This window comes from Pseudomonas sp. SLFW, from assembly GCF_009905615.1.
Classification (GTDB): Bacteria; Pseudomonadota; Gammaproteobacteria; order Pseudomonadales; family Pseudomonadaceae; genus Aquipseudomonas; species Aquipseudomonas bambusae.
In genome coordinates, this window is the sequence record NZ_JAAAKW010000002.1 from 172,108 (window position 1) to 229,437 (window position 57,330).

Annotated in this window: 48 protein-coding genes (1 of these 48 only partly in view); 27 read left to right on the top strand and 21 right to left on the bottom strand. The window is 60.3% G+C overall.

Going from position 1 to position 57,330, the window contains the following annotated elements; translation table 11 throughout:
* Positions 1-315: 315 nt before the first annotated feature.
* The 4 genes from fae to GVN17_RS04155 all read left to right on the top strand — a co-directional run bounded on the left by fae (position 316) and on the right by GVN17_RS04155 (position 4,886).
* A complete protein-coding gene (gene fae, locus GVN17_RS04140; RefSeq protein ID WP_166593967.1) occupies positions 316-828 on the top strand; it encodes a formaldehyde-activating enzyme in 513 nt (170 codons plus the stop codon).
* Positions 829-838: 10 nt separating this feature from the next.
* On the top strand, positions 839-1,873 hold the full coding sequence (locus GVN17_RS04145) for an aldo/keto reductase (RefSeq protein WP_166593968.1): 1,035 nt from the start codon (positions 839-841) through the stop codon (positions 1,871-1,873).
* On the top strand, positions 1,870-3,303 hold the full coding sequence (locus GVN17_RS04150; protein ID WP_166593969.1) for an NAD-dependent succinate-semialdehyde dehydrogenase: 1,434 nt from the start codon (positions 1,870-1,872) through the stop codon (positions 3,301-3,303). Before GVN17_RS04145 ends, GVN17_RS04150 begins: the two co-directional genes overlap by 4 nt.
* 221 nt (positions 3,304-3,524) lie before the next feature.
* Positions 3,525-4,886, top strand: a complete 1,362-nt coding sequence (locus GVN17_RS04155; protein ID WP_166593970.1) for an MFS transporter — start codon at positions 3,525-3,527, stop codon at positions 4,884-4,886.
* A 155-nt stretch (positions 4,887-5,041) separates the two neighbouring features.
* Here the strand turns inward: GVN17_RS04155 and GVN17_RS04160 are convergent, their stop codons facing one another.
* Entirely contained in the window at positions 5,042-5,917 is an 876-nt protein-coding gene (locus GVN17_RS04160) for a LysR substrate-binding domain-containing protein (protein ID WP_166593971.1), read from the bottom strand.
* Between the two features lie 361 nt (positions 5,918-6,278).
* On the opposite strand from GVN17_RS04160, the gene hflK (GVN17_RS04165) reads away from it, so the two are divergent.
* The 5 genes from hflK (GVN17_RS04165) to cfaB all read left to right on the top strand — a co-directional run bounded on the left by hflK (GVN17_RS04165) (position 6,279) and on the right by cfaB (position 13,803).
* Entirely contained in the window at positions 6,279-8,258 is a 1,980-nt protein-coding gene (hflK, locus tag GVN17_RS04165; RefSeq protein WP_166593972.1) for a protease modulator HflK, read from the top strand.
* Positions 8,259-8,269: 11 nt separating this feature from the next.
* On the top strand, positions 8,270-9,316 hold the full coding sequence (gene hflC, locus GVN17_RS04170) for a protease modulator HflC (RefSeq protein ID WP_166593973.1): 1,047 nt from the start codon (positions 8,270-8,272) through the stop codon (positions 9,314-9,316).
* The gene (gene hflK, locus GVN17_RS04175) at positions 9,313-10,380 is read left to right on the top strand and encodes a protease modulator HflK (RefSeq protein WP_166593974.1); all 1,068 of its coding nucleotides are present in this window, start codon (positions 9,313-9,315) and stop codon (positions 10,378-10,380) included. Before hflC ends, hflK (GVN17_RS04175) begins: the two co-directional genes overlap by 4 nt.
* Complete coding sequence (locus tag GVN17_RS04180) at positions 10,377-12,338, top strand: cation-translocating P-type ATPase (protein WP_166593975.1); 1,962 nt, start codon at positions 10,377-10,379, stop codon at positions 12,336-12,338. Before hflK (GVN17_RS04175) ends, GVN17_RS04180 begins: the two co-directional genes overlap by 4 nt.
* A 280-nt stretch (positions 12,339-12,618) precedes the next feature.
* Positions 12,619-13,803, top strand: coding sequence for a C17 cyclopropane fatty acid synthase CfaB (cfaB, locus tag GVN17_RS04185; protein WP_166593976.1), 1,185 nt, complete (start codon positions 12,619-12,621; stop codon positions 13,801-13,803).
* Between the two features lie 131 nt (positions 13,804-13,934).
* Here the strand turns inward: cfaB and cls are convergent, their stop codons facing one another.
* The gene (cls, locus tag GVN17_RS04190) at positions 13,935-15,374 is read right to left on the bottom strand and encodes a cardiolipin synthase (RefSeq protein WP_166593977.1); all 1,440 of its coding nucleotides are present in this window, start codon (positions 15,372-15,374) and stop codon (positions 13,935-13,937) included.
* Between the two features lie 186 nt (positions 15,375-15,560).
* On the opposite strand from cls, the gene GVN17_RS04195 reads away from it, so the two are divergent.
* Together GVN17_RS04195 and GVN17_RS04200 are read left to right on the top strand one after the other, a co-directional pair.
* On the top strand, positions 15,561-16,082 hold the full coding sequence (locus GVN17_RS04195) for a DUF3617 domain-containing protein (protein WP_166593978.1): 522 nt from the start codon (positions 15,561-15,563) through the stop codon (positions 16,080-16,082).
* A 262-nt stretch (positions 16,083-16,344) separates the two neighbouring features.
* Positions 16,345-17,595 carry an N-acetylmuramoyl-L-alanine amidase gene (locus GVN17_RS04200; protein WP_166593979.1) on the top strand — a complete coding sequence of 417 codons (1,251 nt, stop codon included), beginning with the start codon at positions 16,345-16,347 and terminating at the stop codon, positions 17,593-17,595.
* On the opposite strand, the gene GVN17_RS04205 is transcribed toward GVN17_RS04200, so the two are convergent.
* On the bottom strand, positions 17,592-17,984 hold the full coding sequence (locus tag GVN17_RS04205; protein ID WP_256665070.1) for a glutamine synthetase: 393 nt from the start codon (positions 17,982-17,984) through the stop codon (positions 17,592-17,594). The two genes, GVN17_RS04200 and GVN17_RS04205, sit on opposite strands and share 4 nt — an antisense overlap.
* Positions 17,985-18,073: 89 nt before the next feature.
* Here GVN17_RS04205 and zigA point away from each other — a divergent pair, with 89 nt between their 5' ends.
* Positions 18,074-19,276, top strand: a complete 1,203-nt coding sequence (zigA, locus tag GVN17_RS04210; protein WP_166593980.1) for a zinc metallochaperone GTPase ZigA — start codon at positions 18,074-18,076, stop codon at positions 19,274-19,276.
* A gap of 155 nt (positions 19,277-19,431) precedes the next feature.
* On the opposite strand, the gene GVN17_RS04215 is transcribed toward zigA, so the two are convergent.
* Positions 19,432-19,803 carry an NADH:ubiquinone oxidoreductase gene (locus tag GVN17_RS04215; protein WP_166593981.1) on the bottom strand — a complete coding sequence of 124 codons (372 nt, stop codon included), beginning with the start codon at positions 19,801-19,803 and terminating at the stop codon, positions 19,432-19,434.
* 54 nt (positions 19,804-19,857) lie between these two features.
* Between GVN17_RS04215 and GVN17_RS04220 the strand changes: the two genes are divergently transcribed.
* Positions 19,858-20,820 carry a GTP-binding protein gene (locus GVN17_RS04220; protein ID WP_166593982.1) on the top strand — a complete coding sequence of 321 codons (963 nt, stop codon included), beginning with the start codon at positions 19,858-19,860 and terminating at the stop codon, positions 20,818-20,820.
* A gap of 20 nt (positions 20,821-20,840) precedes the next feature.
* Here the strand turns inward: GVN17_RS04220 and GVN17_RS04225 are convergent, their stop codons facing one another.
* Together GVN17_RS04225 and GVN17_RS04230 are read right to left on the bottom strand one after the other, a co-directional pair.
* Positions 20,841-21,233 carry a DUF3301 domain-containing protein gene (locus tag GVN17_RS04225; RefSeq protein WP_166593983.1) on the bottom strand — a complete coding sequence of 131 codons (393 nt, stop codon included), beginning with the start codon at positions 21,231-21,233 and terminating at the stop codon, positions 20,841-20,843.
* Positions 21,234-21,485: 252 nt separating this feature from the next.
* Positions 21,486-21,971, bottom strand: coding sequence for an acyl-CoA thioesterase (locus GVN17_RS04230; RefSeq protein WP_166593984.1), 486 nt, complete (start codon positions 21,969-21,971; stop codon positions 21,486-21,488).
* 306 nt (positions 21,972-22,277) lie between these two features.
* On the opposite strand from GVN17_RS04230, the gene GVN17_RS04235 reads away from it, so the two are divergent.
* Complete coding sequence (locus tag GVN17_RS04235) at positions 22,278-24,041, top strand: cation:proton antiporter (RefSeq protein WP_166593985.1); 1,764 nt, start codon at positions 22,278-22,280, stop codon at positions 24,039-24,041.
* A gap of 36 nt (positions 24,042-24,077) precedes the next feature.
* On the opposite strand, the gene GVN17_RS04240 is transcribed toward GVN17_RS04235, so the two are convergent.
* From GVN17_RS04240 to uvrD, 3 genes are all read right to left on the bottom strand, one after another.
* Positions 24,078-24,485, bottom strand: coding sequence for an SMI1/KNR4 family protein (locus GVN17_RS04240; protein WP_166593986.1), 408 nt, complete (start codon positions 24,483-24,485; stop codon positions 24,078-24,080).
* A gap of 130 nt (positions 24,486-24,615) precedes the next feature.
* Positions 24,616-25,470 carry a Tim44 domain-containing protein gene (locus GVN17_RS04245; protein WP_166593987.1) on the bottom strand — a complete coding sequence of 285 codons (855 nt, stop codon included), beginning with the start codon at positions 25,468-25,470 and terminating at the stop codon, positions 24,616-24,618.
* Between the two features lie 226 nt (positions 25,471-25,696).
* On the bottom strand, positions 25,697-27,883 hold the full coding sequence (uvrD, locus tag GVN17_RS04250) for a DNA helicase II (protein ID WP_166593988.1): 2,187 nt from the start codon (positions 27,881-27,883) through the stop codon (positions 25,697-25,699).
* Between the two features lie 203 nt (positions 27,884-28,086).
* Here uvrD and GVN17_RS04255 point away from each other — a divergent pair, with 203 nt between their 5' ends.
* The 3 genes from GVN17_RS04255 to GVN17_RS29580 all read left to right on the top strand — a co-directional run bounded on the left by GVN17_RS04255 (position 28,087) and on the right by GVN17_RS29580 (position 31,598).
* Positions 28,087-30,126 (top strand): bifunctional diguanylate cyclase/phosphodiesterase, encoded by a 2,040-nt coding sequence (locus tag GVN17_RS04255; RefSeq protein WP_166593989.1) that lies wholly within the window; start codon positions 28,087-28,089, stop codon positions 30,124-30,126.
* A gap of 144 nt (positions 30,127-30,270) precedes the next feature.
* On the top strand, positions 30,271-31,137 hold the full coding sequence (hexR, locus tag GVN17_RS04260) for a transcriptional regulator HexR (protein WP_166593990.1): 867 nt from the start codon (positions 30,271-30,273) through the stop codon (positions 31,135-31,137).
* A gap of 311 nt (positions 31,138-31,448) precedes the next feature.
* Complete coding sequence (locus GVN17_RS29580) at positions 31,449-31,598, top strand: hypothetical protein (RefSeq protein WP_371928482.1); 150 nt, start codon at positions 31,449-31,451, stop codon at positions 31,596-31,598.
* Here GVN17_RS29580 and GVN17_RS04265 read toward each other — a convergent pair.
* Positions 31,552-32,502, bottom strand: a complete 951-nt coding sequence (locus tag GVN17_RS04265) for a LysR family transcriptional regulator (RefSeq protein ID WP_166593991.1) — start codon at positions 32,500-32,502, stop codon at positions 31,552-31,554. The genes GVN17_RS29580 and GVN17_RS04265 overlap by 47 nt on opposite strands.
* 196 nt (positions 32,503-32,698) lie before the next feature.
* Between GVN17_RS04265 and GVN17_RS04270 the strand changes: the two genes are divergently transcribed.
* Together GVN17_RS04270 and oadA are read left to right on the top strand one after the other, a co-directional pair.
* Positions 32,699-34,114: an acetyl-CoA carboxylase biotin carboxylase subunit gene (locus tag GVN17_RS04270; protein ID WP_166593992.1), complete on the top strand. Its 1,416-nt coding sequence runs from the start codon at positions 32,699-32,701 to the stop codon at positions 34,112-34,114.
* Between the two features lie 97 nt (positions 34,115-34,211).
* Entirely contained in the window at positions 34,212-36,017 is a 1,806-nt protein-coding gene (oadA, locus tag GVN17_RS04275; protein WP_166593993.1) for a sodium-extruding oxaloacetate decarboxylase subunit alpha, read from the top strand.
* A gap of 293 nt (positions 36,018-36,310) precedes the next feature.
* Here the strand turns inward: oadA and GVN17_RS04280 are convergent, their stop codons facing one another.
* Genes GVN17_RS04280 through GVN17_RS04290 form a run of 3 tightly spaced genes read right to left on the bottom strand, consistent with a single transcriptional unit; the run spans position 36,311 to position 38,077 of the window.
* Positions 36,311-36,982, bottom strand: coding sequence for a GNAT family N-acetyltransferase (locus tag GVN17_RS04280; RefSeq protein WP_166593994.1), 672 nt, complete (start codon positions 36,980-36,982; stop codon positions 36,311-36,313).
* Between the two features lie 17 nt (positions 36,983-36,999).
* The gene (locus GVN17_RS04285) at positions 37,000-37,446 is read right to left on the bottom strand and encodes a GNAT family N-acetyltransferase (protein ID WP_166593995.1); all 447 of its coding nucleotides are present in this window, start codon (positions 37,444-37,446) and stop codon (positions 37,000-37,002) included.
* The gene (locus GVN17_RS04290; protein WP_166593996.1) at positions 37,439-38,077 is read right to left on the bottom strand and encodes an FMN-binding negative transcriptional regulator; all 639 of its coding nucleotides are present in this window, start codon (positions 38,075-38,077) and stop codon (positions 37,439-37,441) included. Before GVN17_RS04290 ends, GVN17_RS04285 begins: the two co-directional genes overlap by 8 nt.
* Positions 38,078-38,165: 88 nt before the next feature.
* Between GVN17_RS04290 and GVN17_RS04295 the strand changes: the two genes are divergently transcribed.
* Positions 38,166-39,707: a PLP-dependent aminotransferase family protein gene (locus GVN17_RS04295; RefSeq protein WP_166593997.1), complete on the top strand. Its 1,542-nt coding sequence runs from the start codon at positions 38,166-38,168 to the stop codon at positions 39,705-39,707.
* Between the two features lie 213 nt (positions 39,708-39,920).
* The gene (locus tag GVN17_RS04300; protein ID WP_166593998.1) at positions 39,921-41,132 is read left to right on the top strand and encodes a YeeE/YedE family protein; all 1,212 of its coding nucleotides are present in this window, start codon (positions 39,921-39,923) and stop codon (positions 41,130-41,132) included.
* Between the two features lie 190 nt (positions 41,133-41,322).
* Here GVN17_RS04300 and tkt read toward each other — a convergent pair whose 3' ends face one another.
* Entirely contained in the window at positions 41,323-43,410 is a 2,088-nt protein-coding gene (gene tkt, locus GVN17_RS04305; RefSeq protein ID WP_371928474.1) for a transketolase, read from the bottom strand.
* A 246-nt stretch (positions 43,411-43,656) separates the two neighbouring features.
* Here tkt and GVN17_RS04310 point away from each other — a divergent pair, with 246 nt between their 5' ends.
* Positions 43,657-44,538, top strand: coding sequence for a bestrophin family protein (locus GVN17_RS04310; protein WP_178115698.1), 882 nt, complete (start codon positions 43,657-43,659; stop codon positions 44,536-44,538).
* Between the two features lie 76 nt (positions 44,539-44,614).
* On the opposite strand, the gene GVN17_RS04315 is transcribed toward GVN17_RS04310, so the two are convergent.
* The 6 genes from GVN17_RS04315 to GVN17_RS04340 all read right to left on the bottom strand — a co-directional run bounded on the left by GVN17_RS04315 (position 44,615) and on the right by GVN17_RS04340 (position 52,541).
* Positions 44,615-45,715, bottom strand: coding sequence for a polyamine ABC transporter substrate-binding protein (locus GVN17_RS04315; protein ID WP_166594001.1), 1,101 nt, complete (start codon positions 45,713-45,715; stop codon positions 44,615-44,617).
* A gap of 31 nt (positions 45,716-45,746) precedes the next feature.
* Entirely contained in the window at positions 45,747-46,775 is a 1,029-nt protein-coding gene (locus tag GVN17_RS04320) for a histone deacetylase family protein (protein WP_166594002.1), read from the bottom strand.
* A 299-nt stretch (positions 46,776-47,074) separates the two neighbouring features.
* Positions 47,075-48,067, bottom strand: coding sequence for an AraC family transcriptional regulator (locus tag GVN17_RS04325; RefSeq protein ID WP_166594003.1), 993 nt, complete (start codon positions 48,065-48,067; stop codon positions 47,075-47,077).
* Positions 48,068-48,316: 249 nt separating this feature from the next.
* Entirely contained in the window at positions 48,317-49,321 is a 1,005-nt protein-coding gene (locus GVN17_RS04330; protein ID WP_166594004.1) for an asparaginase, read from the bottom strand.
* Positions 49,322-49,350: 29 nt separating this feature from the next.
* On the bottom strand, positions 49,351-50,805 hold the full coding sequence (locus GVN17_RS04335; protein WP_166594005.1) for a sodium:alanine symporter family protein: 1,455 nt from the start codon (positions 50,803-50,805) through the stop codon (positions 49,351-49,353).
* Between the two features lie 311 nt (positions 50,806-51,116).
* Entirely contained in the window at positions 51,117-52,541 is a 1,425-nt protein-coding gene (locus tag GVN17_RS04340; protein ID WP_166594006.1) for an aspartate ammonia-lyase, read from the bottom strand.
* A gap of 331 nt (positions 52,542-52,872) precedes the next feature.
* Between GVN17_RS04340 and GVN17_RS04345 the strand changes: the two genes are divergently transcribed.
* Positions 52,873-53,790: a LysR substrate-binding domain-containing protein gene (locus tag GVN17_RS04345; RefSeq protein ID WP_166594007.1), complete on the top strand. Its 918-nt coding sequence runs from the start codon at positions 52,873-52,875 to the stop codon at positions 53,788-53,790.
* Positions 53,791-53,814: 24 nt separating this feature from the next.
* Here GVN17_RS04345 and GVN17_RS04350 read toward each other — a convergent pair whose 3' ends face one another.
* Positions 53,815-54,462 (bottom strand): hypothetical protein, encoded by a 648-nt coding sequence (locus tag GVN17_RS04350; protein ID WP_166594008.1) that lies wholly within the window; start codon positions 54,460-54,462, stop codon positions 53,815-53,817.
* A 310-nt stretch (positions 54,463-54,772) separates the two neighbouring features.
* Here GVN17_RS04350 and purE point away from each other — a divergent pair, with 310 nt between their 5' ends.
* From purE to GVN17_RS04370, 4 genes are all read left to right on the top strand, one after another.
* Entirely contained in the window at positions 54,773-55,264 is a 492-nt protein-coding gene (gene purE / locus GVN17_RS04355) for a 5-(carboxyamino)imidazole ribonucleotide mutase (protein WP_166594009.1), read from the top strand.
* Positions 55,265-55,271: 7 nt separating this feature from the next.
* Positions 55,272-56,354, top strand: a complete 1,083-nt coding sequence (locus GVN17_RS04360; protein WP_166594010.1) for a 5-(carboxyamino)imidazole ribonucleotide synthase — start codon at positions 55,272-55,274, stop codon at positions 56,352-56,354.
* Positions 56,355-56,615: 261 nt separating this feature from the next.
* On the top strand, positions 56,616-56,861 hold the full coding sequence (locus GVN17_RS04365; protein ID WP_166594011.1) for a GlsB/YeaQ/YmgE family stress response membrane protein: 246 nt from the start codon (positions 56,616-56,618) through the stop codon (positions 56,859-56,861).
* 80 nt (positions 56,862-56,941) lie between these two features.
* Positions 56,942-57,330: the 5' portion of a DUF3299 domain-containing protein gene (locus GVN17_RS04370; protein ID WP_166594012.1), read on the top strand. Its footprint extends 148 nt past the window's final position; the window shows 389 of its 537 coding nt (coding positions 1-389); the start codon lies at positions 56,942-56,944; its stop codon lies off the right edge, out of view.

A 57,330-nucleotide genomic window follows, 5' to 3' on the forward strand; every position in this document is an offset into this window, starting at 1 on the left:
GATTACGACGACTGCGTCGCCGATCGCGGGACAAGCCACGCTCCTACAGGTCGAAATATGCGTAGCACTGGGGATATGACTTGCACTCATACCCCCATGAGTTTTTATAGTTACTGGCCCCGAAATATCCGGTGATACAAATCGCATCACAGCTCACCCACAACAACAAAGAGCGCTTGCGATATGACCTCTCTGCACGCCCCGATTCCGTCCAGCCCCATGCGGCGCTCTCCGACTTCCTCCATTCGCCACGCGATGCCCGGCATCCGCGTGCGGTTCTGATCACCCGCATTTTTCCGTTCCGGAGAACACTCCATGAAAAAACTCGACCTGTACATCGGTGAAGGCTTCGAAGGCCCGGGCGTCAACGCCGCCCACATCAACATCCTGATCGGCCCGCGCAATGGCCCTGCTGGCCAGGCGTTTGCTAACAGCCTCGCTTCGCCAAGCCAGGGTCACTGCCCGTTCATGGTCATCGCCCAGCCGAACATCCCGGTCAAACCGATGACCCTGTATGTGAACAAGGCCGCCATCGGCAGCGACTTGCACGGCAACGCCACGTGGGGCGCGTCCCAGGCCGGTATCGCCAAGGCCGTCACCGAAGCCCTGCTCGACGGCACCCTGCCGCCGGAAGCCGAAGACGAATGGGCCATCGTCACCGCCAACTGGGTCAACCCGGCCTGTGACGACCTGGATGCCGTCTACCTGAACAACTACAACGCCTGCCGCACCGCGATCCGCGCCGCCCTGACCGGCAAGCCGGAACGCTCGCAACTGGCCGACGTGGTCAACCGCATCAGCAACCCGTTCTACACGCCAAAAGCCTGAGGTCCGCGCCATGCAATACATTCGTTTGGGAAATTCGGGCCTCGAGGTTTCGCGGCTGTGCCTGGGCACCATGAACATGGGCACGCCTGACTGGAAACCGTGGATCTTCGACGAGAAGAAAAGCGAGCCGATCGTGCGTCACGCGCTGGAAAACGGCGTCAACTTCATCGATCTGGCGGACTTCTATTCCGCAGGCGTCGGCGAAGAAGTGGTGGGCCGCATCGTCAAGCGCCTGGCCCGTCGCGAAGACCTGGTGATCACCACCAAGGTCGGCTACGGCACCCGCTCCGGCAAAAACGCCAGCGGCCATTCGCGCAAGCACATCATGGACAGCATCGACGCTTCCCTGAGCCGCCTGGGCATGGATTACGTCGACGTCTTCATGCTGCATTACTTCGACGTGAACACCCCCGTCGAAGAAACCATGAGCGCGATGAACGACATCGTGCGCTCCGGCAAGGCGCGCTACATCGGCGTCTCGACCATGCTCACCGGCCAGTTGGCGAAGATCCTCATGGCCTGCGAGCGCAACGGCTGGGTCAAGCCGATCAATATGCAGCTGCAGCTGAACTGCGCCTACCGCGAAGAAGAGCGCGAGATGATTCCGTTCTGCCGCGATCAGGGCCTGGGCGTTTCCGTGTTCAGCCCGCTGGCGCGTGGCCTGTTGACCGGCGACGTGCAATCGACCCGCAACCAGACCGACTTTTTCACGCAACAGATGTACAGCGACGAAGCCTCGTTCCAGATTGCGCACTCGGTGCAGCGGGTGGCCCAGCGTCGTGGCGTGTCCAACGCGCAGATCGCCCAGGCGTGGGTCGCCAACCATCCGGGCGTCGACTGCATGCTGGTCGGCGCAGACACCACGGCTCAGTTCGACAGCGCCCTTGCCGCGCTGGAAACCAGGCTGGATGCCGATGAGCTGTACGAGTTGGAGCGCAATTACACGCCGTGCGATGTGATCAACGATTACACCGCTGGCAAACGCATCCTGCGCACTGCACGGCCTGCGACTGAAGTCTTCAGCCTGACCGAGGCCGTGGCATGAGCGCGCTGATCCGCAACGGGCATTACATCGACGGTCAATGGACGACGGGCGGCCCGACGTACCCCGTCTTCAACCCCGCCACAGGCGAGCTGATCGCCCAAGTGCAGAAGGGTGGGGCTGAAGAAACCAATCACGCCATCGACGCGGCTGAACGCGCGCTGCCAGCCTGGCGCAAGCTGACTGCGAAGGAACGCAGCGTGAAGCTCAAGCGCTGGAGCGAACTCATGCTGAGCAATCAGCGTGAGTTGGCGACGCTGCTCAGCCGCGAGCAAGGCAAGCCGTTTGCTGAAGCGATGGGTGAGGTCGTCTACGCCGCAAGCTTTCTGGAGTGGTTTGGTGAGGAAGCCAAGCGCGCCTACGGCGACGTGATTCCGAGCCACAAGGCCGATGCGCGCATCGTCGTCACCAAGGAAGCCATCGGCGTGGTCGCGGCGATCACACCGTGGAACTTCCCGCTGGCGATGGTCACCCGCAAAGTCGGCCCGGCGCTGGCGGCGGGCTGCACGATGATTCTCAAGCCGTCCGAGGAAACCCCGCTGTGTGCGTTCGCGCTGGCCGTGCTGGCCGAACAGGCAGGCATTCCAGCGGGCGTGTTCAACGTCGTGTCGGGCGATGCGGTGGCCATTGGCGGCGCGCTGCAAGCGTCGTCTGTGGTGCGCAAACTGTCGTTCACCGGCTCGACCCGCGTCGGCAAATTGCTGATGCGTCAGGCCGCCGACACGCTGAAAAAAGTCTCGCTGGAACTGGGCGGCAACGCGCCGTTCATTGTCTTCGACGACGCCGATCTGGATGCCGCCGTCAAAGGCGCCATGGCCTCGAAATTCCGCAACACCGGGCAGACCTGCGTCTGCGTGAACCGCTTCTTCATTCAAGACGCCGTGTACGAAGACTTCACCCGCAAGCTGGCCGAAGCCGTGGCTTTGATGCGCGTGGGCAACGCCCTGGAAGGCGAAACCGAGCAAGGTCCACTGATCAACAACGCCGCACTGGGCAAGGTCGAGCAACACGTCGGCGATGCGCTGGAGAAGGGCGGCAAGCTCTTGTGTGGCGGTCAGCGTCACGCGCTGGGCGGCACGTTCTTCGAGCCGACCGTGATTACTGAAGTGAACGATCAGATGCTGATCGCGCAGGAAGAGACCTTCGGCCCGGTCGCCGCGTGTTTCCGCTTCAAGGACGAAGCTGAAGTGCTGCGCCGCGCCAACGACACGCCGTTTGGCCTGTCGGCGTACTTCTACAGCCGCGACATTGGCCGTGTGTGGCGAGTGGCCGAAGGTCTGGAAGCAGGGATGGTAGGCATCAACGAAGGAATCATCTCCACGGAAGTCGCGCCGTTCGGCGGCATCAAGGAGTCGGGCCTGGGGCGCGAAGGATCGCGGTACGGTCTGGAAGACTATCTGGAAATCAAATACCTGCTGATGGGTGGGCTCTAGACGCCGATCGTTCCCACGCTCTGCGCGGGAACGCACCCGTCTCGCTACCCCTTTCTGTAGGCGTGAGCTTGCTCGCGATGGGTTTGTCTTTCGCTGAGGTGGTGATTGACCCTCCGCCATCGCGAGCAAGCTCACTCCTACAGTCGAATCCCGCCGGCTGGGTAGCCAGCGGGAAAATTCTGGTTTCGCTTCTCCGTCAATAACAATAACTGGAGGCAAACATGTCTGTTCAACCGGTACAAATCGATGATCTGCCCATCGGTAAATTTCACATCAAGATTGCAGGCCTGACGTTCGGTGCGCACTTCACCGATGGCTACATTCTTGGCCTGATCGGCATCGCGTTTACCTTGCTCAGCCCGCAGCTGCACCTGGATGCGTTTTGGCAGGGCCTGATCGGGGCGTCGGCGCTGATCGGCCTGTTTCTCGGCAGCCTGTTCTTCGGCTGGATTTCCGATCGGCTGGGCCGCCAGAAAATCTTCCTCGTCAGCTTCGTGCTGATCACGGCGGCGTCGGTGTTGCAGTTTTACGCCGAAACCGCGATGCAGCTGTTCCTGTGTCGGGTGCTGATCGGCATCGGTCTGGGCGGCGACTTCAGCGTTGGCCACGCCATGCTCGCCGAGTTCTCGCCGAAGAAACATCGCGGCGTGCTGCTGGGTTCGTTCAGCGTGATCTGGACCTTCGGTTATGTGGCGGCGACCTTCGTCGGCACGGCCATGCTTTCGCTGGGCGACGATGCCTGGCGCTGGATGTTGTCGTCCTCGGCCATTCCGGCGGCGTTGATCCTGATCGCGCGCATCGGCACCCCCGAATCGCCTCGCTGGCTGATCAATCAGGGCCGCGTCGCCGAAGCGCGCGCCATCGTCAAAAAGCACTTGGGCGACCACGTAGTCATGGACGAAGAGCGCTCCAGCGACCGTCGTTCGGGTTACGCGATTCTGTTCAGCCCCGAGTACCGCACGCGCACGCTGTTCAACTGCCTGTTCTTCGTCTGCATCGTAATGCCGTATTTCGCCATCTACACCTTCCTGCCGTCGATTCTGCAGAAGATGGGCCTGGCGGAAGGCTTCGGCACGGAGCTGATGCTGAACATGTTGTTGATTGCAGGCGCCTTGATCGGCATCTGGTGCACGGTGAAATTCACCCGCCGGGGGTTCCTGATCAACTCGTTCATCATTCTGGCGATCGCGTTGTTTGTGTTGGCGGTGCTGCCAAGCGCCTCGACGCTGCTGATGGTGCTGGCGTTTGCGTTGTTCACGGTGGTGCTGTCGGCGGTGAGCAACCTGGTGGGCGTGTTCCCGGCAGAAAGCTTCCCGACCGAAGTGCGCGCCAGCGGGATTGGTTTGGCCACGGCGGTCAGTCGGCTGGGGTCGGCGATCAGCACCTTTCTGTTGCCGGTCAGCGTGGCGGGTATTGGCTTGAGCCCGACCATGGGCATTCTCGCGGCGATTCTGGCGCTGGGGGCGATTATCTCCTGGGCGTGGGCGCCGGAAACCAAAGCGTTGACGTTGAATCAGGCGTGTACGGTGAAGGAGGGTACGGGCGTCACACCTGGCGAGATTCCGCTGACGTCTCGGGCTTAACCCGATCATTGTAGGAGCGTGGCTTGTCCCGCGATCGGCTGCGCAGCAGTCGTAAATCCGGTAATGGTGATGCAACAGTAAGACCGAGTTATCAGATTTTACTGTCGCTTTGCGACAGATCGCGGGGCAAGCCATGCTCCTACAATTGATCCCATTCAGGGATTACTCGCCAGGCTCAGCCATTCGGTAAAGAGCTGCACCTTCGACAGCCCGAACTTGTCGTTCGGGATGTCGAGCCAATAGCCGTACGGGCCGATCACTTCGACCGGGGTGATCGGCAGCAGGCTGCCATTGGCCAGCTCGCGCTCGATCATCTGCCGGTCGATCACCGCCAGTCCGCCCCCTGACAGCGCGGTGTTGATCACCTGATCCAGCGTACTGAATTCCAGCCCTTGCGTCGCATCGACATCGATTCTTCCTACCGCGCTCAGCCAGTTCTCCCACACCTTCAGGCGCTTGCCTTCGTGGAGAATGTGCAGCAGCGGAAAACGCCGCAGGTCCGGCGCTTCGCCGTTGTCGAATAACTCGGGACTCGCCACCGCGATATGCCGCTCCATGACCAGCAATTGGCTATGACAGTGGGTGTCCGCCTCCAGTCCGAAGCGGATGTGACAGTCCACTTCCGCATATCCGTCGTGATTGGCCTGGTTGGTGATGCTCAGGCTGATGTCCGGATAACGCTGCACGAAGGTGCGCAATTGCGCCGACAGCCAGCGCGTGGCCCACGTCGGCGGAGCGAGAATGCGCAGGCGTTGGCGCAGGTTGGGTACGCGCACGGCTTGCAGCGAACGTTCGATGTGATCGAACGCCTGGGCCAGATTCGGCGACAGTGCGGCGCCCGACTCGGTGAGCGACAGGCCTCGCGGCGTGCGAATGAACAGCGTGATGCCCAGGTAATCTTCGAGCTGCTTGATCTGCCGGCTGATGGCGCCTTGGGTCACGTTCAGCGATTCCGCCGCCTTGTTAAAACTGCGGTGCCGAGCGACCTCTTCGAAGATGCGCAAGGTGTTCAACGAAGGCAATTGACGCATCGAACAGGCTCCAGCGCTGACCTTTCAAGCGGCCACTCGTGTCGTGTCGAGCGGATCGGAAAGGGTGGATCAGCGGTGTGTATTTTTAGAGGAATTTTGTAGGAGGTATCTGACGCTGTGGCGCACGCCGATGCAAGGCCCGCGCGCAGAAAATGACGTCGTGGGGGCGCCCTTTGCGGGCTAACCTGTCTGCTGGCTGTCTGAGTGAATAATTCGTCATCTTCCGACGTGTTGATCAGACGAAAATTTCACGACTTCTGTTATATCGTAACGCCCCGTTAAACTGTGTTTCGGGATGCGTATCCCACGACGTGGACAGGCAGGGTAATGACTACAGCGTTCAGCAAGGTGTGGAGTGTCGATGCGGGTTGATCTGGATGTTGAAGGTGCAACGCCTGCAAGTCTGCCGAGGTTTCAGCGCGCGAGCTTTCATGCTCGGCGCCTGTCGCGATTGACCTACGTGCTGGGCACCATGGGCGTGATCGGCCTGGTGCTTTCGCTGTTCGTTGACCTGTTTTCCCCCAATTCCCTATGGACTGCCGTGCTGACCAACAGCGCCGCGAGCCTGCTGGTGCTGGCGTCGGCCATGCAGTCGGCGCAGGTGGTGGCCTTGTGGCGCGCCCGTGTCATCGCGCCGGACGACGTGGCGGTGGTGGCGGACGAAGACGTCGTCGCCGACGAGCAGGGCTGGTACGACCGCATGCTCGGTCGCATCGGCGGGGCCGGAACCTCGATGGTCGGTCAGATCGGGGCGTCGGTGTTCTGGCTCGCGGGCTGGTCACTGTTGGCGCTGATCAGCATTTCGTTGGTCTGGAACCTCGCACTAATCGGTACCAATGTCGGCCTGACCGGCAGCGTGGTCGGTGGTCTGTTGCTGCTGATCGGCTTTGGCCTGTTGGTGCTGGAGCGCCAGTTCAGCAACGAATCCGAAGCGTCGTGGCCTGAAGCCGAACAACTGGCGCAGATCACGCGCATGGCCATTGGCACGTTGCTGATCGCGGCGCTTTGTCTGTTCTTTTCGTCGGTTGAGCGGGTCTGGCCTGCGCGTCTGGCGGTGTTGGTCGGCCTGCTGCCGGGGCTGGTGGCGCTCGAATTGCTGATCCGCGCACTGCTGTCGGTTTTCAGCCCGCGCAACGACCGGCTTGAGCCGCGCCTGGTCGCGAGCAGTTTCGCTGCTGGTCTCCTGCGCTGGCCGCCGCGTCCGCTGACTGCGCTGCAGAACGAATTGCACAACCGCTTCGGCATCGACCTGCGGCAGATCTGGGCGTTTACCTACATGCGTCGCGCCTTCTTGCCCGTCATGGCCGTGATCGTCGCGTTGGGTTGGGCCCTGAGCGGCGTGCACGAAATTCCGATGCAGGGGCGAGGCATTTATGAGCGTTTCGGTAAGCCCGTCGAAGTCATGGGACCGGGCCTCCACGCCGGGCTGCCATGGCCGTTCGGGACCGTGCGGCCGGTAGAGAATGGCGTCGTGCACGAGTTGGCGACCAGCGTTTCCGAGGACGCCAACGCCAAAAACAACGACGCGGAACAGGTGCGCGATCCGGCTGAAGGGCCGCCGCCCGCGGTTGCGAACCGGCTGTGGGACGCGACCCATATCAACGATAAATCCCAAGTGATCGCCAGCGGCTCGGGCGACAAGCAGAGCTTCCAGATCGTCAACATGGACGTGCGCTTCGTCTACCGCATCGGTCTCGACGATCAGGCCGCCATGGCCGCGACCTACAACAGCGCCGACATTCCGAGCCTGATTCGCAGCACCGCCAGCCGCGTGCTGGTGCATGATTTCGCCTCGCGGACCCTCGATGAATTGCTCGGCGAGCAGCGCACTGATCTGGCCGCCGACATTGGCACTGCCGTGGCGCGGGACCTGAAGAAACTCGACAGCGGCGTGGAAATCCTCGCGACGGTCGTCGAATCGATTCACCCGCCGGCCGGTGCCGCCAACGCGTATCACGCCGTTCAAGCGGCGCAGATCAGCGCTCAAGCGCTCATTTCCCGCGAACGAGGCGCCGCTGCCGATCAGGCCAACCTGGCGCAGTTGCACGCCAGCGTGGCGCACGATCAGGCCGCCGCCAGTTCCCGCGAAGTCATGGCCACGGCGCAAAGCGCGGACCTGCGTTTCAGCGCCGAACAACAAGGCTACGCCAAGGCCGGTCAGGCGTTTCTGCTGGAGCAGTACCTGAGTCAACTGACCCTGGGCGTGACCCACGCCAAATTGCTCGTTCTGGATCATCGACTGGGCGGCACCAGCGCCCCCACTATCGATCTGCGTTCTTTCACCCTCCCGGTCGACCCTGCGGCGTCGCCAAAGTCGGCTGAACAGCCAATGGCTGAATAAGGAGTCGTCCCTTGAGTCTGTTTCATTCCCACGACCATCACGACCATTCAGGTCACGACCACGGCGGTCACGGCCATCACCATGGCCACCATCACCACGGCGAAGCGTCGGGGCCGGTGGGTTTTCCGTGGCGTCGCGCCGGGCTGGCAGCGGTGTTGATCGCGTTTGCCGTGGCAGCCGCGAGCCTGGTGCAGGTGCGTTCTGGCGAAGCCACTGTCATCACCCGTTTCGGTAACCCGTCCCGCGTGCTGCTCGACCCGGGTTTGAGCTGGCGCTGGCCCGCGCCATTCGAGGCGGCGATTCCAGTGGACCTGCGGCTGCGCACCACCTCCAGCGGCTTGCAGGACGTGGGCACTCGCGACGGCCTGCGCATCATCGTGCAGGCCTACGTCGCCTGGCAGGTGCAGGGCGACCCTGACAACGTGAAGCGCTTCATGCGTGCGGTGCAGAACGAACCGGACGAAGCGGCGCGGCAGATCCGCACCTTCGTCGGTTCGGCGCTGGAAACCACGGCGGCAAGCTTCGACCTGTCGAGCCTGATCAACACCGACGCCAACCAAGTGCGCATCGGCGACTTCGAAAACCAACTGCGCCAGCAGATCGACAAGCAATTGCTCACGACCTATGGCGTGCGCGTCCTGCAAGTGGGCGTCGAGCGTCTGACACTGCCGTCGGTGACCCTCAACGCGACGGTCGACCGCATGCGCGCCGAACGTGAAACCATCGCCACCGAACGCACGGCCATCGGCAAGCGTGAAGCCGCGCAGATTCGCTCGGCAGCGGAACGCGATGCGCGCATCGTCGAAGCGGACGCCACCGTCAAAGCTGCCGACATCGAAGCGCAATCCCGCGTCGAAGCCGCTCTCATCTACGGCCGCGCTTACGCCAGCTCGCCGCAGCTGTACAACCTGCTGCGCTCGCTGGACACCCTAGGCACCGTGGTCGGCCCGACCACCAAGCTGATCCTGCGCACAGACGCCGCGCCGTTCCGCGTATTGGTGGATGGCCCGCCGAGCCTTGATGCCAAGCCGGATGGCAAAGCTGGAACGCAGCCATGAGTGAGCAGGACTCGACCCCGATCGAGCGCCCGGCGGTGAACAGCCCTTGGCTGCAAGCGAGTCGGTTGGCGTTCATGGGCTTGTATGTCGTGACGTTGCTGGCGGCACTGGGTTGGGCGGTGTCCAACGTGCGCCAGATTGATCCGCAAAACCGCGCCGTGGTCTTCCGCTTTGGTGAGCTGGATCGCGTGCAGAACGCCGGTCTTTTGCTGGCCTGGCCGCAGCCTTTCGAGCAAGTGGTGCTGCTGCCGTCAGCGGACCGCGTGATCGAACGCCACGTGGAAACGCTGCTGCGCTCGCCCACGGCCCAGGCCGCTGACAAGGTCACCAGCTTCGCGACGCCGATGAGCGACGCGCTGGCCGGTTCGGGCTATCTGCTGACGGGCGATGCCGGTGTCGTACAGCTGGATGTGACGGCGTACTACAAGGTCACCGACCCCCGTGAGTTCGTGTTGCAGGGTGAGCACGTGTTGCCTGCGCTGGATCGTCTGGTCAATCGCAGCGCGGTCAGCCTGACGGCAGCGCGGGACCTGGACACGATTCTGGTGGCGCGCCCCGAGCTGATCGGCTCAGACAGCCAGGCCGCCGAGCGTCGTGAGCGTCTGCGGGGTGATCTGGTGCAAGGGATCAACACCCGCCTCGAAGACCTGACCGCCACCGGCATTGGCTTGGGGGTGGAAGTGGTGCGGGTGGACGTCCAGTCCAGCTTGCCGCCTGCCGCCGTCAACGCCTTCAACGCCGTGCTGACCGCCAGCCAGCAAGCCGATCAGGCCGTCGCCAATGCGCGCACGGACGCTGAGAAGCAAAACCAGACTGCCAATCAGCAGGCCGACCGCACCTTGCAGGTCGCCCATGCCCAAGCGTCCGAGCGACTGGCCAAGGCCCAGACCGACACCGCCGCCGTCACCGGTCTGGCGCAATCGATCCAGAACAAGAGCGACCCGGGTCTGCTGCTGCGGATCTACCGCGAGCGCGTGCCGGGCATTCTGAAGCAGGCCGGTTCCGTGACGACGGTCGATCCCCATGACGATTCACGCCTGATCATTCAGGGAGCCGACAAATGAGTGCCGACGCCGCACATAACCACGACCACACTCACGACCACGAGCATCATCACGCGGACACCCCCACGCCCGGCAGCATGCTGACCAGCAACGAACAGCGCAGCGCTGCGCGGCAACTGACCCTAGCCATGCTCGCCTTGGGCTTGCTGGCGCTGGGGCTGGTCTGGCGATTCTTCGCACCCGAGCAGGTCGGCGTCAGCCAGTTGCTGCTGGGCGTGGCGTCTTTGCTGGTGGCGATTCCCGTGGTCAGCGCCGGTTGGTACAGCCTGCGTTACCCGAGCCTGCACGGCATCACCGATCAGCTCATCGCGCTGGCCATGCTCGGTGCCTGGGCCACGGGCGACCTGATGACCGCCGCGCTGCTGCCGATCATCATGATCTTCGGCCACGTGCTGGAAGAGCGCAGCGTCATTGGCTCGCAAGAGGCGATTCAGGCCCTCGGCAAACTCACCCGTAGCCATGCGCGTTTGATCGGAGCCGATGGCACGATTCGCGAAGTGGACAACGGCTCTCTCGTCGCGGGTGATCGCGTCGAAGTGCGCGCCGGTGATCGGGTGCCTGCTGACGGTTTGGTGATGTCGGGTCAGGCCAGTCTCGACACCGCGCCCATCACGGGAGAATCAGTGCCTCTCGAAGCGCGTGCGGGCATGGAAGTGTTCGGCGGTGCGATCAACCTCGACGGTCTGCTGCGCATCGAAGTGGCGCGCATCGGCAACGAATCGACGCTCGGCAAAGTCATCGCGCTGATGCAGAACGCCGAACGTTCGAAGCCGCCGATCACGCGTTTGCTGGAACGCTACGCGGGCAGCTACATGGTGCTGGTGTTGCTGATCGCGGCGGTCACCTGGTTCATCACCAACAACGCACAGGCGATGCTCGCCGTGCTGGTGGCGGCGTGTCCTTGTGCGCTGGTGTTGTCGGCACCTGCCACGGCCATCGCCGGGATCGCGGTCGCGGCCCGCCACGGCATTCTGATTCGCAGCTCGGCGTTTCTCGAAGAACTCGCGGACCTGACCTCCCTGGTGGTCGACAAGACCGGCACGCTGACCTACGGCAGCCTGCGTTTGCAATCGGTGCAGGCCGAGGCGGGCGCGGGCGATGACGTGATTACGCTCGCGGCCAGCCTGGGTTCCGCCAGCAGCCACCCGGTCAGTCGCGCACTGGCAGGGCTGGTGGAAAAGGATCATTTGCTGGCGCTGGAAGACATTCGCGAACGTCAGGGGCTGGGGGTCATCGCACAAACAGGCCGTGGTGAAGCGGCGATGGGCCGCCCCGAGCTGTTCGCGCAACTTGGAATCGAGACCTCGCCCGTGCCCAACCATGACGGTCCGATTGCGGGGCTGGCGGTCAATGGTGTGTTCCTGGCCTGGCTGCTGCTGGCCGACAGCCTCAAGCCCGAAGCGCGTCAGGCGTTGAGCGAACTGCGCGAGCTGGGCATGGGGCGTCAGTTGCTGCTGACCGGCGACCGTCAGAGCGTGGCGGACAGCCTCGGTGCCGAAGTCGGCATCAGCGACATCCACGCGCAGGCATTGCCGGAAGACAAACTCAACCGTGTCATGGGCGAGATCAAGAGCGGCTTCCGGCCCATGGTTGTGGGCGATGGCATCAACGACTCCCTCGCACTGAAGGCAGGTGTCGTGGGTGTGGCGATGGGGGCGGGCGGTGCGGACATTGCGCTGGCGTCTGCCGACATCGTGCTGATCGGCAGTGACTTGCGTCGTCTGGGCACATGCGTGCGTCTGAGCCGCCAATGTCGCTCCACGCTGCAGGTGAACGTGATTATCGGGCTGGGATGGACGCTGGCGATTGTCGCACTGGCAGCCTTTGGCGTCCTCGGTGCGGCGGGCGCGATGATCGCCGCTGTGCTGCATAACCTCAGCACGCTGCTGGTTTTGGGTAACGCAGGGCGCCTGTTGCGCTTTCACGAACCCATCGCGAAATTTCACATGCCGTCGTAAGTCTTTGATTCGGCGCCCTCTCTGAGAGCGCCGGATTAGACGCCTGCACTAAGTATAAAAATTCGCTTGAGCTTTGAAGAACTCTGTAACAAATTACCTATCAGTCATGCAGAGGGTGCTCCATTGCAGGCTTCAAATTGGCTCGAAACCTAGGGGCATGGAAGTACCCGGCAGTAGGTTCCACGTTGTCATTCATAAAAGCCGATAGCCTGACGGTTCCTGCTCTGGAACCGGTTTTGGACTACCCTTTTCCGTGTTTCTGGATCAGGGGGTTTTCTCAATGCTCGCGCAACTTCCACCGGCGTTACAGAAGCTTCACTTACCACTGCGACTCAAGCTCTGGGATGGCAATGAAGTCGAGTTGGGGGCAGACCCCAGCGTCACGATTGTCGTCAAGGACCCCTCGCTGGTGTCCGATTTCACTCACCCAAGTCTCGACCTCCTGGGCAGCGCCTTCGTTGAAGGCCGTCTGGAGCTCGAAGGCTCGATCAGCGAAGTCATGCGCGTCTGCGACGAGCTGACGGCCGCGCTGGTGGACGAGGATGACGATGTCGTCCCGGTGCGCACCGAGCACGACAAGGAAACCGACGCCAAGTCGATCTCCTACCACTACGACCTTTCCAACGACTTCTACCGGCTGTGGCTGGACAAGGAGATGGTCTATTCCTGCGCCTACTTCAAGACCGGCACCGAGACGCTGGAGCAAGCGCAGCAGGACAAATTCCATCACCTGTGTCGGAAACTGCGCCTGAAGCCTGGGGAATACTTGCTCGACGTGGGCTGTGGCTGGGGCGGACTGGCCCGCTTCGCGGCCCGAGAGTACGGTGTGAAAGTATTCGGCATCACCCTGAGCCGCGAGCAACTGGCGCTGGCGCGGGAGCGCGTGAAAGCCGAAGGGCTGGAAGACCGGGTTGAGCTGCAACTGCTGGATTATCGGGACCTGCCGCAAGATGGCCGCTTCGACAAGATCGTCAGCGTCGGCATGTTCGAACACGTGGGCCACGCCAACCTTGAGCTGTACGCCAAGTGTCTGTTCGGCGCGGTGAAGGAGGGCGGTCTGGTAATGAACCACGGCATCACCGCCAAGCATACCGATGGCCGTCCAGTGGGGCGCGGCGCCGGAGATTTCATTGATCGTTACGTGTTCCCAAATGGTGAGCTGCCGCACTTGGCGATGATCAGCGGGTTCATCAGCGAGGCAGGGTTGGAAGTGGTGGACGTGGAAAGTCTGCGTTTGCATTACGCCAAAACCCTCGATCACTGGAGCGCCCGTCTGGAAGAGAAGCTCGACGTAGCGGCGGCGATGGTGCCGGAACAGGCCTTGCGGATTTTCAGGCTGTATCTGGCGGGTTGCGCGTATGCGTTTTCGAAGGGGTGGATCAACCTGCATCAGATTCTGGCCGTGAAGCCCCGAGCCGATGGCAGCCACGACCTGCCGCTGACGCGGGACGATCTTTACCCTTAACAGCGCGCCGATCCCCTGTAGGAGCGAATTCATTCGCGAAGCGGTTTTACAGTCGATGGATGTGCGTCGGATGTAACGGCCAATCGCGAATGAATTCGCTCCCACACGGGGCGTGAGCCTCCGCGAATAAATCACAAAATCGGCGAGATCAACCGCGCCACGCGCATCCCCAACTGCTGTAAGTGGTGAGTCTCTTTGCTTTCCTCAATGGAAATCTCATGGGCCTGGGCGAAATCGTCGCTGAGCATGGCTTCCACCTCCCGCGCAAACTCCTCGTCCACGGTCAGCAGCATCAGCTCGAAATTCAGGCGGAACGAGCGGTTGTCCAGATTGGCGCTGCCGATCGCCGAAATCTCGTTGTCCACCAGCACCACCTTCTGATGCAGGAACCCCGGCTTGTAGCGGAACATCCGCACGCCCGCGCGCACCGCTTCGAACGCGAACAGGCTGGACGCCGCGTAGACCGTGTAATGGTCAGGCCGCGAGGGCAGCAGCAGGCGCACATCCACCCCGCGTAATACCGCCAGCCGCAAGGCCGCCGATACCGCTTCGTCCGGGATGAAATACGGCGTGGTGATCCACACGCGCTCGGTTGCGGCATGAATGGCTTCCACGAAGAACAGCGAGCAGGTCTCTTGCGAGTCAGCCGGGCCGGTGGCGAGGAACTGGCACAGCACGCCGTCTTCGGGGTAGCTCTCCGGCAGGATCAGCGGCGGCAGTTCGCGGGTTGCCCAGAACCAGTCCTCGGCAAACGATTCCTGCAAACACGCCACCACTGGGCCGACGATGGACACGTGCGTGTCTCGCCACGGCGCCAGCGGTGGCTTGAGGCCCATGTATTCGTCGCCGACGTTATGGCCGCCGACAAACCCCTTCACGCCATCCACCACGACGATCTTGCGGTGGTTGCGGAAGTTGACTTGAAAGCGATTGAGCCATCCGCCGCGCGTGGCAAAGGCTTTGATTTGTACGCCGCCTGCCCGAAGTTTTTCGACGTAGCTGGCGGGCAGCGAGTGGCTGCCAATACGGTCGTACAACACGAAAATCTCGACGCCCTCGGCGGCCTTCTCTAACAGCAGCGACTGCAATCGGCGCCCGAGCCCGTCGTCATGAATGATGAAAAACTGCACGAACACCACGCGCTTCGCCGCCCGTATCGCATCGAAAATGGCCGTGAACGTGGCGTCCCCGTTGATCAGCAGTTTCACTTCGTTGTTGGCGAGGCACGGCATCCGTCCGAGCTTGGGCATGGCGCGCAGCGACTCATAGGCATCCGAGCGCCGTGCCGCGACGGCTTCTTCGATCCAGGGTTTCCAGTTGAAATCGACGATGGCATTGCGCATCTCGTTGTTGGCCTGACGACGCGCCTTGATGTAGGCGTCGAAGGTGCTGCGGCCAAAGACCAGATAAGGAATGAGTGTGATGTAAGGGATGAAAATCAGCGGCATCGCCCAAGCAATCGAGCCTTGTGCGGTGCGCACGGTCAGCAGAGCGTGAATCGCTGCTACGATGCCGAGCAGGTGAGTAAAACCAAGCAGATAGCCAAAGAAATACGGGCTGTGGTAATCCATGCGCAACCTTGTGTTCGAGGCGTATAGGTGTCTAACAGACCACAGCGGGCGGGGATTGTCGCTATTTTATTCTGGCTGCAACTGGTTATCGGATTCGCCGTCTAAGCGTCATCGTCTAGCGACCTCGCTCGGTCTCGCTGGCATGCCGCAATCACACTGTTTCAGGCAAAAAAGGAAAACAGATTCATGAAAAAGCGCGTATTGGCGTTGATGGTTTGTCTGGCTGCGCCCTTCGCTCAAGCGCAAGTGCTTCAGCCCGGCTTGTGGGAGCTGACGTCGAGCAACATGCAGGTCGATGGCCAGCAGATGCCGGACATGCAAATCATGCTCGCCCAACTGCAAATGATGGCCCCTGAACAGCGTGCGGCCATGGAACAAATGCTGGCAAAACAAGGGATTACCTTGGGCGGTCAAGGCGTTCGGGTGTGTCTGACGCCCGAACAGGTGAAGAACGAGCAGATTCCGCTGACCGATCCCAAGACCGGCTGCACTCAGCAAATCACTGACCGCAACGGGCCTACCTGGAAATTCAAGTTCAGTTGCCCACGTGCCCAAGGCACCGGCACTGCGCAGTTCTTGAGTGATCGCCAGTTCACCACCCACGTCATTGGCTCGTTCAATGCCACCGGCCAGCAGCAGAATGGCAGCATGGACACTAAAGCCGTGTGGCTGGGCCAGAACTGCGGAACGGTCAAACCGCGCACTTAACTCGCTGCAGTACGACCGTTCGTCCGAACGCCCCGTTTACCGGGGCGTTTTTATTTTCAGCGCCAGATTCGTGTCCATGTTCCACGTGGAACATCTTGTTGTTTCACATGAGTTTTTGCCTGTTACCCCTTGTTTTAAAGCGGAAAACTCAGCGCATTTCTGTAAAAAGCTTCATCTTCACCGAATGACCTGCATGTTATATTGTTACGAAGAATGTCGTTTCTATCCGGGCTGGGATGCTCATCTTTTTTCGGAACGTGTCATGCATCGACGTCAAATGCTGCTCAATATGCTTTTGGCCAGCGCCGCCTTCGCGCTCCCTTTCTCTGTTAATGCTGCCAATGCCGCGCAAATTCGCAACGCCCGTCTCTGGCGTTCCGATAACAAGCTGCGACTGGTCTTCGACCTCAGTGGTCCGGTGCAGTACAAAACCTTCACCCTCAGCGCCCCTGAACGCATCATCATTGATGTGAGCGGCGCGCGTCTGGAAGGCAACTTCCCTGAGCTGGCGCTGGAAAACACGCCGATCAAAGCGATTCGTTCGGGCCATTTCGGACAGGGCGACACGCGCATCGTGCTAGACCTCGCATCGCCCGTGCAGCTCAACAGCTTCCTGCTCGGTCCAGAAGGTGCGCAAGGCAACCGGTTGGTGGTCGATCTCGGTAACGATTTGAAGCCACATGTGCCGGTGCAACTGGCAGCTGCGCCCGCCGCGCTGGTCAAGGAACCGCCTCCACCCGTGCTGGACAAAGCGCATCCGAAGCGCGACATCATGGTCGTGGTCGATGCCGGTCATGGTGGTAAAGACCCTGGCGCTGTCGGCTCCAAGGGTGAGCGCGAGAAAGACGTGGTGTTGTCCATCGCGCAACTGCTCGCTAAGCGGTTGAAGCGTGAGAAAGGCTTCGACGTGCGTCTGGTGCGTAACGACGACTTCTTCGTCCCGTTGCGCAAACGCGTAGACATCGCTCGCAAATACAACGCTGACATGTTCATCTCGGTGCACGCCGATGCGGCACCGAGGCTGACGGCTTCAGGTGCATCGGTGTTCGCGTTGTCTGAAAACGGCGCGACCTCGGCCACGGCCCGTTTCATGGCTCAGCGCGAGAATGGCGCGGACTTGATTGGCGCGACCAGCCTGTTGAACCTGAAAGACAAGGACCCGATGCTCGCGGGCGTGATTCTCGACATGTCGATGAACGCGACCATTGCGGCGAGCCTGCAACTGGGTCACACCGTGCTCGGCAGTCTGGAAGGCGTCACCACGCTGCATCAGAAACGCGTCGAGCAGGCCGGGTTTGCGGTGCTGAAATCGCCGGACGTGCCGTCGATTCTGGTCGAGACCGGCTTTATCTCCAACAGCCGCGACAGCCAGCGTCTGGTGACGGCGCGCCACCAACAGGCCGTGGCGGATGGGCTGTTCACCGGGATGAAGCAATACTTCGAGGCCAACCCACCTGCAGGCTCGTTCATCGCTTGGCGGCAGGAGCAGAAGGCGGAACAGGCGGTCGTTTAACGACAGCCCATCACGCGATCACAGGTGATCTTGCTCCGGCTGCCGCTGGAGCTGGACACCCGGCTGATCGTCGTCCAGCCGACTTTCTGGATGTACCCCACCCAGGCCTCGCCATCCGAGGCCAACCCCGTGAAAAACGTTATCGAGCCATAACGGCTGTTGGTTTGCGCCCACGTGCGATTGCCCACGCTTTCGTACCCGCGCAAATACATCGTCGTGCCCGACATCGCCACGCTGTACTGGTTGTTATAGGCGTCGATGCACGCCAGCAAAGTTGCGCTGCGCGTACATAACGCCCGATCCAGCCTCGGCGACGGAGGTGCAGCCCACACCTGTGTGCCTAGCAGCAGAGCGACAAACCCGGCGAAAACGTTGGAAACCCTGACCATCGAGCGGACCTTGTAAAAAGTGTTAGCAGGTTTGCATTGTTATACTATAACGTAAAAAGCACCTGAACTTGCTACCTGATGAGACCTCCATGAACCGCCTCCCCGTAACCGTCCTGTCCGGCTTTCTCGGTGCCGGCAAAAGCACGCTGCTCAATCATGTCCTGCGCAACCGCGAGAACCTGCGCGTCGCCGTGATCGTCAACGACATGAGCGAAATCAACATCGACGGTAGCGAAGTCCAGCGCGACGTCAGCCTCAATCGCGCCGAAGAAAAACTCGTCGAAATGAGCAACGGCTGCATCTGCTGCACCCTGCGTGAAGACCTGCTGGAAGAAGTCAGCCGGCTCGCCAAGGATGGGCGCTTCGATTATCTGCTGATCGAGTCGACGGGCATCTCCGAGCCGCTGCCGGTGGCCGAGACGTTCACCTTTCGCGACGAGTCAGGGCAGAGTCTCGCCGATATTGCGCGGCTCGACACCATGGTAACGGTGGTTGATGGCCTTAATTTCTTGCAGGACTATCAGGCCGCCGAAAGTCTGGATACACGCGGGGAAACGATGGGTGAAGACGACGAGCGCTCGATCACCGATTTGCTGATCGAACAGGTCGAGTTTGCCGACGTGATTCTGATCAGCAAGATCGATCTCATCAGCACCAGCGACCGCCTTGAGCTAATGGCCATCCTCAAAAGCCTCAACAGCCAGGCCGAGATTTTGCCGATGGTGATGGGCGCGGTGCCCTTGGGCAAGATTCTGGATACGGGCCGTTTCGACTTTGAGCGGGCAGCTCAGGCGCCGGGCTGGCTGAAGGAATTGCGTGGCGAACACACACCGGAAACCGACGAGTACGGTATCGCGTCGACAGCCTACCGAGCGCGTCGCCCGTTTCATCCGCAACGCTTCTTCGACTTCATCAACCAGCCATGGACTAACGGCAAACTGCTGCGCTCCAAGGGGTTCTTCTGGCTGGCGAACAAGCACCAGGAGGCGGGGAGCTGGTCCCAGGCGGGTGGGCTGATGCGCCATGGCTTCGCCGGTCGCTGGTGGCGTTTCGTGCCCAAGGCCCACTGGCCGCAAGATGAGGAGAGCACAGAGGTCATCATGCGCTGTTGGCTGGCGCAGACCGGAGATTGCCGTCAGGAGTTGGTGTTCATCGGCCAGAACATCGACTTCGCACAACTCACGGCAGATCTCGATGCCTGCCTGCTGACCGACATTGAAATGGCCGCCGGTGTTGAAGCCTGGGCGCAGTTGGATGATCCGTTTGGTGATTGGCATGGTGAGGCTGCGTAATGCGAAGGCTTAGCGCGGTGGAACAACTGTGGGAGCGAATTCATTCGCGAGAGGACGGTACATTCGATAGAGATTTGTCGAATGTACCTACGCATCGCGAATGAATTCGCTCCCACAGGACTGTGTGCATTCGTCAGATCAAATGGTTTGGATGCTCACTGCGCCTTCCACACCCCTTTGCTCTGCTCCTCGCAGAACGGCTTGAGGAACGCGGCGTCGCTGGCCACGCCGTAATAGTGAATGTTCTGCCGATAAGGCATATTGGCGACTTGCGCGTTGCTGCACTGGCCGAATGACCCGCTCGGGCACTGTTCGGCGTAGGTCACTTCGATTTTCTGATCCTTCAACTGCGGTTTGCAGAAGCCGTCGTGGAACAGATCGGGCGGAATGGTGAGATTTTCCTGACAGACTTTCACGTCAAGCCGCTCGGCCTGGCTGTGGACTACACAGGATTCGGCCCACGCCTGACTCGACGTGACCGCCAACAGCATCAACGCCAGCCGCGTGGGCAGCCAGATTGCTCGCATTCATTACCTCCGTGTGCGCTCGTTCTCGGGAGCGACGTTCAAGAATGGCCGGACATGCTGCAGAACATCCCCACCCATGTCATTGCTGGCCCTTTGGGCGCAGGCAAGACCAGCCTGATCAAGTACCTGTTGTCGCAGAAACCGGCGAATGAACGCTGGGCGATTCTGATCAACGAGTTCGGCCAGATAGGTCTGGACGCGGCACTGCTCAGCACGGCGCAAGATGGTATCGCACTTGGTGAAGTCGCTGGCGGTTGCCTGTGCTGCGTCAACGGTGCGCCGTTTCAGATCGGACTGGGTCGATTGCTGCGCAAGGCTCGGCCGGACCGACTGTTCATCGAGCCGTCCGGTCTCGGGCATCCCGTCCAGCTGTTGAAGCAATTGCGAGAGGCGCCGTGGCTCGGGGTGCTGGCCGTTCAGCCCAGCGTCATCGTTCTGGACGCTCGGGCCCTTGCAGCCGGAAAACCTCTCCCGCCGACTCAACAAGAGGCTGTGGGAAACGCCGGTCTGTTGGTGCTTAACAAATCGGAGGGGCTGAACGCCGCGGCCCGAGACACCCTCGTCACGATGCTGCCCGAACGCGCTGTGTGCTGGACTGAATCTGGCGCGCTGCCGCTGCAACGCTTGCCCGGCATCGATGCAAAAGCCAATGAGGGTGTGGATAAGTTCGTTGCGTTCCGATCTCTTGCTCAATTGCCAGCGGTCTGGGTCGACCCGATGACGCCGATTTGTCTGAGTCAGGCTCAGCCTGAAGGCTGGAGCATTGGCTGGCGTTGGCACCCGGAGCGTATTTTCGATGCGGCCAGAGTCCAAGGTTGGCTGCGAAGCCTTGAATGGCGCCGTGCCAAGCTGGTTATCCACAGCGGATCGGGGTGGGTTTCGGGCAATGCGCTGGAGAGCGGCGAGTTTGAATGGGCGCCGAGTGAATGGCGCAAGGATTCGAGGCTTGAATTGATTTTCAATGAACCTCAAGCCGAGGTTCAACTGACCGCGCAGCTCGCGAACTGTATGGCCTAGCGCTGCTTATCCACAGCGGCTTACTGCTTCCACTTATTGTGCTCTTGCCGCCATTCGGCGAGCTGGATGATTTCGGCCGTCGGCTTCGGGTCTTTGATTTCAAACGGGTAGGGCGCCAGTTCGATCTGCGCAGTGTGTGCGCCAAACATCGTGATCGTGCCGGGGTGGCGTTGCTCGCCCGTCACCGTGAATTCGAAGTTGTACACCCGGGCCAGACGCTTGCGGCCTTCGTTGTCGCGCTTGAACGCGATACGGCGCAGCGCCACGTTGCCGTCGAGCAATTCAATGTCGAGCTTGGCGCAGTGCTGTTTGACACGCTCCAGCGCCCGTTCACGTAGACCATGGGAGTGCCACAGCCAAGCGCCAGCAGTCGCCAGCAGCATCAGGACGAAAATATTGCCCAGGGTCAGCATGGAAAGAGAGCTCCAACAGAAGGTGTCCAGCTTAACTGCGTCAGGTCACTGACAGCCATAGTGCGTCCGTTTAATTTCGCTTCACTTCGTCCGCCTGCGCTGTTGCTGTGCTTTACGGCCACCGTTACCCATTGAACTGAGGGAGGCCGCGCCTTAGCGAATGCGGTAGGCCAGTTGCAATGTGTTGACTGACCCATCGCATTCGCCAGCCAGCCGACTCCCCCAAGACGCATTACGCCTGATCGACGTTGCTCAAATCCCATCCTCGCGAATTTCGCGATAGCGTTTTTCAAGCTCCTGGCGCAATTGGCGCCGCTGCTGCGCTTGCACGTAGCGGCGCTTGTCTTCGCTGGTCTGCGGATCCAACGGCGGAACGCTGGCCGGTTTGCGTTGGTCGTCCACCGCCACCATGGTGAAAAAGCAGCTGTTGGTGTGACGCACCGAGCGCTCGCGGATGTTTTCCGTCACCACCTTGATCCCGACTTCCATCGACGTGTTGCCGGTGTAGTTCACCGAAGCCAGGAAGGTCACCAGTTCGCCGACGTGAATCGGCTCGCGGAAAATCACCTGATCCACTGACAGCGTCACAACATAACGACCGGCGTAACGGCTCGCGCACGCGTAGGCGACTTCATCGAGGTATTTGAGAAGGGTGCCGCCGTGCACGTTGCCAGAAAAGTTGGCCATGTCCGGGGTCATCAATACAGTCATCGACAGCTGGGCGTTTCCGGGTTCCATAGCGTGCTCACGGTCTGGTTGGGTCAATTGGCACCTCGGGTGGGTGCTCGAAATAAAATCGGCTATCAAAACCAACACTATCGGGACGCTGGCAGCCGGGCTGCCGTCACGCCTGAGGTCGATCTGTTTCCATATATTGCACCGGCTTCATCGGCTTTTGTGCGGTGTTAACCTGCGAAAACCCTTGGATGGGGTATTTCCTGCGTTCCGCTCAGAAATTTCTGACTCTGCTGGCGATCTTTCGCACCGCAGCCGTCTCCTTTTCAGCATGAACGCGCATCTTTAGTCGTCACAAGGAGCCGCGCCATGCATGCCATCAGTTTCATTCAGGACCTGGCAGTCATCATGCTGGTGGCTGGCGTGGTCACCGTTCTCTTCCATCGACTCAAACAACCGGTCGTCCTCGGCTATATCGTCGCCGGGTTCATCATCGGGCCGCACACTCCGCCATTCGGCCTGATCCACGACGAAGACACCATCAAGATCCTTGCTGAACTGGGCGTGATCTTCCTCATGTTCTGTCTGGGACTGGAATTCAGTCTGCGCAAACTGTTCAAGGTCGGCGCTACGGCGTTCGTCGCCGCCTTCCTCGAAATCATGCTGATGATCTGGATCGGCTATGAAATCGGCCAGTATTTTGGCTGGAGCACCATGGATTCGCTGTTCTTGGGAGCGATTTTGGCCATCTCCTCGACCACGATCATCGTCAAGGCGCTCAACGACCTGAAGATGAAGAACCAGCGTTTCGCCCAACTGATCTTCGGCGTGCTGATCGTGGAAGACATCCTCGGCATCGGCATCATCGCGCTGTTGTCGGGCATTGCGGTCAGCGGCTCGGTGAGTTCCGGTGAAGTGTTCTCTACCGTCGGCAAGCTTTCGTTGTTCATGATCGTCGCGCTGGTGATCGGGATTTTGCTGGTGCCGCGTTTGCTGGCCTACGTCGCGAAATTCGAAAGCAACGAAATGTTGTTGGTCACGGTCCTGGGCCTGTGTTTCGGCTTCTGTCTGCTGGTGGTCAAACTCGAGTACAGCATGGTGCTGGGGGCTTTTCTGATCGGCGCGATCATGGCCGAATCGAAGCAACTGGCGAAGATAGAGCACCTGATCGAGCCCATTCGCGACATGTTCAGCGCGATCTTCTTTGTCGCCATCGGCTTGCTTATCGACCCGCAGATCCTGCTTGCCTACGCATGGCCCATCGCTGTGATCACCGTGGCTGTGGTGCTGGGCAAGATGCTGTCCTGCGGCTTGGGCGCGTTTATCGCGGGGAATGACGGCAAGACTTCGCTTCGCGTCGGGATGGGGCTGTCACAGATTGGCGAGTTTTCTTTCATCATCGCCGCGCTCGGGATGACATTGCAGGTCACTAGCGATTTTCTCTACCCGGTGGCGGTGGCCGTGTCGGCGATCACTACATTGCTCACACCGTATCTGATTCGGGCTGCCGATCCACTGTCCCACACGTTGGCGAGGATCATGCCTACGCGAGTGGCCCGGGTTTTCGGTCTGTACGGAGAGTGGCTGCGCAGCATTCAGCCACAGGGGCAGGGGGCGTTACTGGCTTCGATGATTCGCAAGATCCTGCTGCAAGTGGGGGTGAACCTGGCGCTGGTGGTGGCGATCTTCTTCTGCGGTGCTTATTTCGCCGAGCGCATTGGGGATTACTTCAGCGAATGGGTCAGCGAAGTCGGTCAGCAGAAGGCCTGGATATGGGGCGCTTCTTTACTGTTGTCGCTACCGTTTCTGATCGCGGCCTATCGCAAGCTGAAAGCGCTGTCGATGCTGTTGGCCGAGATGAGTGTGAAGCCAGAGATGGCGGGCAGGCATACCGCACGCGTACGCCGAGTGATTGCGGAAGTGATCCCGTTGCTGTCGCTGGTGGTGATTTTCCTGCTGATCGCCCTGCTATCGGCGAGCATGCTGCCGACTCACGAATGGTTGCTGCTGATCGTGATCGTGGCAGCGGTGGTGGCGGCGGTGCTGTGGCGCTGGTTCATCCGGGTGCACACCCGCATGCAAATCGCGCTGCTGGAAACACTGGGGAATCATCAGGAGCCTTCAGAGCATTGAGCTGCTGAAGGCTTCCCTGCGTGCGTGGGAAATATCTCAGCTTTCCAGCCAGACGTCCCGCGCCCAGTGCCACACCGATTCCCAGCTTTCTTCGGTGACGAGTTCTTCTTCGCCGGACCACAGCACCACAGTGCCGTCTTCTTCAACGCAGTAGTAATCTTCGCCATCTTGGCAGATCGGGATGAGCTCGCGCGGAACACCGATGTCCCAGGCATTTGCTGCCACGTCCGGCAGGTAGGTATGAGATTGCGGATCGGTGACAGTCACCGGCTCCAGGCTGCCGTACACCACGTCGCTGACGGTCAGCAAGAATTCCTTGAAGACGAAAGGAATGTTGATGAACAGCTGCTCTTCGATTTCGACAAGCTGATCTTCGTCCGGCAGCTCAAGCGGGACGGGAACCGGCTCATTGGCTTCACGGAGTTGTTCGATGACTTCTTCCACGACGTGGATCCTCTAACGGTTTTCGCGGTTTATACAGTAGCTCAAAGACATCACCAAATTAACTGCGGCCCACAAAAAACAAAACCCCGAACACAGTCGGGGTTTTGGATTAGCGAAGCGGCAAAGAGTTTCAGCCGTTCTGGCGAATACCTGCCACCAGCCAAGGCTGGTTCTCGCCCGGAGCGCGCTCCATGTTCCAGCTTTCGCTGAACACTTCGCCCTGGTCGAAGCGCGACGTTTTCGACACACCACTGAAGGTCAAGGTAGCAATGGTCTTGTCGGCGCGGTCGTCGACACCTTCAAGTTGCACGTTCAGGTTGTCGATGTAGGTGGACTGGAAGCCATCACCCAGGTCTGCACGTTCTTTTTTCAGGAACTGCAGCATTTGCGGGGTCACGAACTCAGAGATTTTGTCCATCTCGTTCGCATCCCAGTGCTGTTGCAGCGACTGGAAGTGGTTACGTGCGGCCTCGATAAAGCGCTCTTCGTTGAACCACGCCGGTGCGTTGATCACCGGACGAGCCGACGCGGCGGGCGAACCGCCGAACATCGAATTGGCGTTTTGCGCAGGCTGCTGTTCGAAGGTTTCACGCTGGAACGGCGCGCCAGCCGGAGCCATGTTTGGCTGCTGCTTGCGTCGACGGGCGGCGATGAAACGGAAGATCACGAAAGCGATGACCGCCATGATCAGGATGTCGAAGAACTGCATGCCTTGGAAGCCGCCGCCCATGAACATGGAAGCGAGCAGGCCACCGGCAGCGATACCGGCCAGAGGGCCCAGCCATTTGGAAGCACCGCCCGCAGCAGGCGCAGGACGACCGGCAGCGTTAGGTGCAGCGGCAGGAGCAGAAGGAGCTGTCTGACGCGCTTGGTGACTTGGCGCCGAGCCCATGCTCTTGCCGCCACCGAAACGCGCGGCGTTGGCATCCAGACTCATGGTGAGTCCGATGACCAGCGCCAAAGCGATGCTTAGAAAACGTTGCATATTGGGAATTCCCGTTTGTGGATTGCACGCGCGCCATATTGAACAGGACAAATGTGTCTGACCAGCGACCATATGTTTCTGGCTTTTGCGTGGATCTCAATCACCCGCGTACTACTTGGGCTGCAGGGCGATTGAGAAAGTTCTGTAGGAAAGATGGGGGCCAGATGTAGGAATGCAATACCGGAGGTCAGCCATCACGCAGGTATACTGAGGCGTCAGGGCCTGATCAAATCGGCTCCAGCTTGGCGTACCCCAGCATCAGCCACTTGCTGCCTTCGGAGAAGTTCACCTGCACCCGAGCCTGCGCACCGGCGCCTTCGAAGTTCAGGATGGTGCCCTCGCCGAACACCGCGTGCTGCACGCGTTGGCCGAGCGAGAACTGGCTCTGCGGGATGCCTTCGCCGTCGAACAGCCGGCTCGGCGCCATGGTCTTGGAGCCACCGAAAGGGCGTGTAACGCTGTTGGACAAGCGCACTTCCTGAATCAGATTCGGCGGGACTTCACGTACGAAGCGCGACACCTTGTTGTAGGTCTCGCTGCCGTACAGACGTCGGGTTTCGGCGTACGTCAGCACCAGATGTTGCATCGCGCGGGTAATACCGACGTAAGCCAGGCGGCGTTCCTCTTCCAGACGGCCCGGTTCTTCCAGGCTCATCTTGTGCGGGAACAGCCCTTCTTCCATGCCAACGAGGAACACATACGGGAACTCAAGACCTTTGGCGCTGTGCAGCGTCATCAGTTGGATGCTGTCTTCGTGCTCATCGGCCTGGGTGTCGCCTGCCTCCAGTGAAGCATGGCCGAGGAACGCGGCCAGTGGCGTCAAGTCTTCCTCGTCTTCGCTGTTTTCGAAGGCGCGGGCGGCACTGACCAGTTCCTCAAGGTTTTCTACCCGAGCCTGGCCTTTCTCGCCTTTTTCTTCCTGGTGATAGGTGATCAGCCCGGACTGCTCGATGACGGTCTGGGTCATCAGGTGCAGCGGCATTTCCATGACCTTGGCCGAAAGGTTTTCGATGAGCTCGATAAACCCGCCCAAGGCGCTGGCGGCCCGACCGGTCACGCCTTTGTTGGCCACCAGCAGTCGCATGGATTCCCACATCGACACATCGGCGTGGCGCGCATGCTCGCGAATGGCTTCGACAGTTTTCTCGCCAATGCCACGGGGCGGCACGTTGATCACGCGTTCGAGCGCCGAATCGTTGCCACGGCCTTCCAGAACGCGCAGATAGGCCATGGCGTTCTTGATTTCGGCCCGTTCGAAGAAGCGCTGACCGCCATAAATGCGGTATGGGATGCGCTCGCGCAACAGGGCCTCTTCCAACACCCGGGATTGGGCGTTGGAGCGGTAGAGAATGGCGATGTCGCTGCGGGACATGCCGGTCTTGATCGCGCTCTCGATGGTCTCGACCACGTAGCGCGCTTCATCGTGTTCGTTGAAGGCGGCGTACAGGCTGATCAGTTCGCCGTCGCCGACATCGGTCCACAGCTCTTTGCCCAGACGGCCACTGTTGTTGACGATCAGGCCGTTGGCAGCCTTCAGGATGCTCGCGGTGGAGCGGTAGTTCTGCTCCAGTCGGATCGTCTCGGTGTCCGGGAAGTCATCGGAATACTGATGAATGTTCTCGATCTTCGCGCCGCGCCAGCCGTAAATCGACTGATCGTCGTCGCCGACCACCATCAGGCTGTCGCCACCCTTGGCCAGCAACCGCAGCCAGGCGTACTGCACGGCGTTGGTGTCCTGGAATTCGTCTACAAGGACGTGGCGGAAACGGCGCTGGTAATGCTCCAGCAGGCCAGGATTGTCGCGCCACAGGTCCAGCGCACGTAGCAGCAGTTCCGAGAAGTCGATGACGCTGGCCCGTTGGCACGCCGCTTCGTAATTCTCGTAGATGCCTTTCATGGTGCTGAGGAACAGGTCGCCGGACGCCTGAATGTGCTTGGGACGCAGCCCTTCATCCTTCTGGCCGTTGATGAACCATTGCGCCTGACGCGCAGGCCATTTCTGCTCGTCCAGACCCATCTCGCGGATGACGCGCTTGACCAGACGCTGCTGGTCGTCGCTGTCGAGAATCTGGAAATTCTGGTTCAGCCCGGCTTCCTGCCAGTGCGCACGCAATAGACGGTGCGCCAGCCCGTGGAAGGTGCCGACCCACATGCCTGCCGGGTTGATGCCCATCAGCTGCTCGATGCGATGGCGCATCTCGGCGGCCGCCTTGTTGGTGAACGTCACCGACAGGATCGAATGGGGCGACGCGTTCTCCACCTGGATCAACCAGGCGATACGGTGCACCAGCACGCGGGTTTTGCCGGAGCCTGCGCCAGCGAGAACCAACTGACGACCCACGGAGGCGGCGACCGCCTGGCGTTGGGCATCGTTGAGGGAGTTGAGCAGAAGGGAGAGGTCATCAGTATGCATCGGGGCATTCTAGGGTGCCGACGGATGCCGGGCAAACTCTAACGCTGGTCGGTCGTGAAAAGCTGTTGCCCTCTGCCTGTCGGAGCGGAAAACCGTCACGTATGCCGACCATTCACGCAATTTATTTCCCTGACTGTTTGGTCTCTTCGGTGGCTTGTGTATGCTCCGTGCACGTTCAAGGCTCACTAATTATAAGAATCGCCATGACCACCAGCTCCAAAGCCCCGGCCGATGCTGTGGCGACACGACGTGTCATCCGCAGACAGTTCGCCACCCAGCTTGCCGTCGAGCGCACACGCCTTCTTTATCAGGGGTCGCTGCTGCCGACTCTGTTCATGTTCATCAATGGTTTGCTCTGCGCCTGGCTGCTCTGGAGTCCGCAGCGGTACGTGCTCGTCAGTATTTGGGTGGGCTGGCTGTCAGCGCTGGTGTGCCTGCGGGTGCTTCAGGTGGCGGCGTTTCGTGCGGCGCCACCGGAGCGCCAGGCGCATCCGGTCTGGACGCGGATGTTTCTGGCGGGCGCCTGTGTCAGCGGGTTCACGCTCTCCAGCGCGGCGCTGGTGCTGGTTCCCGTGGAAAGCTTCGTGCAACAGGCGTGGGTCTTCGGCCTGATCGGCGCGGCCACGCTCTCGGCCAGCGTGGCCTATGCCGCAAGCATCCCGGCCTTTCTGACGTTCACCGTGCCCTGTCTGCTGCCGCCCATCCTCTATCTGTTTTGGGGTGGCGACGTGCCGTTGCGCGGCTGGGGCTGGCTGGGGTTGATCCTGCTGCTGGCGCTGATCGTCGTGGCGGCGCAGGTCAACCGGTTGATTGAGCGAGGTCTGACCCGGCGCTTTCAGAATCAGGCCCTGATTGAGCACTTGCAACAGGCTCAAGCCCAAAGCGAAGCGCTGAATCGAGAGCTGACGCGGCAATATGAAGAGCGTGCCCGATTCCTCTCGCACTATGACGAGCTGACAGGCCTGGCCAACCGCGCGCTGTTCAACGAGCGGCTGCGCGAAGCCAATCAGCGCGTACGCCACGGCAGGCAAACCCTGGCGCTGCTGCACATCAATCTGGACCGTTTCAAGCTGCTCAACGACAGCCTCGGGCATGAGGTTGCCGATCAATTGCTGCGTCAGATAGGCCGCCGCATCAGCGCCGAGCTGGCAGACGCCGATACTGTGGCGCGCTTGTCCGCCGATGAATTCGCGGTGCTGTTCGACACCTTCGGCAACCTGACGACGCTGACGCGAATGACCACCCGGTTGCTGAACAAACTGCGTTCACCGGTTCTGGTGGCTGGGCACGAACTGGTGGTCAGCGCGTCCATCGGCATCGCCTTGCTGCCGGATTCGGCCAGAGACATTTCTGCGTTAGTCACCCAAGCCAACATGGCGATGCAGCACGCCAAACACTTGGGCGGTAACAATTTCCAGTTCTACACCGACAGCCTGCAAGCCCGGACCCTTGAGCGTTTGCAGCTGGAGATTCAACTGCGCCGAGCGATTGAAGACGGTCAGTTGGAGGTCTTCTATCAGCCCAAGCTCGAACTGGCGACGGGTCAGCTCAGTTCTGCCGAGGCCCTTGTGCGTTGGCGGCATCCGGTGCTCGGCATGGTACCGCCCAGCGAATTCATCGGCCTGGCCGAAGAGTCCGGGCTGATCGCCGACATCGGCGAGTTCGTGCTGCGCCGCGCCTGCCGACAGGCCTGTGAATGGCAAGCCAGCGGGCTGCGGCCCATTCGGGTGTCAGTCAATTTGTCCGTGCATCAATTGCGGCAGGGCAAGCTCGTCAGTCTGGTGCGTCAGGTGCTCGATGAAAGCGGGCTGCTGCCTGAATACCTGGAGCTTGAACTGACCGAAAGTCAGTTGCTGGACAGCGTCGAGCACATCATCAGCACCTTCCAGCAGTTGCGTGAGCTGGGCGTGAAGTTGGCTATCGATGATTTCGGCACAGGCTATTCGTCACTCAGTTACTTGAAGCGCTTCCCCGTGGACTACGTAAAAATTGATCAAGCATTTATCAGAGGCCTGGACGAGGGGACCGAAGACGCCGCCATCACGCGGGCGATCATCGCCATGGCTCACAGCCTTGAATTGAAGGTGGTCGCCGAAGGGGTAGAGAACGAGCAACAGCTGGAATTTCTCCGAGCCCATGCATGCGACGAGGTGCAAGGCTACCTGGTCAGTCGGCCTGTGGAGGCCAATGCGATGGGCACTGTCCTACGTGATTGTGAAGCGGTTGCCTGGAGTCCTGTGTGAAAAGTCCTACACTGCATGGCGACCCGTCGCTCCGGGCTTTTCGTTTGGAATCATCAAACTCGTTTAGCTGTGCGGTTTGCAGGTCATGTAGTATAACTACAAGAAAGCTACAGCCCGGCCCATCCTCCTATTGAGTCCTGTCCTTTGAATCTGTTGCAGCACATTGCCCAGTCTCGCCATCTCTTGCGTAAGTCGGAGCTCAAGGTAGCCGACCATGTGCTGCTTGATCCTGCGGCCGTGATGCACAGTTCCATGGCCGATCTGGCCCACAGCGTGGGCATCAGTGAGCCGACCATCGTGCGATTCTGTCGTGCGATTGGCTGCACCGGTTTCCAGGACCTCAAACTCAAACTGGCGCAAAGCCTTGCGGCGGGCGCGAGTTTTGGGCAGTTCGCGATTCATGAAGACGACTCGGTTGCGGACTACAGCCTTAAAATCTTCGATACCACGCTCCATACGTTGATGGAAGTTCGGGAAAAGCTCGACCCTCACGCGTTGCAGGCGGCGGTGACCGTTATGGCTGCGGCCCATCGTGTGGAGTTTTACGGGTTCGGCGCGTCGGGCGCGGTCGCGGCTGACGCCCAGCACAAATTCTTCCGACTGTTGCTTACGGCGGCGTCCTACTCCGACCCGCACATGCAGGCCATGTCGGCGGTAACGCTCAAGCCCACAGACGTCGCGGTGTGCATCTCACAGTCGGGCCGGTCGAAGGACCTGCTGATCACGGCCAACCTCGTACGCGAGAGCGGCGCGAATCTGATTACTCTGTGCCCAAGCCAGACCCCATTGGCCGAACTTTCGACTGTCAACCTGGCGATCGACGTGCACGAAGACACCGAAATTTACACGCCGTTGACCTCGCGTATCGCCCATTTGGTCGTGATCGATGTGCTGGCAATGGGCGTGGCGATGGCCCGTGGCCCGAGCCTGGTCAATCACCTGAAGAGCGTGAAGCGCAGCTTGCGTAGCTTGCGGCTGTCGCCGAAGTCGATCAAGTCGTCGGAAGATTGATATCAGCCACGCCTTTGATTTTCTGTGGGCACGAATTCATTCGCAAGACTTCGATACATTCGCAACGAATGTGTCGTCTTTACGACTGAATCGTGAATGAATTCGCTCCCACAGAGTTAACCACGGCGTCTCGCCATCCGGCCCAACCTTCACCAACTTGTAACGCTTCCGAAGCCTGATCGTCACCGCGTCCCGCCACTCTGTACTCCCGCACACGCAATGGGAGACAGGATATGCCTCGGCACTACGATGACTCGCAGCAGCAAAGCAACAGCGCCAAAACCCGCCGTCAGCAGGAAGACCAGCGCCGCATGGCGTTTCGGCGTGCGATTGAAACGCGGTCCGAAGACCGTCGCCTGACCCTCGAATTCGATGACTACCTGGACGCAGACTCCGCCAGCTTTTGGCAGAGCGCTAGCGTTTCGGAAGGTGCCCGTCAAAGCGCGCGACCAGCTCGCTGATCTGAGCACGCTCGGTGCGAATGAACGCCAGGAAGGCATGCGCCACTGGTGACAGACGTTTCTCCCGAGCCTGTACGACGCACCAACTGCGATAAAGCGGCAGTTCGGCCACGGGCAGCTCCTTGAGCGTGCCAGTGGCCAGTTCCAGACTCAGCGCATGCCTCGTCAGCAGCGCCACCCCCAGCCCGGCCACGACACACTCCCGTTGAGCTTCCGCCGAAGACACCTCCAGCGAATGCTCGAAGTGAATGCGTTTCTCCTTGAAGTATTCCTCGCACGCCTTGCGCGTTCCCGACCCCTGCTCGCGTACCACCAGCGTGTAGGCTTCCAGATCTTTCAGCGACAGATTTGGCCGTTGTGAAAGCGGATGGTCCGGTCGCGCCACCGCCACGATGGGATTATTGAGGAAAGGTAGAAACTCCAGCCCCATGTCCTGCGGGACCATCGACATCACCACCAGATCATCGCGGTTGTCGGAGAGCCGTCGAATCACCTGGGCCCTATTGACTACCGTGAGATTGAGCATGACTTCGGGGTATTGGCGCTTAAAAGCTGCGAACAGATGGGGAACGAAGTATTTCGCGCTGGACTCAATGGCGAGCTTCAACTGCCCTTGAAGCGAGCCCTGCATGTCTGACAGCTGCATGTCGAGGTTTTCAAGGCGCCCGAAGATGTCGCGACTGGCCAGTTGCAACGCTTCGGCAGCTTCGGTCAGGTAGAGCTTCTTGCCCACGTACTCGAACAGCGGCTGGCCGATGAGTTCTTCAAGCTGACGAATCTGCAAGCTGACAGCGGGTTGCGTGAGGGACATTTCTTCAGCCGCACGGCTGTAGGAACGAAGATCACAGACTTCATTGAAGATTCGCAATTGACGCAATGTCATACGCATCAATGACTTACGCATTTGTCGATTCCTCTGCTCATGGCTGAAAGCGCAACTATAAGGTTTTACTTATGTTTAACCCAATTTTTACTCATTTTTGTTAATTGCTGATTCGTCATAGGGTGAGCCATCGCTGCGACGCAACATGTTGTAACGCTATGTCGCTCCGTACTGACCGGGTTTCCGGTCCGTCTGCTCATCGGTCGAGGAAATGCCAGTGATAACAAAAATCCTGATCGCCAACCGTGGGGAAATTGCTGTCCGGATCGTGCGCGCTTGCGCCGAAATGGGCATCCGTTCCGTGGCGATCTACTCCGACGCGGACCGCCATGCGCTCCACGTTAAGCGTGCGGATGAGGCCTATGGCATTGGTTCCGAACCGCTGGAGGGTTACCTGAACCCGCGCAAGTTGGTGAACCTGGCTGTGGAAACCGGTTGCGACGCGTTGCACCCCGGTTATGGCTTCCTCTCAGAAAACGCCGACCTCGCTGAGATCTGCGCCGAACGCGGTATCAAATTCATCGGCCCTTCCGCCGAAGTGATTCGCCGCATGGGCGACAAGACTGAAGCCCGCCGCAGCATGATCAAGGCTGGCGTGCCGGTCACCCCCGGCACCGAAGGCAACGTTGCCGACATCGCCGAAGCGTTGACCGAAGGTGATCGCATCGGTTACCCAGTGATGCTCAAGGCCACCTCGGGTGGTGGCGGTCGCGGCATTCGTCGTTGCAACAGCCGTGAAGAACTGGAGCAGGCATTCCCTCGGGTCATTTCCGAGGCCACCAAGGCGTTCGGCAAGGCTGAAGTCTTTCTGGAGAAGTGCATCGTCAATCCCAAGCACATCGAGGCGCAGATCCTCGGTGACAGCTTCGGCAATGTCGTGCACCTGTTCGAGCGTGATTGCTCGATCCAGCGTCGCAACCAGAAGCTCATCGAAATCGCCCCAAGCCCTCAATTGACCCCCGAACAGCGAGCCTACATCGGCGACCTGTCGGTGCGCGCCGCCAAGGCCGTGGGTTACGAGAACGCGGGCACCGTGGAGTTCCTGCTCGCCGAGGGCGAGGTGTACTTCATGGAAATGAACACTCGGGTGCAGGTGGAACACACCATCACCGAGGAAATCACCGGCATCGACATCGTGCGCGAGCAGATTCGCATCGCGTCTGGCCTGCCGCTCTCGGTGAAGCAGGAAGACATCATTCACCGGGGTTTCGCGTTGCAGTTCCGCATCAACGCCGAAGACCCGAAAAATAACTTTCTCCCAAGCTTCGGCAAGATCACCCGTTATTACGCGCCGGGTGGCCCTGGCGTGCGGACCGACACGGCGATCTACACCGGCTACACCATTCCGCCGTACTACGACTCAATGTGCCTGAAGCTGATCGTCTGGGCGCTGACTTGGGAAGAAGCGATGGACCGGGGCCTGCGCGCGCTGGACGACATGCGCCTGCAAGGCGTGAAGACCACCGCCGCGTACTACCAGGAAATCCTGCGCAACCCGGAATTCCGTAGCGGCCAGTTCAATACCAGTTTCGTCGAGAGCCACCCTGAACTGACCAACTACTCGATCAAGCGCAAACCCGAAGAGTTGGCCCTGGCCATCGCCGCCGCCATCGCCGCCCACGCAGGCATTTAAAAGCAGCGTCGAGCTGCGAGCGTCAAGCCTCAAGTAAAAGCCGTTCTCGGTGACTTGTAGCTGTGGCTCGGAGCTTGAAGCTTGTGAGGAGATAAGAATGACGAAGAAGATCTTTGTAACCGATACGATCCTGCGTGACGCTCACCAGTCGCTGCTGGCGACCCGCATGCGCACCGAAGACATGCTGCCGATCTGCGAGAAGCTCGACAAAGTCGGCTACTGGTCGCTGGAAGTCTGGGGCGGCGCGACGTTTGACGCGTGCGTGCGTTTCCTCAAAGAAGACCCGTGGGAGCGCCTGCGCCAACTTCGCGCGGCGCTGCCGAACACCCGCCTGCAAATGCTGCTGCGCGGCCAGAATCTGCTGGGCTATCGCCATTACAGCGACGACGTGGTCAAAGCTTTCGTCGCCAAGGCTGCCGTCAACGGCATCGACGTGTTCCGCATCTTTGACGCCATGAACGACGTGCGTAACCTGCGTGTGGCCATCGAAGCGGTGAAGGCTGCGGGCAAACATGCGCAGGGCACCATTGCGTACACCGTCAGTCCGGTACACACCGTCGAGGCCTTTGTTGCTCAGGCCAAGCAGATGGAAGCGATGGGCTGCGACTCCGTGGCGATCAAGGACATGGCCGGTCTGCTGACACCGTTCGCGGCTGGCGAACTGGTCAGGGCGCTGAAAGCCGAGCAGTCGCTGCCGGTGTTCATCCACTCCCACGACACTGCGGGTCTGGCCGCGATGTGCCAGCTCAAGGCGGTCGAAAACGGCGCCGATCACATCGACACCGCGATCTCCAGCTTTGCGTGGGGCACCAGCCATCCGGGCACCGAGTCGATGGTTGCTGCGCTCAAGGGCAGCGAATTCGACACCGGTTTGGACTTGGAGCTGCTGCAGGAAATCGGCCTGTATTTCTACGCCGTGCGTAAGAAGTATCACCAGTTCGAGAGCGAATTCACCGCAGTCGACACCCGCGTGCAGGTCAACCAAGTGCCCGGTGGCATGATCTCTAACCTCGCCAACCAGCTGAAAGAGCAGGGCGCGCTGAACCGCATGGGCGAAGTGCTGGCAGAGATCCCACGTGTTCGCAAGGACCTGGGCTACCCACCTTTGGTGACCCCGACCTCGCAGATCGTTGGTACTCAGGCGTTCTTCAACGTGCTGGCGGGTGAGCGTTACAAGACCATCACCAACGAAGTGAAGCTCTACCTCACGGGCGGCTACGGCAAAGCACCGGGTCAGGTCGACGAGAAGCTGCGTCGTCAGGCCATTGGCAACGAAGAGGTTATCGACGGGCGTCCGGCAGACCTGCTGAAACCGGAAATGACCAAGCTGCGCGGCGAAATCGGCGCGTTGGCTAAATCTGAAGAAGACGTGCTGACGTACGCGATGTTTCCGGACATTGGCCGCAAATTCCTCGAAGAACGCGCTGCGGGTACCCTGGCGCCAGAGCCACTGCTGCCGATTCCGGAGCCGGGCGCTGTGGCGCGGGCGGGCGGTGAAGGCGTACCGACCGAGTTCGTCATCGACGTTCACGGCGAAAGCTACCGCGTCGACATCACCGGTGTAGGCGTCAAGGCCGAGGGCAAGCGCCACTTCTACCTGTCCATTGATGGCATGCCCGAAGAAGTCGTGTTCGAGCCGTTGAATGAGTTCGTCGGCGGTGGCATTGGCAAGCGCGCCCAGGCCAACAAACCGGGCCACGTCAGCACCACCATGCCGGGCAACATCGTCGATGTGCTGGTCAAGGAAGGCGACACGGTCAAGGCCGGTCAGGCAGTGCTGATCACCGAAGCGATGAAGATGGAGACCGAGGTTCAGGCAGCCGTCGCGGGCAAGGTCGTGGCGATCCACGTGGCCAAAGGCGACCGCGTGAATCCGGGTGAGATTCTGGTCGAGATCGAATGATCGCGATTCATCAAGCTGAAACAGCCTGACGCGCACAGACGCGGCAGGCTGGACGATTACCTCTGGGGGAGCTCTCGTGGCTCCTCTTTTTTTTGTCCTGCAGAAGCTGTTTCTGCAGCAGTTCTGTTGTTGATGTCGTGCAGCGTGGCTGAATGAGCACAATCCCTGTGGGAGCGAATTCATTCGCGAAAAAGGGTCAGGCGCTAGAGATGTGTCGGCTGCACTGGCCAATCGCGAATGAATTCGCTCCCACAGGTTTGATGCTCTCCAGCCAGATTAACGGGTGAATTCGCTCATGCGTGGCGCAAATCCGCCAACGTCTTGATTTGCCCGCCATCCTTGAAGTTATCCACAGCCAGCCACGCTACGAAGGCTTTCTCTAACTCGGGCCATTCGCTGTCGATGATCGAGAACCACGCGGTATTGCGGTTCTGGCCCTTGACGATCATGTGCTGGCGGAACGTGCCTTCGAAGCTAAAGCCAAAGCGCTCTGCCGCGCGCTTGGAGCGGGCGTTGTCGCCGTTGCATTTCCACTCCAGACGGCGGTTGCCCAGTGCGAACGATTCTTTCGCCAGCAAATAAACCGCCTCGGTGCTTTTCGGCGTGCGCTGCATCGACGCGCCAAACGTCACGTGGCCGATTTCGATCCGGCCCGCACTCGGCACGATCGACATCAGGCTGAGAAACCCGTCGATGTCGCCCGTTTGCTGATCGATCACGGTGTAGAACCAAGGATCGGTCGAGTCTTGCAGCCCGGCCAGGTAGTCATTGAAAACCGCGCGTTCGGTAAACGGGCCGACAGCCAGGTAGTCCCACAATTTCGGGTCGGCGCCGGGGCCTTCGAGCGCTGTCCACAGGCCGTCCGCGTGACGTGCGGCATCGAGTTTTTCCAGGCGGATGAACCGGCCGTTCAGGGTGCGCGCGTCCGGCAGTTTGGCTGGTTGCCAGTGTTCGAGGTTCGACATGTTCAGAATTCCAGAGCTCAAAGCGGTTTACGGAATTGAATGAAGCCAGGGCGTTCGGCGATGCGTTCGTACAGCTGGATTGCGGTCGTGTTGGTCTCGTGGGTCAGCCAGTGAACCTTGTCAGCGCCGTCTTTCTTGGCTGTCGCGTACACATGTTCGATCAGCTGGCGCCCGACGCCGGTGCCGCGTTGGTCCGGGGTGACGAGCAAGTCTTGCAGGTAGCACGACCAATTGATGCTCCAGTTGGAGCGATGGTAGATGAAGTGCACCATGCCCACCGCTTTACCGTCCTGCCAGGCGAGGGCGGCATTGGTCGGCTCATTGCTGTCGAGAAAGCGTTTCCAGGTGCTTTCGGTGACCGCGTCCGGCAATTCCGTCTTGTAGAAGGTCAGGTAGGCTTTCCACAGCGGCAGCCAGGCAGCGTGGTCGTCGGCGGTAACAGGGCGGATCTGTACGTCAGACACGGGTTTCTCCTTGGCTCATCAAACGAGCGATTTCCTGATCGGTTTGATCCTGGCTGGCGGCCAGGCCTTTGCTGACGCCGGCGATGTCTTCGGCGCTGCGATTCTGGTTGAGCTTGCGTTTGCCTTCGATGCGTTCGATGGGGATGGCGAACCCGACGATGGCGTTGAGCATTTTCTCGACGTAATCGGCCGGCGCATCGCTCACTGCCCAAGGCTCGGCGCGCTTGCCTTCATGCTTGTCGGTCAGGTCGCTGACGAGCTGCAACAGGCGTGCGGGGTCGGTGAAGACCTCCGCGCGGCCATAGGCATGCACGGCGAGGTAATTCCAGGTCGGCACCACTTTTCCGTGTTCGGCCTTGGCAGCGTAAAAAGACGGGCTGATGTAGGCGTCCGGCCCTTGGAAAATCACCAGCGCTTCGCCAGATGCCAACGCTTTCCACTGCGGGTTGGCCTTGGCCAGATGACCGAACAGCGTGCCATGCGGCCCTTGGTTCGGGTCGAGTAATAGCGGGACATGGCTCGCGTGCAGGCCTGTTTCGTCGACGCTGATCAAGGTCGCCAGGCGCGTACCTTCGATCTGTCGATGCAGGCTGGCGAGGTCCTCATCTTTGAAATAGCTGGGTGTATACATGAGATTTTCCTTGGCGATTGGCCCCATCCTAGGCAGCCTATTGGTCTGTTGTAAGAACCATTAATGGTCAATTTTGTAGAGCCAATCCATGCCAATCACGCCATCGCTAACCTTCGATTTCGCCGGGATCGAGCTGGACCGCCAACAGGGCCTCAGTCGCCAGCTGTATCAGGCGTTGCGCCAGCGAATCCTTGACGGGCGTTTGGGCAGCGGCACGCGCTTACCCGCCAGCCGAGATTTGGCCCTGGCGCTTGCAATTTCCCGCAACAGCGTGATGCGCGCCTACGACCAGTTGTACGCCGAAGGTTTCATCGAAGGGCGAATTGGTGACGGTACTTACGTCGCTCAACTGCCGGACAAACCCATGTCCGCCAAAAAACTATCCACAAAAGTGTCCACAGGGTTATCACCAGGCTTATCAACAGGTTTATCCACATTTTCGCGAAGTGAACCTGGTGATTTATCCAGTAAAGTTATCCACAGCGCATCGATAGTGCGACTGGAACAGCATCATTTAAAGCCCCATTTGCAGGGTTTGCCGAGGGCATTTCGGGTCGGCATTCCTGCATTCGATCTGTTCCCGTTCGACGTGTGGGGCAAGCTGCACGCGGCTTTCTGGCGCAAACCGGGGTTGCATCAGTTGGGCTACGGCGACCCGGCAGGAGAGTGGCGGCTGCGCGAGCTGATAGCGGTGTATTTAAGAACATCTCGTGACTTGCAGTGTGACCCTGAGCAAATTGTGATCACCAGTGGCGCGCAGCAGGCAATTGCCCTTTGTGCACAGTTGCTGTTGAACGATGGCGACGGCGTGGCGATTGAAAACCCGGGCTACCGCGCCGCTGGGCATGCGTTCGCCGTGGCGGGTGCGACATTGCGCGGCATGCCGGTGGACGAAGAGGGGATGCGCAGTCCGGATTTTCAGGGCAAGGCCTGCAAACTGGCCTACGTCACGCCGTCTCACCAATACCCGTTGGGCGTGACCATGAGCCTGGCGCGGCGCCTGGAGTTGCTCGCCTGGGCCGAGCGTACCCAAGGGTGGATCGTCGAGGACGATTACGATGGCGAGTATCGCTACAGCGGCGCGCCCCTTGCGCCATTGGCAGCACTGGACCGGCATGGGCGGGTGCTTTACGTCGGCACCTTCGGCAAGGTCGCGTTCCCGGCGCTGCGCCTCGGCTATCTGGTGTTGCCGCGCAATCTGGTCAAACCGTTCAGCCAGCGGCGTGCTGTGGACATGCGGCATTCGGAGATTGGCACTCAGGCGGTCATGGCCGAGTTCATCGCGGCGGGACATTTCCAGCGGCACATTCGGCGCATGCGCCGAGCGGCATTGAGTCGGCGGGATGCGTTGCTGGCGGGATGGCCCGAGGATGTACGGGGCTGCAGTCCCATGCCCAAGCCGGTGGCGGGGTTGCACGTGTCGGTGGCGGTCGAGAGCCTTGCGCGAGAAAGAGAACTGGTGGCCAAGGCCGATAGCGTGGGGGTCGAGATCGGGGCGTTGAGTGATTATTGGCTCCCGGATTCCCAAACCCCTGTGGATAACCGGGCGGGGTTGGTGTTGGGGTTTGCGGCGGTGCCCGAGGCAGACATTACGTCGGCGCTGGAGCGGTTGCGGGGTGTTTGGATCTGAAACGCAATCCCTTGTAGGAGCGTGGCTTGTCCCGCGATCGGCTGCGAAGCAGTCGTAAACCTGCAACCAGGTATGACGGATGTACCGCATTCGCTGAAGTTGCTGCCGGTTCCCGGCAGATCGCGGGACAAGCCACGCTCCTACAGGTGCGCGCCGAGCGTCAGTTGCAGGGTTATACTCGCGCCCATCGCAAACATACCCTGAGACACATCCATGAGCCTCCCTCTTTCCGCCGCCCCTGAGCGCAAGCTCGGTACGCCGCTGATCGCTTTCATCCTGTTGGTTATCGGCGCGCTGTTTCTTCAGTCCGCCGTCGGCGGCAAGCAGGTCTTGTTGCTGATCGTCGGCGCCGCATTGGGCCTGACTCTTTATCACGCGGCCTTCGGTTTCACCTCAGCCTGGCGCGTGTTCATCAACGAGCGACGCGGCGCGGGTCTGCGGGCGCAGATGGTCATGCTGGCGATTGCGGTCGTGTTGTTCTTCCCGGCCTTGGGCGCGGGGACGCTATTCGGCACGCCGGTCACCGGACTGGTCGCGCCTGCCGGCGTTTCCGTCGTGTTCGGAGCGTTCATTTTCGGTATCGGCATGCAGATGGGCGGTGGTTGCGCGTCAGGTACGCTGTTCACCGTCGGGGGCGGCAATGCGCGGATGCTGGTCACGCTGCTGTTCTTCATCATCGGCTCGGTGATTGCCACCCATCACGCCGACTGGTGGTTCTCACTGCCGTCGTTCCCGGCGACCTCTATCGTCAAAACCTTCGGCGTGATGCCCGCGCTGATCATGAGTCTCGCGCTGTTCGCTGTGATCGCCCTGATCACGATCAAGCTGGAAAAACGTCGTCATGGCGAACTCGAAGCCGCTGTCACGAGTGAGCACGTGGGCCTGCGTCGCTTCCTACGAGGCCCGTGGCCGCTGGTGTGGGGTGCGATTGCGCTGGCGTTGCTCAACTACGCGACCCTCGCGTTGGCGGGGCGTCCCTGGGGCATCACCTCGGCGTTTGCCTTGTGGGGCGCGAAAGTCGCCAGCGCGCTGGGTGTGGACGTCGGCAGTTGGGTGTTCTGGCAGATGCCAGCCAATGCCAAGGCTTTGGCCGCGCCGGTGTGGGAAGACATCACCACGGTCATGGACATCGGCATCATGTTGGGTGCGGCCGTGGCGGCGGGGCTTGCAGGACGTTTCTCGCCAAGCCTGAAGATCCCTACCCGTTCGCTGATCGCGGCCGTGTTGGGCGGTTTGTTGTTGGGGTACGGCTCGCGTTTGGCCTATGGCTGCAACATCGGCGCGTATTTCAGCGGCATCGCTTCTGGCAGCCTGCACGGCTGGCTGTGGCTGATCGCAGCGTTTGCGGGGAATGCGGTGGGCGTGCGGATTCGTCCGTTCTTCTTTGAGGGCGAGCGGCGTCCGGTGGTGTTGAGCGGGTGTTGATTACTGCCTGACTGCACTGCCGCAGTTTTGCGGCACTCATAAAACCCCCTGTGGGAGCGAATTCATTCGCGATGCGGTAGTACATCCGAAAAATTTTCGTCGGATGTACCGGCCTCTCGCGAATGAATTCGCTCCCGCAGATGAGCATCGAATGCCAAGCTGATGTTCTGTCAGATAGCGAAAGTCAGCGTCACTTCCCTAGCTGGGATTTGGCGACTTTCACGATGTTCTCAGCCGTAAAGCCGAACTTCGCCTGCAGTTTGTCGATGGGCGCTGATGCCCCGAACGTGTTCATTACGATCTTCGCGCCGGTCTGGCCGACGTACCGATCCCAACCCACAGGCCCGGCCTGCTCCACCACGACGCGGGCTTTCACGTTCGGCGGCAGCACTTCGTCGCGATACGCCTTATCCTGATCCTCGAACAACTCCCAGCTCGGCATCGACACTACGCGGGCCGCGATACCTGCGGCCTTGAGTGTTTCGAACGCCTCGACGGTCATGCCGACTTCGCTGCCGGTGGCGATGAGAATCACCTCGACTTTGCCCTCGACCGCGTCAGCCAACACATAGGCACCACGTGCGACGTGCTCGGCACTGGCGTATTTAGCGCGATCCAGCGTTGGCATCGGTTGGCGCGACAGCACCAGACACGTAGGTCTATGGGTTTGCGCCAAGGCCACTTTCCAGGCTTCGGTGGTCTCGTTGGCGTCGCCCGGACGCAGGGTCAGCAGGCCGGGGGTAGCGCGCAACTGGGTCAGGTGTTCGATGGGTTGGTGAGTCGGGCCGTCTTCGCCGACACCGATGGAGTCGTGGGTGAAGACGAAAATCACCGGCAGCTCCATGATCGACGCCAGGCGAATCGGCGGCTTCATGTAGTCGCTGAACACCAGGAATGTCGAGGTGTACGGGCGGATGTAGGACAGCGCCAGGCCGTTGGCAATCGAGCCCATGGCGTGTTCGCGAATCCCGAAATGAAGATTGCGGCCGCTGTAGCTCCCAGCCTCGAAACTGCCAGCGCCTTCAAACGTGAGGTTGGTTTTGGTCGAAGGGGAAAGGTCGGCCGAGCCGCCGATCAGCCAGGGAATCTGTTGAGCGAAACCGTTGAGCACCTTGCCACCCGCCGCACGGGTCGCGATGCCTTTGGCGTCGGTATCGAAACTGACCGCCGTGTTGCGCCAGCCTTCGGGCATCTCGCCTTGACGCATACGTTGGAGCTCGTCGGCCAGTGCAGGCTGCTCTTTCTCGAAGCGGGCAAAGGTTTCCTTCCACGCGTCATAGCCGCTGCCGTTGCGTTTCAGCAGGGCGTCGCGCAGGTAATGGCGCGCTTCTTCAGGCACCAGGAAGCTGCTGTTTTCGTCCCAGCCGTAAGCTTTTTTGGTCAGCTTGATTTCATCTTCGCCCAGCGGTTCGCCGTGGGCGGCAGCGGTGTTGTGTTTGTTCGGCGAGCCGTAGCCGATCACGCTGTCGACCACGATCAGCGTCGGAGCGTCATCGGTCTGCTGGAAGGTCTGGATTGCCTGAGCCAGCGCGGCCGCATCGTTGGCGTCCTTCACGTGCAGGGTCTTCCAGCCGTAGCCTTCGAAGCGTTTCAGCGGATCGTCGCTGTAGGCCAATTCGGTATGGCCTTCGATGCTGATGGTGTTGTTGTCGTAAATCCAGCACAGGTTCGACAGCTTCAAATGACCGGCCAGCGACGCTGCTTCTGCGGTCACGCCTTCCATCATGTCGCCGTCGCCGCACAGCACGTAGACGTTGTAATCGAACAGCGTCGCGCCGGGCTTGTTGAAATGCTCACCCAGCCAGCGTGAGCCCATCGCCATGCCCACGCTGTTGGCGCAGCCCTGACCCAACGGGCCGGTGGTGGTCTCGACGCCAGTGGTCATGCGGTATTCAGGGTGGCCGGGGGTTTTCGAATCCATTTGGCGAAACTGCTTGATGTCTTCCAGGCTGATCGCCGGTTTGCCGGACGGCTTGCCGTGTTCGTCGATCTCGATCACGCCCGCCAAGTGCAGCAGCGAATAGAGCAGCATCGAGGCGTGGCCGACCGACAGCACAAAACGGTCGCGGTTGGGCCAGTCGGGATGTTCCGGGTGATAGCGCAGGAAATCTTTCCACACCGTGTAGCCGACCGGGGCCAGTGCCATCGGCGTGCCGGGGTGGCCAGAGTTGGCCTTTTGTACGGCGTCCATGGCCAGAGTGCGGATGGTATTGATGGTCAGTTGGTCGCGATCGGTGTGGGGTGCAGGTCGTTCGGTGGAGGTGGCAGACGCGCTCATTAACATTCTCCTCGTGACGTGTGGCTGAAGCTTCCAGATAGGTGTTGAGCGCGGGGGAGGCGGGTTCGTTCCATGAATAATCCGTCACCTGACTGGCTGTTGGCGCAGGAAGGCGGGTCGCGCTTTTAAGGCATTTGGTTACATTTCCATTGGTGGGCAGCTCGAACGATCTGTAACAACTGTATTCGAACCCCTTTGCGACTCCAGCTTGTTGCGGGGTCGACGGTTGCAAACAGGGGGTGACCATTGCAGGAAACGATCATCAAGAAATACCGCGCCATGATCAGGACGTTTACCTACATCGGTTGGTCGCTGTTCTGGCTGCTGATTTGGGACATCGTTGTCACGGTCGACTTCATGCTGTACCTGGAACGCAAGATCACACTGCCGTCGATGCCTCTCACGTTGCTGGGTTCGGCGCTGGTGGTGCTGACCAGCTTTCGTAACTCCAGTGCTTACAACCGGTGGTGGGAAGCCCGCACGTTATGGGGCGCGCTGGTCAACAATTCCCGCAGCTTCGCGCGGCAGGTGCTGACCCTGATCGACGACGGCACCGAGCTGAATCCGGTCAAAGCCGTACTGCTGCGTCGGCACGTGGCCTACGTGGAATGCCTGTCGGCGCACCTCAAGGGCGAGCAATGCGGTGAGGACGTCACGGCCATGATTTCCCGCGAGGAATACGACCGCCGCACACGCACCAACAACTTTCCCAATGACATCCTCAATGAGTCCGCCGCGATCATCGCGGGCGAATATCAAGCCGGTCGGCTGGACAGCATTCGTCTGGCGCGGCTCGAATCGACGATGGTGGAGATTTCCAACTGCCAGGGCGGCATGGAGCGCATCGCCAACACGCCGCTGCCTTATCCCTACGTGACCTTCCCGCGACTGTTCATCACGCTGTTCTGCATCATCGTGCCGATCGGGTTGGTGGAAACGTTGGGCTGGTTCACGCCACTTGCATCGACGGTGGTGGGTTTCATGCTGCTGGCGATCGAACGCATTGGCACCGACCTGCAAAGCCCGTTCAAGGCGTCCGAGCATGAGATTCAGATGAAGGCGTTGTGCGCGAATATTTCGGGGAATTTGAACTCGATGCTTCGCGATGCCACAGAGAAGCAGCGATGAGTGACGAGCTGCAAGCTTCAAGCTTCAAGCGGGTGTACGCCACTTGCAGCTTGCGGCTCGAAGCTTGCCGCTGTTTCTAGGTGCCGGACTTGATCTTGGTCCATACCCGCGTCCGCGCGCGTTCGGCTTCGCGTGGCAACGGCGTCAGCGTGTAGAGGGTTTTCATCGCTTCGGCGGTCGGGTAAAGGTTCGGGTTGTTACGAATCGCTGGATCGACCTTGTCCGTCGCGTCCTTGTTCGGATTTGGATAGCCGACAAAATCGCTGATCGGTGCGATCACTTCAGGCTGCAGGAGGTAATTGATGAATTTATGTGCATCCTCCACGTCCTTCGCGCCTTTCGGGATGGCCAGCATGTCGAACCAGATCGGTGCGCCTTCTTTCGGTAGGCGCATGTCCACGACCACGCCATTCTTCGCTTCCTTCGCCCGGTTGGCGGCTTGCGAGAAGCTGCCCGAATAACCCACGGCCACGCAGATGTCGCCGTTGGCGATGTCAGCCATGTATTTGGACGAATGGAAATAGGTGATGTACGGACGGATCTTCATCAGCAAGGCTTCCGCCTTGTCGTAGTCCTTAGGATTCTTGCTGTTCGGATCAAGCCCCAAATGTTGCAGGGCGAGTGGCAGAATCTCGGAAGGCGAATCGAGCAGCGTCACACCGCACTGCTTCAGTTTGCTGATGTTCTCTTCCTTGAAGATCAAATCCCAGCTGTCCACGGGCGCCTTGTCGCCCAGCACGGCCTTGACCTTGTCCGGGTTGAAGCCGATCAGGATCGTGCCGTACATGTACGGCACGGCGAATTTGTTGCCTGGATCGTTGGCTTCCAGCAGTTTCATCAGGCTCGGGTCGAGGTGCGAATAGTTCGTTAATTTGCTCTTGTCCAAGGGCTGAAAAACGCCCGCCTGAATCTGCTTGGCCAGAAACACGTTGGAAGGCACTACCACGTCATAACCGGAGTTGCCCGTCAGCAGCTTGGCTTCGAGGGCTTCGTTGGTGTCGAAGATGTCGTAGATCAGCGGGACCTTGGTGTCCTTCTTGAAGTTCTCCAGGGTCTGCGGGGTGATGTAGTCGAACCAGTTGTAAACGCGCAGGGTTTTCTGTTCATCGGCGTGGGCCATGCCGCCGAGCATGGCGCCGCACAGGGCGGGGGCGATCAAGCGCTTGAGTCTGTTCATCGTTGTCTCTCTTCTTTTTAAGTCGGAGGGGTCAGACGCTTTCGAAACCTTCCAGCACGTTCACGGCGTTGATGCCGATTTCTTCGACGGCATAGCCGCCTTCCATCACGAATAGCGTGGGTTTGCCCAAGCGTGCGATGCGTTCGCCCATGCGCAGGTAGTCCGGGCTGTCGAGCTTGAATTGCGAGATTGGGTCGTCCTTGAAGGTGTCCACGCCCAGCGAAACCACGACGATGTCGGCGCCGAAACGGTCGATTTCGTCACAGGCCTTTTCCAGCGCGGCGCTCCAGGCGGCCCAGTCGCTCCCCGCCGCCAGCGGGTAGTTGAAGTTGAAGCCTTCGCCTGCGCCTTCCCCCAACTCGTCTTTATAACCGAGGAAGAACGGGAATTCGGCTTCCGGGTGGCCATGGATCGAGGTGAACAGCACGTCGCTGCGCTCGTAGAAAATCGACTGCGTGCCGTTGCCGTGGTGGTAGTCGACGTCGAGGATCGCGACCTTTTTATGGCCCTGATCGAGGAAGGCCTGAGCGGCGATGGCGGCGTTGTTCAGATAGCAATAACCACCCATGACGTCGCTGGCGGCGTGGTGTCCCGGCGGGCGGCACAGGGCGAAGGCGCTACGCGCTCCGTTTTGAATCGCGGCCTGCGCAGTGAGAGCGACTTGCGCAGCGCTGTACGCGGCTTGCCAGGTGCCCGCGGTGATCGGTGCTCCGGCATCAAAGGTGTAGTAGCCCAGCTGGCCGTGCAGGCTGGTGGGGATGACCGAACGCAATGTGCGTGCTGGCCAGGTGAACGGCAGCAGGTCGCCTTGGGGGTTGGTCGCTGCCCAGCGAGCCCATGCGCCTTTGAAGAATTCCAGAAACGCTTCGGTGTGAATGCGCTTGATCGGCTCGATGCCGAAATCCTGCGGGCCTTCGACGGCGCCAATTTCGCGATCCTTGACCCGTTGCAGGACGTGGTCGGCACGGGAGGGCATTTCGAAGCAGGGCATCAATTGCCCGTCGATCAACTCGCAACGGCCATGGTGCAGATGGTGATCGTCTGAATAGATCGTCAGCATTTTCTTGTTCTCCTGTGGGCATCGGTGTCCGACATTCTTGAGGCGGACGACTTTTCGGAGAACGACGGAAACGGCCAAAAGGGGATGTATTCGGCCATAAAAGCTGTCCGAAAATCGCCCCTGAATAGGGCGCCGCGCCCTGTTTGGAGGCGCGGATCACAAATCGATTGGCCGGTGATATTCCATTGTAGGAATGAGCTTGCTCGCGATCGAGGTCTGTCCGACACCGCAGGGGGGACTGACATACCGGTATCGCGAGCAAGCTCACTCCTACAGGGGACATGCGGCAAATCAGGTATTCAAAGCCTGAACTGACTCGGCGCCACGCCGCTCCAGCGAATGAACGCATGCCGAAAACTCGCCGTTTCGCTGAAGCCCAACACCTCGGCAATGTGATGAATTGGTAAATGGTCATCCTGCAACAGTTGCTTGGCTCGCTCGAAGCGTAGCTCGTCGAGCAACTGCTGATAGCTGCTGCCGGTGGCCTGCAAATGACGACGCAGTGTACGCTCGGAACAGTTCATCTTCTGCGCGAGCTGCCGCAAGCTCGGGGAGTTGTCGAGTTGATCCGCGAGCAAATGACGAATGCGCCCCAGCCATGCCTGCCGCCCGGTGAACTCGATGTTCTGTCGACGGCAGCGTTCGCGCATGTCGCGATGGGTGACGGGATCGGCAAGGGTCAGCGGCTGATCGAGCCAACGTCTGTCGAAGGCAAAGGCGTTGTCTTCTGCGTTGAAGCGCACCTCGCAGGCGAAACTTTCTCGGTAGCTTCCCTGATAATCCGGGGCGTCGTGAGCGAATCGTGCTGCCAGAAGCGGCAGCGGTTTGCCGAGCAAGTCATCGCAGATCACCTTGAGCGACGCCATGCACAGCTCGGCGTTGAAGACCCGCAAGCCCTCGTCGTCCCGATAATCGCTGGCGCTGAACCAGACGCGGTCGCCGTCTTCGACTAACTGTAGTTCGAACAGCGTCCCGAGCAGCGCCGGGTATTCCAGCGCCAGGCGCAGGGCGTCACCGAAAGTGGCACTGGTGAGCAGGGCGTAACCGAGAATCCCGTAAGACGACACATGCATGCGCCGCCCCAGCGGCAACCCGATTTCCCGACGCAACGCCACCGCGTTGGAACAGACCTGCATTTCCTGAAAGGTGGTAATGCGAATGTCCGGCCGACTCAGGTCCGCTTCCGTGATCCCACTCCCGGCCAGCAACGCCTCGCTGCCCCACCCCTCGGCCGAAAACGTCTCCAGCACCAGCGACACGGCGTTGAGGGTGGTGAGGTGCGAATGAAGCATGAGGGCATTCCGATTGTTTTTTTGATCGGAAAGGGGGAGCAAGAGATGTGCCGTGTACAACCCGAAGAACGAGTCGTTTGAATGTGTGACCGCTGCGCGGTCAATCGCGAGCAAGCAACGCTCCCACGGCCTTCGGCCAGAATCAAAAGCCTTCACCGCGCCACGATCTGCTTCTGCCGGAGGCGTGGGAGCGTTGCTTGCTCGCGATCGGGTGCGAAGCAGTCTTAGACAGAAGCGATGCAATCGTCTTTAACGCAACTCCCCACACACATCCAGCTCCACCAACCGCCGCACTTCCTCCACCGGCAAGTCCGCGCCAAGCAGGGCGTGGAGTTTGCCGAAGGCGGCTTCGCGGGTCATCCCGCCACCGGAGAGGACGCCAACGCTGCGCAGGCGGCTGCCCGCTTCGTAGACATCCAGCTCGACGCCGCCTTCGTGACATTGGGTGATGGCGATCACGCAGATGTCGCGTTGGTGGGCGCGTTGCAGGCTGTCGAGGAAGGCCGGGTTGTCGCTGGGGCCGGTGCCGCTGCCGAAGCACTCCAGGATCAGACCTTGAATGCCGCTGTCGATCAGGCCGTCGAGTTGTGCCGCGCCAATGCCGGGGAACAGCGGCAGCACGGCGACGTTGGCGAGTTTCTTGGGCTGGTGGTAGGCCAGCGCCGTGGGCAAGGTGCCAACGGTCTGTCCGCCGCGAGAACGGTTCAGCGCGGCGAACGGGTTGCGACCGAAGCTGCGGATTTTCGCGCAGCGGGTCGGTTGCATCAGTTCACCATGGAAGTAGAGGTGCACGCCGGACGGCAATCCTTTGCCCAGCGCCTGCAATGCGCCGTTGACGTTTTCCCAGGCATCGCTGTCCGGCACGCCTGCGGGCAGCATTGACCCGGTGAACACGACAGGCGCGTCCAGCCCCAACAGTTGAAAGCTCATGGCCGCTGCGCTGTAGGCCAAGGTGTCGGTACCGTGCAGGATCAGCACGGCATCGCAGCCTTGAGCCTCAACCGCCTCGACGACCGCCTCACGCAGACGCTGCCAATAGGCGGGCGTCATGTTGGCGCTGTCGATCAAGGGAGACATTTCGCGAAATTGCCACTGCGGCACCACCAGCGCAGGCTGGCTCGCCAGTTGTTCGGCCATGCGCGCCTCGAAACCGGACGCTGGTGCGAGACCGTTTTCGCTGGCCTGCATGCCGATGGTGCCGCCGGTGTACAGCACCATGATGTGGCTGGCCGGTGCGTGATTGTCGCGATTCATGCGTGTCTCCCTGGACAGACTTCAGAGGGTCAAGGTGTGTCGATGGCCGGTTTGCCGGTGGCCGTCGCAGGCTTGGCGGCAGGCTGCCCATCGACCGGCTTTGGCCAGGCCTTCAGGTCCAGGTCCAGATCGGGGAACTGGCTGGAGTCGAACACCGGCGTCTTGATGCCTGCCTTACGCTGGGCATCGTAGTCGTTCAGGATACGCAAACCGATCTTGAACAGCATGGCCAATGCAATCAGGTTCACGAACGCCAGCAGGGTCATGGTGATGTCGGCAAAAGCGAACACGGTGCCGAGGTCTTCCACAGCCCCCCACAGGATCAACGCCAGCACGAGTGCGCGGTAGCCCATCAGCGCTTCGCGGCTCTCGCCGAGTAGGTAGCGCAGGCTGTTCTCGCCCAGGTAGTAGTTGTAGAGAATCGAGGTGAAGACAAACAGCGACAGTGCCACGCTGATGAACAGCTTGCCCCAGTCGCCCACGACCGCCGCCAGCGAGTTCTGCGTCAGTGCGATGCCGTCGCCTTCGAAGCCGGGGGTGTAGAAGCCTGAGAGCAGAATCAACAAAGCGGTACAGGTGCAGATGACGAAGGTGTCGAGGAACACGCTGAACGCCTGAACCACGCCTTGCGCCACCGGGTGTGGCACCTCAGCGACCGCAGCGACGTTTGGCGCGCTGCCCAGACCGGCTTCGTTGGCGAACACGCCGCGTTTCACACCCATGACGATGGCACTGCCGACCAGGCCGCCGAACACTTCGTCTACACCGAACGCGCTTTTGACGATGGTCGCCAGCATGTGTGGGACGTGTTCGAACTGCACGCCGATCACGTAGAGGGTGACTGCGATGTAGACCAGCGTCTTGACCGGCACCAACAGGTCAGCGACCGCTGCGATGCGTTTGATACCGCCGATGAACACCAGACCCAGCAGCACGGCCAGACCGATACCGGCGTAGCCTGGCGATACGCCGAACGCATTATTGAGCGAGTGGGTGACGGCGTGGGATTGCAGGCCGTTGAACGCGAAACCGAACGTCACCAGCAACAGCACCGCCATGACCATGCCCAGCCAGCGCTTGCCCAGCCCGTGCTGAATATAGAAAGAAGGGCCGCCGCGATATTGGCCTTCGGAGTCGCAGCGCTTGTAGAGCTGGCCGAGGGAACATTCGAAGAAGCTGCTGGCCATACCGACCAATGCCGTGACCCACATCCAGAACACCGCGCCCGGCCCGCCGAGGGTGACCGCGATGCCGACACCGGCGATGTTACCGGCGCCCACGCGACCCGCGAGGCTCAGCATCAGGGCCTGGAACGAACTCAGTTGCCCGGAGCTGCTGCGCAGGCTTTCGCGAAACACCGCGAACATGTGGAAAAAATGACGCATTTGGACGAAGCGCGAGCGAATCGTGAAATATCCACCGAGCCCGACAATGAGCACGATCAGCAGTTTTCCCGAGAGGAAGTCGTTGATGACTTCAAGCATTGATGTTTCCTCGCTTTTTTAGAGGGGGCGCACTATACCGGTGCGCGTTATTGGAGTCTGTAAACCGTTTCTGCTTTTTAATCCCGTTTCGTCGGTTTCCGATGGGCGTCCCGGGAGAACCGTTCTGTAGCAGTGGTGTTCTTTGGGTAGTCAGTTCCTTGAGCACTAGGGTCTGAGATCAGCCCGTTCCGCAAAGATTCCGGGCAAAAAAAAAGGGCCGGGAAGCGTCTACTTCCGGCCCTCAAAAGGGTGAGGGGTGTCTAGGCCCTCAGCCTGGTGAGCGTGTTGCAGATAACGCGAGAGCGGTTTGATCAGGCCTTCAATGGCACCAAACGTGGAGCGATCATGTTCTCGGGGCGCAAAATGTCGGCGAGCATCGTGTCGTCGAGCAGGCCTTCTTCGCGCACCAGTTCCAGTACGCCTCGGCCTGTTTCCAGCGCGACGCGGGCGATACGGGTGGCATTTTCGTAACCGATGTACGGGTTCAGCGCGGTGACCAGGCCAATCGAGTGCTCGACCAGCTCGCGGCAGCGCTGTTCGTTGGCGGTGATGCCGACGATGCAATGCTCGCGCAGCATGTCCATGGCGCGTTGCAGCAGGCGGATCGAGTCGAAGATCTTGTAGGCGATCAGCGGCTCCATCACGTTCAGTTGCAGTTGGCCGCCTTCGGCCGCGACGGTCAGCGCCAGGTCGTTGCCCATGATTTCGAAGGCGCACATGTTCACGGCCTCCGGGATCACCGGGTTGACCTTGCCAGGCATGATCGAGCTGCCGGGTTGACGCGCTGGCAGGTTGATTTCGTTGATCCCGGTGCGCGGTCCGCTGGACAGCAGGCGCAGGTCGTTGCAGATTTTCGACAGTTTGACGGCGGTGCGCTTGAGCATGCCGGAGAACAGCACGAAGGCGCCCATGTCGGAGGTGGCTTCGATCAGGTCAGCGGCTGGCACCAATGGCTGGCCGCTGATGATCGCCAGACGCTCGACTGCCAGATGCTGGTAGCCCGGGTCGGCGTTGATGCCGGTGCCGATAGCGGTGCCGCCCAGGTTCACTTCGGTCAGCAACTCAGGCGCCAGGCTGCGCAGACGGTTGAGGTCTTCGGTCAGCGTGGTGGCGAAGGCGCGGAATTCCTGGCCAAGGGTCATCGGAACGGCGTCCTGCAGCTGGGTCCGGCCCATTTTCAGCACGTGGCTGAATTCCTGACCCTTGGCGGCGAAGGCCTGAATCAGGCTGTCGAGGCTGGCGAGCAGGGCGTCGTGGCCCAACAGCAAACCCAGGCGAATCGCCGTCGGGTAAGCATCGTTGGTCGACTGCGCCATGTTCACGTCGTTGTTCGGGTGCAGGTGTTTGTATTCGCCTTTGGCATGGCCCATCGCTTCAAGGGCGATGTTGGCGATGACTTCGTTGGCGTTCATGTTGGTGGACGTACCGGCGCCACCCTGAATCATGTCGACCACGAACTGTTCGTGGAAATCGCCACGGATCAAGCGGGCGCAGGCCTCGCTGATCGCTGCGTGCTTCTCGCTGCTCAAGTGGCCCAACTGATGGTTCGCATCGGCGGCCGCTTGCTTGACCATGGCCAGACCGACCACCAGTTTCGGGTAGTGCGAAAGGGGAACGCCGGAGAGGTGAAAGTTGTTCACTGCGCGCAGGGTCTGAATGCCGTAATACGCTTCAGCGGGTACTTCGAGAACGCCAAGCAGGTCTTTTTCGATGCGAAATGATGCAGCGGAGGACATGATAGAGAAAGTCTCAAGAGAGGCACGGACTAAGCCGGAACGCCTTTAATACTAGGCTTGCGGGCGATTGCGAACCAATGCTGTTAAGCGCTAGCCTATGCACAAACGGCATAATGTCGATGTGACGTTCGGATTGTGATGAGCGTGTGAAGAGGTATTCCGAATGGTCTGCCGTCCTGTAGGAGTGAGCTTGCTCGCGATTGCTGTTTGCCCGTGACGAGTTCGTTATCTGGCCTGCCGCCATCGCGAGCAAGCTCACTCCCACATAGGGCCGACCGAATTACGTGGCGTGCAGCCGACTCGCCAAGGCTGAGAGCCCCTGGAGAACACCATGAATCTGGAAAGCAAATGGCTGGAAGACTTCAGCGCGCTGGCGGCCACCCGGAGTTTCTCCCAGGCGGCGGAGCGTCGGTTCGTGACGCAACCGGCGTTCAGTCGGCGGATTCGCAGCCTGGAAGCCGCTTTGGGTCTGACGCTGGTCAATCGTTCGCGTACTCCCATTGAACTGACGGCGGCGGGCCAACTGTTTCTGGTGACAGCGCGCACCGTGGTTGATCAACTGGGCGAAGTGCTGCGCCATCTGCATCATCTGGAAAGCGGGCAGGGCGAAGTCATGCAAATCGCCGCCGCTCACTCGCTGGCGCTGAGCTTCTTCCCGCGCTGGATCGCGCAGTTGCGTAACGAAGGCCTGAACATTGCGACCCGCCTGGTCGCCACCAACGTCGGCGACGCGGTGCATGCCCTGCGTGAGGGCGGTTGCGACCTGATGCTCGCGTTCTACGACCCCGACGCCGCGTTGCAGATGGACGCCGAGATCTTTCCGTCCCTGCATCTGGGCGTGACGGAAATGCTGCCCGTCTGCTCGGCGGACGCGGACGGCAAGCCGCTGTTCGATCTGGAAGGCGAACAGAGCGTGCCGTTACTGGCCTACAGCGCGGGGGCCTTTCTGGGGCGCTCGGTGAACCTGTTGCTGCGCCAGCGCACCGTGCGCTTTACCACGGTTTACGAGACGGCAATGGCCGACAGCCTTAAAGGCATGGCGTTACAGGGATTGGGGATCGCCTGGGTGCCACGTCTTTCTATTGCGCCGGAACTGGAGCGCGGCGAACTGGTGATTTGTGGCGGCCCGCGATGGCATGTCCCACTGGAGATTCGGCTCTACCGTTGCGCCTTGGTGCGCAAGGCCAATGTGCGGCTGTTGTGGCGCAAGCTGGAAACGGCTGCCGGGGCTGCTGAATCGAATCAGTGAACCCGGCGGCCGGTAATGCCCGGATCAGGGGATGTCTTGCAGGTAATTCCGAATCGCCTGCGCCGATTTCTCACTGTAGCGGTAGCAATTCTTGAGGAAGAAAACATCCTCCACGAACATGTTAGTGATGCACGGCGCGGGGGCTGCAGTGGCGTGAAATTCGCCATCACTGTGTGTGGCGCCGAGCGTATGCCCGACTTCGTGGGCAAGGGTGCGATAGGCCGTCATCGACGCTATGGCCGAGCGTTTGCCGAGTCCTGCGACGCCTTGTACGAAAAACGTCAGATTGTCCTTGGTGATCAATAGGTATTTGTGGCGCTTGTCGCGGGGTTTGTTTTCGTCAATCACGTAATCGATTACGCGCTGGTCCCATTCATAAAGCGCTTTGTCTGCGTCGCCCAGGCGATAGTCAAAATCGGTGTAGCCGGGTTTACGCAGTATGGGAACAATCTGCACGTTTCGTTCGGTAATGGCGCCGAGGTCTTCGGTAAACCACCTCAGGTATTTTGCGTCCAGATTCCGGATGTCCTGATCGTTGAGTTCATCATGCAGAAAGAGCGTCAGCACGATGGGCATTTTCGCCTCTGTGGCGTCGTTGCCTGCCGCCAGGGTTGAAGTGGTTATGGCGCCGCCAAGAAAGGCGATCGCCAGCGCTGCGATAAATACGTTCATGGTCTTTTCTCGTCCTTGAGAGTGGATGGATGTTGCGCAGTCACAGCTGAACAGAAGCTGCTAAGGATGTCAGTCAGAGCCAGGGCGTGGGCTGGAGGGATTTTTCGCTTTTTATTGTCAAAAAAGGGGCGCACTTGAGGCAGTTGACAGATGGTCGCCGCTGATCTGTTAAACCACTGTCATTGCGGTATACTGCGCGGCCTTTGGCCGGTTGCACTGGTCATAATTCGTACGACAAGCCACGCCGGTTTTCCCGCGTGGCTTGTTGTTTTTAGACGCGCCTGCGGGCGCCCGATGAAGAGGCACGACGATGAGCGCACTGGTTGGCGTGATCATGGGCTCCAAGTCCGATTGGTCCACCCTTAGCCACACCGCCGACATGCTGGAAAAGCTCGGCATTTCGTACGAAGTCAAAGTGGTGTCGGCTCACCGCACCCCGGATTTGCTGTTCCAGTACGCTGAAGAGGCCGAAGGCCGTGGCATCGAGGTGATCATCGCCGGTGCCGGTGGTGCTGCTCACCTGCCGGGCATGTGCGCCGCCAAGACCCACCTTCCTGTGCTGGGCGTGCCGGTGCAATCGTCGATGCTGTCGGGTGTCGATTCGTTGCTCTCCATCGTGCAGATGCCGGCGGGCATTCCGGTCGCGACGCTGGCCATTGGCAAGGCGGGCGCGATCAACGCCGCGCTGTTGTCCGCCAGCATCCTGGGCGCCAAACACCCGCAATTCCACGCAGTGCTGAAAAAATTCCGCACTGAGCAGACAGACAGCGTTCTGGACAATCCAGACCCACGCGAGGCCTGAGGTTTTCATGAAGATCGGCGTAATCGGTGGCGGCCAGCTGGGTCGCATGTTGGCACTGGCGGGCACCCCGCTGGGTATGAACTTCGCCTTTCTGGACCCTGCGCCAGACGCATGCGCTGCTGCACTGGGCGAGCACCTGCGTGCCGATTACGGCGATCAGGACCACCTGCGTCAGCTGGCAGATGAAGTGGACCTGGTGACCTTCGAATTCGAAAGCGTACCTGCTGAAACCGTGGCGTTCCTCTCGCAGTTCGTGCCGGTCTACCCGAGCGCCGAAGCCTTGCGTATCGCCCGCGACCGTTGGTTCGAGAAGAGCATGTTCAAGGACCTGGGCATTCCGACGCCTGCGTTCGCCGACATCCAGTCCCAGGCGGATCTCGACGCTGCCGTCGCCAGCATCGGCCTGCCTGCGGTGCTGAAAACCCGCACGTTGGGTTACGACGGCAAGGGCCAGAAAGTCCTGCGCAAACCCGAAGACGTGGTCGGGACGTTTGCCGAGCTGGGCAGCGTACCGTGCCTGCTGGAAGGTTTCGTGCCGTTCACGGGTGAAGTGTCGCTGATTGCCGTGCGCGCCCGCGATGGCGAAACCCGCTTCTACCCGCTGGTGCACAACACCCACGACAGCGGCATTTTGCGCCTGTCCATCGCCAGCACCGATCACCCGTTGCAGGCGCTGGCCGAGGATTACGCCGGTCGCGTCCTCAAGCAGCTCGACTACGTCGGTGTGCTGGCGTTCGAGTTCTTCGAAGTCGATGGCGGCCTGAAAGCCAACGAAATTGCGCCACGCGTTCACAATTCCGGCCACTGGACCACCGAAGGCGCCGAGTGCAGCCAGTTCGAAAACCACCTGCGTGCCGTCGCTGGCCTGCCGCTGGGTTCGACTGCGAAAGTGGGGGAGAGCGCGATGCTCAACTTCATCGGTGAAGTGCCTGCCGTGGAAAAGGTCATCGCCATCGACGACTGCCATTTGCATCACTACGGCAAGGCGTTCAAAACTGGGCGCAAGGTCGGGCATGCGACTGTTCGAAGCCATGACCGCGCAACGCTGGATCGCCAAGTAAAGCGGGTCGAAGCGCTGATCAAAAACTGATCATTTGCAGTACACCTTTGTAGGAGCGTGGCTTGTCCCGCGAACGGCTGCGTAGCAGTCGCAAAACGGGTGGGCGCGGTATTTCTGACGCGCCGAGGTCGTAGGATTCTACGACGACTCCGTCGCCGATCGCGGGACAAGCCACGCTCCTACAGGTTCGCGCCATTCCAGTTGAACCATTCATCCCCCACACCCCTCTCATAGCGTGTTGCCAATTGCCGACTAGGCTTGGGCATATTCATTCAAACAGAGGGAAATGGCATGGGAATCATCGGAACCATCTTCATCGGCCTGATCGTGGGTCTGTTGGCTCGCTTTCTGAAGCCAGGCGACGACAGCATGGGCTGGATCATGACCATTATTCTGGGCATCGCCGGCTCGCTGGTGGCGACCTACGGTGGTCAGGCGCTGGGCATCTATCAAGCAGGCCAAGGCGCAGGTTTCCTCGGTGCACTGGTAGGCGCGATTGTTCTGCTGGTGATCTACGGCTTGATCAAAAAGAAATGAATGTGAGTCTGGCCCTCTGCGCTATTGCCGCGTAGAGGGCTAGAATGCGCGGCATCCACTTCTTCCTGCCGAGCACCTCAATGCGTCGTCTTCTTTTCATCTCCCTGCTGCTGGTCTGTGGACTGGCACGCGCCGCCGACATTCCTGAAACCGACTGGCTTGAGCTCATGCCCAAGTCGGATCAGAAAGCCCTCGAAGCCATGCCCGAAATCGATCACAACTCCCCGGAAGCCCAGGGGACGTTCGACAGCAAGGGTGGTTTGAAGCAGAGCAAGGGCTTGCCTGCCGTGATGTATTCGACCAAGACCGTCGCGGCCATGGACGGCAAGCACATTCGTCTGGGCGGTTATCCGGTCCCGCTGGAAACAGACGCCAAGGGTCACGCCACGCTGTTTTTCCTGGTGCCGTACCCAGGCGCGTGCATTCACGTGCCGCCACCCCCGCCTAATCAATTGGTGCTCGTGCGTTA

What these genes read in the sequence shown, in the direction of transcription:
- fae (WP_166593967.1), top strand. Translation starts at nt 316, where the DNA reads ATGAAAAAACTCGACCTGTACATCGGTGAAGGCTTCGAAGGCCCGGGC.
- GVN17_RS04145 (WP_166593968.1), top strand. Translation starts at nt 839, where the DNA reads ATGCAATACATTCGTTTGGGAAATTCGGGCCTCGAGGTTTCGCGGCTG.
- GVN17_RS04150 (WP_166593969.1), top strand. Translation starts at nt 1,870, where the DNA reads ATGAGCGCGCTGATCCGCAACGGGCATTACATCGACGGTCAATGGACG.
- GVN17_RS04155 (WP_166593970.1), top strand. Translation starts at nt 3,525, where the DNA reads ATGTCTGTTCAACCGGTACAAATCGATGATCTGCCCATCGGTAAATTT.
- GVN17_RS04160 (WP_166593971.1), bottom strand. Translation starts at nt 5,917, where the DNA reads ATGCGTCAATTGCCTTCGTTGAACACCTTGCGCATCTTCGAAGAGGTC.
- hflK (WP_166593972.1), top strand. Translation starts at nt 6,279, where the DNA reads ATGCGGGTTGATCTGGATGTTGAAGGTGCAACGCCTGCAAGTCTGCCG.
- hflK (WP_166593974.1), top strand. Translation starts at nt 9,313, where the DNA reads ATGAGTGAGCAGGACTCGACCCCGATCGAGCGCCCGGCGGTGAACAGC.
- GVN17_RS04180 (WP_166593975.1), top strand. Translation starts at nt 10,377, where the DNA reads ATGAGTGCCGACGCCGCACATAACCACGACCACACTCACGACCACGAG.
- cfaB (WP_166593976.1), top strand. Translation starts at nt 12,619, where the DNA reads ATGCTCGCGCAACTTCCACCGGCGTTACAGAAGCTTCACTTACCACTG.
- cls (WP_166593977.1), bottom strand. Translation starts at nt 15,374, where the DNA reads ATGGATTACCACAGCCCGTATTTCTTTGGCTATCTGCTTGGTTTTACT.
- GVN17_RS04195 (WP_166593978.1), top strand. Translation starts at nt 15,561, where the DNA reads ATGAAAAAGCGCGTATTGGCGTTGATGGTTTGTCTGGCTGCGCCCTTC.
- GVN17_RS04200 (WP_166593979.1), top strand. Translation starts at nt 16,345, where the DNA reads ATGCATCGACGTCAAATGCTGCTCAATATGCTTTTGGCCAGCGCCGCC.
- GVN17_RS04205 (WP_256665070.1), bottom strand. Translation starts at nt 17,984, where the DNA reads ATGGTCAGGGTTTCCAACGTTTTCGCCGGGTTTGTCGCTCTGCTGCTA.
- zigA (WP_166593980.1), top strand. Translation starts at nt 18,074, where the DNA reads ATGAACCGCCTCCCCGTAACCGTCCTGTCCGGCTTTCTCGGTGCCGGC.
- GVN17_RS04215 (WP_166593981.1), bottom strand. Translation starts at nt 19,803, where the DNA reads ATGCGAGCAATCTGGCTGCCCACGCGGCTGGCGTTGATGCTGTTGGCG.
- GVN17_RS04220 (WP_166593982.1), top strand. Translation starts at nt 19,858, where the DNA reads ATGCTGCAGAACATCCCCACCCATGTCATTGCTGGCCCTTTGGGCGCA.
- GVN17_RS04225 (WP_166593983.1), bottom strand. Translation starts at nt 21,233, where the DNA reads ATGCTGACCCTGGGCAATATTTTCGTCCTGATGCTGCTGGCGACTGCT.
- GVN17_RS04230 (WP_166593984.1), bottom strand. Translation starts at nt 21,971, where the DNA reads ATGGAACCCGGAAACGCCCAGCTGTCGATGACTGTATTGATGACCCCG.
- GVN17_RS04235 (WP_166593985.1), top strand. Translation starts at nt 22,278, where the DNA reads ATGCATGCCATCAGTTTCATTCAGGACCTGGCAGTCATCATGCTGGTG.
- GVN17_RS04245 (WP_166593987.1), bottom strand. Translation starts at nt 25,470, where the DNA reads ATGCAACGTTTTCTAAGCATCGCTTTGGCGCTGGTCATCGGACTCACC.
- uvrD (WP_166593988.1), bottom strand. Translation starts at nt 27,883, where the DNA reads ATGCATACTGATGACCTCTCCCTTCTGCTCAACTCCCTCAACGATGCC.
- GVN17_RS04255 (WP_166593989.1), top strand. Translation starts at nt 28,087, where the DNA reads ATGACCACCAGCTCCAAAGCCCCGGCCGATGCTGTGGCGACACGACGT.
- GVN17_RS29580 (WP_371928482.1), top strand. Translation starts at nt 31,449, where the DNA reads ATGGCGTTTCGGCGTGCGATTGAAACGCGGTCCGAAGACCGTCGCCTG.
- GVN17_RS04265 (WP_166593991.1), bottom strand. Translation starts at nt 32,502, where the DNA reads ATGCGTAAGTCATTGATGCGTATGACATTGCGTCAATTGCGAATCTTC.
- oadA (WP_166593993.1), top strand. Translation starts at nt 34,212, where the DNA reads ATGACGAAGAAGATCTTTGTAACCGATACGATCCTGCGTGACGCTCAC.
- GVN17_RS04280 (WP_166593994.1), bottom strand. Translation starts at nt 36,982, where the DNA reads ATGTCGAACCTCGAACACTGGCAACCAGCCAAACTGCCGGACGCGCGC.
- GVN17_RS04290 (WP_166593996.1), bottom strand. Translation starts at nt 38,077, where the DNA reads ATGTATACACCCAGCTATTTCAAAGATGAGGACCTCGCCAGCCTGCAT.
- GVN17_RS04295 (WP_166593997.1), top strand. Translation starts at nt 38,166, where the DNA reads ATGCCAATCACGCCATCGCTAACCTTCGATTTCGCCGGGATCGAGCTG.
- GVN17_RS04300 (WP_166593998.1), top strand. Translation starts at nt 39,921, where the DNA reads ATGAGCCTCCCTCTTTCCGCCGCCCCTGAGCGCAAGCTCGGTACGCCG.
- tkt (WP_371928474.1), bottom strand. Translation starts at nt 43,410, where the DNA reads ATGAGCGCGTCTGCCACCTCCACCGAACGACCTGCACCCCACACCGAT.
- GVN17_RS04315 (WP_166594001.1), bottom strand. Translation starts at nt 45,715, where the DNA reads ATGAACAGACTCAAGCGCTTGATCGCCCCCGCCCTGTGCGGCGCCATG.
- GVN17_RS04320 (WP_166594002.1), bottom strand. Translation starts at nt 46,775, where the DNA reads ATGCTGACGATCTATTCAGACGATCACCATCTGCACCATGGCCGTTGC.
- GVN17_RS04325 (WP_166594003.1), bottom strand. Translation starts at nt 48,067, where the DNA reads ATGCTTCATTCGCACCTCACCACCCTCAACGCCGTGTCGCTGGTGCTG.
- GVN17_RS04330 (WP_166594004.1), bottom strand. Translation starts at nt 49,321, where the DNA reads ATGAATCGCGACAATCACGCACCGGCCAGCCACATCATGGTGCTGTAC.
- GVN17_RS04335 (WP_166594005.1), bottom strand. Translation starts at nt 50,805, where the DNA reads ATGCTTGAAGTCATCAACGACTTCCTCTCGGGAAAACTGCTGATCGTG.
- GVN17_RS04340 (WP_166594006.1), bottom strand. Translation starts at nt 52,541, where the DNA reads ATGTCCTCCGCTGCATCATTTCGCATCGAAAAAGACCTGCTTGGCGTT.
- GVN17_RS04345 (WP_166594007.1), top strand. Translation starts at nt 52,873, where the DNA reads ATGAATCTGGAAAGCAAATGGCTGGAAGACTTCAGCGCGCTGGCGGCC.
- GVN17_RS04350 (WP_166594008.1), bottom strand. Translation starts at nt 54,462, where the DNA reads ATGAACGTATTTATCGCAGCGCTGGCGATCGCCTTTCTTGGCGGCGCC.
- purE (WP_166594009.1), top strand. Translation starts at nt 54,773, where the DNA reads ATGAGCGCACTGGTTGGCGTGATCATGGGCTCCAAGTCCGATTGGTCC.
- GVN17_RS04360 (WP_166594010.1), top strand. Translation starts at nt 55,272, where the DNA reads ATGAAGATCGGCGTAATCGGTGGCGGCCAGCTGGGTCGCATGTTGGCA.
- GVN17_RS04365 (WP_166594011.1), top strand. Translation starts at nt 56,616, where the DNA reads ATGGGAATCATCGGAACCATCTTCATCGGCCTGATCGTGGGTCTGTTG.